Source organism: Pseudomonas sp. R3-57 (assembly GCF_051132065.1).
In the GTDB taxonomy this organism is placed as follows: Bacteria; Pseudomonadota; Gammaproteobacteria; order Pseudomonadales; family Pseudomonadaceae; genus Aquipseudomonas.
The window spans coordinates 2,972,718-3,030,388 of sequence record NZ_CP071655.1; the positions used below are offsets into that span (position 1 = coordinate 2,972,718).

Sequence of the window (57,671 nt, forward strand, 5' to 3'; positions counted from 1 at the left end):
CAATTGATGCTGGAAGCCGAGCGTGCACTCCCCGCTGAAGAGCGCATGGAGTTGCTGGTGATCGTGACGCCCAATCATCTGCACGCGCCGGTGGCCAGCGAAGCACTGGCTGCAGGTTTTCATGTGTTCAGCGAGAAACCCGCCGCATTGAGCCTGGCTGAACTGCAGGAGCTCAAAGCTCGATTGAACAGCAGCACCGGACTGTACGGCCTGGCGCATACCTATCTGGGTTACCCGATGGTCTGGCAAGCGCGGGACATGGTGCGCAGCGGCGTCATCGGAGACGTGCGCAAGGTGCTGGTGGAGTATCCCCAGGGCTGGCTCAGCCAGGATGTGGCCGGGCAGGGCAACAAGCAGGCCGAGTGGCGCGGTCAGCCGGCGCTGTCCGGTGCGGGCGGTTGCATCGCCGATATTGGCACCCACGCGTTTTCCCTGGCGGAGTTTGTCGCTGATCAAGCCATCACCCACCTGTGTGCCAACCTCGGCGTGCACGTCGAGGGCCGTCAGTTGGATGACGACGCCGCCATGCTGTTCAAGATGGCGCAGGGCGCCAGCGGGATGCTGATTGCCAGTCAGGTCTGCGCGGGCGAAGAAAACCCGCTAAGCATTCGGGTCTACGGCGACAAGGGCGGCCTCGAATGGCGTCAGGAACAGCCCGCCAGCCTGATTCATCGCTCACTCGAGCAACCGATGCGCATCCTGCGTTCCGGTACCGGGCAGCCGTGGTTGTGCGAGGCCGCGACCCGGCACATGCGCTTGCCCGCCGGACATCCCGAAGGTTATCTGGAAGCGATGGCCAATCTGTACGGCGACTTTGCCACGGCCATACGCACAGGTGGCGTAAACCATGCCGCACCTGGCGTGCCGGGGATCGAAGTCGGCCTGCGCGGCATGGCGTTTATCGAGGCGGCCATTGCCAGCCACCACAGCGATGCCAAATGGACCCCTCTGGAGTGCAACGTATGAAACCGCCAGCCTCCGCTGTGAGCGCAACTGCCGCTGTCTCTCAAGGCCTGCGCGGCCCGGGGATCTTCCTGGCGCAGTTCATGGGTGATGAAGCGCCGTTCGACACCCTGGCCAATATCGCGCAATGGGCGGCGTCCCAAGGCTACAGCGCCATTCAACTGCCGACGCTGGGCACACGCTTCATCGATCTGCAACGCGCGGCTGAAAGCCAGAGCTATTGCGATGAGTTGAAAGCCGTGTGCGAACGCGCCGGCGTGGAAATCAGTGAACTGTCGACACACCTGCAAGGGCAATTGGTGGCGGTTCATCCGGCGTTCGATGCGCTGTTCGATGACTTCGCGCCGGCGCATTTGCGCGGCCAGCCTCAGGCGCGCACCGAGTGGGCGATCGAGCAATTGAAACTGGCGGCGCGGGCCAGCCAGCGTCTGGGCCTGACCGCACACGCAACGTTTTCCGGGGCTCTGCTCTGGCCCTACATGTACCCTTGGCCGCAGCGCCCCAGCGGTCTGGTCGAGCAAGGGTTTGCCGAACTGGCCAAGCGCTGGCTGCCGATCCTCGACTGTTTTGACGAAGCCGGTGTCGACTTGTGCTACGAAATTCACCCCGGTGAAGATCTGCACGACGGCGCCTCCTTCGAGCGTTTCCTTGAAGCCGTCGATCATCATCCTCGCGCCGCGATCCTCTACGACCCCAGCCACTTGTTGCTGCAACAGATGGACTACCTGGGCTTTATCGACCGTTATCACTCACGTATCCGCATGTTCCACGTCAAGGACGCGGAATTCCGTCCGGATGCGCGCTCCGGTGTCTATGGCGGTTATCAGGGCTGGGTCGAGCGTCCCGGAAGATTCCGTTCACTGGGTGACGGGCAGATCGACTTCAAATCGATTTTCAGCAAGCTGACCCAATACGGATTCAGCGGCTGGGCCGTGCTGGAGTGGGAATGCTGCCTGAAAGATTCTGCGCAAGGTGCTGCCGAGGGCGCTGCATTTATCCGCGAGCACATGATCACTAGAAGCGAAAAGGCCTTTGACGATTTCGCCAGCGTGGCCAGCGACGCGGCTTCCAACAGGCGTTTGCTCGGCTTGCCCGACGCCTGAGATTCATCCGCTTTTCCCAATAAAAACAAAACGGTGACTGTGATGATCTGGATGACCGCGCGCCTGAGCGCCATGATGTTTTTGCAGTTCTTTATCTGGGGTGGCTGGTTTGTCACCCTGGGCACTTTTCTTTCCAGCCAACTGGGCGCCAGCGGCAGTCAGATCGGCATGGCGTTTCGACCCAATCCTGGGGCGCGATCATTGCCCCGTTCGTGATCGGGCTGATCGCCGACCGTTTCTTCAATGCCGAACGCATTCTGGCGGTGTTGCATCTGCTGGGGGCGGTGTTGCTTTATCAGCTTTACCGAGCGGCGGATTTTGCCGCGTTCTATCCCTATGTACTGGCCTACATGATGATCTACATGCCGACGCTGGCATTGGTCAACTCGGTGGCCTTCCGGCAGATGCGCGACCCCGCGCTGGAGTTCTCGCGCATTCGGGTGTGGGGCACGGTGGGCTGGATTGTCGCCGGAGTGGTGATCAGTTTTGTGTTCGCCTGGGATTCGAAAGCCGCCATTGCCTCAGGCGGCCTGCGCAACACCTTCCTGATGGCGGCGCTGGCCTCTCTGCTGCTGGGCGTCTACAGCTTCACGCTGCCGAGTACTGCACCGCTGAAAACCGAGAACACCCGCACCGGGGTCAAACAGCTCCTCGGCCTCGACGCCCTGGGCCTGCTGAAAGACCGCAGCTATCTGGTGTTTTTCATTGCCTCGATCATGATCTGCATCCCGCTGGCGTTCTATTACCAGAATGCCAACCCGTTTCTGGCGGACATCGGCATGACCAATCCCACGGCGAAGATGGCCATCGGGCAGGTGTCCGAAGTGCTGTTCATGCTCCTGCTGCCGCTGTTCATTCACCGCTTCGGCATCAAGATCGCCTTACTGATGGGCATGCTGGCGTGGGCCTTGCGCTACGTGTTGTTCGCCTACGGCAACAACGCCGACCTGGCCTTCATGCTGTTCACCGGTATCGCCTTGCACGGCATCTGCTACGACTTTTTCTTCGTGTCCGGGCAGATCTACACCGATGCCAAAACCCCTGAACGCTTCAGAAGTTCGGCCCAAGGCCTGATTACCCTGGCGACTTACGGCGTGGGCATGCTGATCGGTTTCTGGGTCGCGGGGCATGTCTCTGACTACTACGCCACACCTGAGGGGCATCAGTGGCAGCGCATCTGGTTGTTTCCGGCGTTCTTTTCGCTGGGCGTGGTGTTGGTGTTTATGTTTGCTTTTCGAGATGCGCGCAAGTCCGGGATGGCGCCTGCCAAGGCTTGAGCGGGCAGCTGCGCCTGTTCGCGCTGGCCATCGACTAGCTGCGTTCGGCTTGCCTGACCTTGCGACTCAATCCAGGCGTCTTGCCTGTGATGCGTTTGAATGCACGACTGAACGCGGCCTGGGAGGTATAGCCCAAACGCTGCGCTACCTCTTCAATCGGTAGCCTCTCGAGGGTCAGCCATTGGCTTGCAAGGCGCATTCGCAATTCGGTGACATAGCGCAGCGGGGCCATGCCAATGGTCGTCTGAAAGCGGTCCGCGAAGGCCGAGCGTGAGGTATTGCAGTGCTCTGCCAACTGCGCAACCGTCCAGTCGCGGCCCGGATGTTGATGGAGCGCAAGCAGTGCACCGGCCAAGCGGGGGTCGCGCAACGCGGCGACCAGGCCAGAAGCATTCCCGCAGGCGCACTCGACCCAGCCGCGAACGACCATGGCAGCCACCACGTCGGCCAAACGCGCGAGGATACCGGCGTAGCCAACGCGTGCGGCGCTGACCTCGCGTTCCATGGTGGTCAGGATCGGCATCAGTCCGGGGTAGCGCTGGCCGCCGGCATCAATCAGCATCAAGCCCGGCATCAGCCTGCCAAGGCCATGGATACTGCCCAGTTCAAACTCCATACAAGCACTGAACAAAATAGTGCTCGGAACCGGGCTGGCATCGGTTCCGGTGTCCACCGCACTGACGGCGTCCCCCAAGGGCGCACCGTCCAGATGATCGATGTCCTGGACAGGCGCGTCCTGATGGGAAAACAGTTGATGGGCGACGCCATGGGAGATGAACACGGCGTTGCCGGCAGACAGCGCATAGGTGCTGCCGTCCTCCATTCGCAGTACCGCATTGCCGACCGCCATGAAGTGGAACCAGGCGTGCCCAGGTTTTTCCGCAAAGCCCAAACCGAAGGTAGAACCCGCCTGGATACGCCGGTAGTCAACGCCACGCAGGCGCATGCCGCGCAGCAGCTCGTTGATGAGGTCCGAGGAAAGGGCAAACTGATCGGCAGGCATCGTTCAGGTGTTTTGGTCAAAAAGTCGAGACTAAGGATCATAGATCATCCGATTTTCAGCGCCTAGACTGCGGCTCGAAATGAAGATTGGGAGATCCGAGCAATGACTGACTGTGTAGCTAACACCGTGTCCGACCGCCATTGCGGCGTCAGCGCCGACGCAGAGCCTGCGGCACCTGCGTGGATGGCTGTCTTCTCGTTGGCAATGGGGGTGTTCGGCTTACTGACCGCTGAGTACCTTCCGGCCAGTTTGTTGACGTTGATGGCGACCGAGCTGGGCGTGTCCGAAGCGCTGGCTGGCCAGGCGGTAACGGTGACAGCCGTGGTGGCGCTGTTCGCTGGCTTGTTGGTGCCAGGCCTGACCCGCGGCATCGACCGACGTTGGGTGTTGTTGGGTTTTTCCGTGTTGATGGTCGCGTCCAATCTGTTGGTCGCGGTTTCCTCCAGCTTCGCGGTGCTGTTAGTGATGCGCATCTTGCTGGGCATTGCGCTTGGCGGGTTCTGGAGCATGGCGGCGGCGGTAGCGATGCGCTTGATGCCGAGTGCCTTGTTGCCGCGCGCGCTGTCGATCATTTTCAGCGGCATCGCCATCGGCACAGTGGTGGCAGTGCCGCTGGGCAGCTATCTGGGCGGGCTGTATGGCTGGCGCAGCGCGTTCTTCGCAGCGGCGGCGGTTGGCATGGTGACCCTGGCTTTCCAGTCGTTCACGCTGCCGAAACTAGCGCCTCGGCGGCCAGCCAGACTTCGCACCGTTTTCGAGGTGTTGCTGCGCCCAGGCATTGCCATGGGCATGTTCGGTTGTGTGCTGGTGCACAGCGGGCACTTCGCGATGTTTACCTATGTTCGGCCATTCCTTGAAGGGACGACCGGCATCGGTGCGCAAGGGCTGTCCCTGATGCTGCTGGGGTTCGGTGTGGCGAACTTCGTCGGCACGCTGTTGGCCGGCCGGCTGCTGGAGCGCTACCCGCTGGCCACGCTGGTGCTGATGCCCGCGCTGGTCGGCGTTGCAGCATTGGCGTTGGTGTTGTTGCCGGCCTCGGTACCGGGGCAGGCGGTGTTGCTGGCGGTCTGGGGCATGGCCTTTGGTGGTGTGCCGGTGGCGTGGTCGAACTGGGTCGCCAGCGCGGTGCCGGACCAGGCGGAAAGCGCCGGAGGCATGGTGGTGGCCTCTGTACAGTCAGCCATCGCCACGGGGGCCGCCGCGGGTGGGGCGATGTTCAGCCTCGGTGGCAGCGCAGGCGTGTTCATAGCGGCAGCCGTGCTGATGCTGCTGGCCGCGTTGCTGATTGCCCTGCGTGTCCGCGTTCCCTCGGCCCATGGCGTTCGCCAGTCCAAACCTGCGCTGCACCTTTGATCCGGTTCCTCCGACCGCCTCGATTCGCCTCAAATCGTTGCGCACAGCAGGTATCGGTAATGCGCTGGAATGGTTTGAAAAAATGGTCAGCTGAACGGGCTGTCCGGCGACGCTTAAAGACTGTCCGGATCCCCAAAAAACATCTGAATCCGCGACCTCAACCAGCGCTCACCCGGGTCATTATCCTGCGACCCGCGCCAGGCCATGTGCAGTTCAAACGTACGCGTCGGCAACGGCGGGTCTTCGGCGCGCAGTCCACCGGCGGCTGTCAGCGCGTCAGCCGTGTAATCCGGCACGGTCGCGACGATGTCAGTGCCGGCCAGCAGCGTCCCCAGCCCGTTGAATTGCGGCACGGCCAGCACCACGTGGCGCTTGCGGTCGAGTTTTTCCAGTTCTTCGTCGACGAAGCCACTGAGGTCGCCGGCAAACGACACCAGTGCATGCGGGCGGGCGCAGTAATCGTCCAGGCTCAGCGGGCCGGGTACGGTGTCGGCGCGCAGCAGTTTGGGGGCGCTGCGGCGCAGGACTTTGCGTTTGGCATTGGCGGGCAGGTCGGTGGTGTAGCTGACGCCGATCGAGATTTCGCCGGAGGCGAGCAGGCCCGGCATCAGGATGTAGTTGACTCGACGCACCACCAGCACGATGCCCGGTGCTTCTGCGCGCAGGCGTTTGAGCAGCATCGGCAGCAGGGCGAATTCGACGTCATCGGACAAACCGATCCGAAACACCGACGTGCTGGTCGCGGGATCGAAATCGGCGGCACGGCTGACGGCGGTCGAAATCGAATCGAGGGCCGGCGAGAGCAGGGCGAAGATTTCCACCGCGCGGGCAGAGGGTTCCATGCTGCGCCCGGTGCGCACAAACAGCGGGTCGTCGAACAGGCTGCGCAGGCGCGACAGCGCCGCACTGATTGCCGGTTGTCCGAGAAAGAGCTTTTCTGCCGCCCGGGTCACACTGCGTTCGTGCATCAATGTTTCGAATACGATCAACAGGTTCAGGTCGACACGACGCAGGTCATTACGATTCATCTGGAGTCCTGGCAGAGTCATCAAGCTTGACGAGAGCGGCCATATGAGAACAATGGCCGGCATGAATCTTACGGGGAAAGGCTGGTACTCTGCACCGGAAAATTCAGCTTTTACCAGACGGCGGCAGCGCTTTTTTTCTGGATTTTGCCAATGCCGCTTCTGTTGCGGAATCAATGACAGGCATGTCGACTATTAATAGCCACTGATGGTCTTGGGTCGAAAGCCCAGATAGAGTTCATGGCATTAGAGGTTACTTTGACGAGGTTTGCGATGTCCCGCACGATCCGTTTTCACAAGTTTGGTCCGGCCGAGGTGCTCAAATGCGAAGAGCATGCGGCCGCTCAGCCAGGTCCTGGCGAAGTGCAGGTGCGTGTCGAAGCCATCGGCATCAGCTGGTATGACACCCTCTGGCGTCAGAACCTGGCGTCGTCCCAGGCCCGCCTGCCTTCGGGCCTTGGCCATGAAATGGCCGGTGTGGTCACCGCAGTCGGTGCCGACGTCGAGGACCTGTCCGTGGGCGACAAGGTCGCCAGTTTCCCGGCTGAAAGCCCCAACGACTATCCGGTTTACGGCGAGTCGATCGTGCTGCCGCGTACTGCCTTGACCCGTTATCCAGATGTGCTCAGCCCGATCGAAGCCAGCGTGCATTACACGCCACTGTTGATCGCCTACTTTGCCTACGCCGATCTGGCGCGGGTCAAGCCGGGGCAATTCGCCTTGGTCACCGACGCCAGCCATTGCGCCGGCCCGTCGTTTGTCCAGTTGGGCAAGGCGCTGGGTGTGCGGGTGATTGCCGCGACCAAGGAAGCCGAGGAGCGCGAGTATCTGCTGTCTCTGGGCGCAGAAAAGGTGATCGTCACCGAAGAGGAAGATCTGTTGATGCGAATCAACAAGATCACCGACAACCGCGGTGTCGACGTTGTGTTCGACGGCCTCGGTGGCCCGCAGATGTCGTTGCTCGGCGATGTGCTGGCCCCGCGCGGCAGCCTGGTGCTGTATGGCTTGCAGGGCGGTAACCAGACGCCGTTCCCGGCCTGCGCAGCGTTTCAGAAGAACATTCAGTTCTTCGTCCACTGCATCGGCAATTTCACCGGCAAGCCCGAGCTGGGGATCGTGCAGGATCACGTCGCCCTGCAACGAGCCTTGCGTGACATCAATCAGTTGACCGCTGACCGCGTACTGTTGCCACTTAAAACCCGTGTATTCGCGTTCAACGAGTTCGTCGAAGCACATCGCTACATGGACGAATGCCCGTGCCGCGAACGAGTTGCCCTGCAAGTCGAACCGGCGTAAGCCTTGCCCCTCGGAGTCCGTGGTCCCACGGACTCCTCTGCGTTTACTCTCCCTTTGCGACTACCACGCTTGTTGAGGCGCCGTCCGCGTGCCTGTTGAACAACTGAACTGGTTTTTGCTCTCGATCTGTATCTTCTAATCGCCCTATAAGCCCTGATAATTGAATGATTACTTTCATCTCAAGGAATGAGCCATGGCTGTGCATTCTATTTGTCCTGCGCGATATCTAGCGGTTGAATTTGTTGATAGCGGCAACTTCTGTTTAATTGCTGTAAGACGATTCGGAAACCACTTCTCTTTTTCTTGTACTCACTTGCCGTCGGACCCCGTAGGAAATTTCCTAGGACGAACGGTGAATGAGGGAAGCCCCGTAATTACGGGGCTTTGAGGCCAAAAAAAGGCAGTCCTTGGGGTTCTGCCAGCTCAAGTGTTTCAAATAACTTCAAAGTTGTAAGTGTTAGCATTTGAGCGTCTATTACTTATTGATGAATTGTCGTGCCACGGATATCTCCGTGAACGCGGCATGAACTTTTCGATTCCGGGTAAATACCGATGAGCACGATCCATGATCAAGCAATGAACTATGTCTACCAGCAAGTATTGCAACGCTTGCTGAGTTTTTTCTCCCGTGCCGAACGCACGGCCCTGCAGTTGCTGATTCAGCGGCTGGCGGTGGCCGCGGGTGGCATGGAACACATCGGTCAATTCAAGGTCCTGGTGAACCAGTCCGGGTCGCGCGACAGCTGTTACACCCTGGCGTTGCTGCGCGCTGCTCAGTTGAGCATTGCGAGCCGTGCGCCGGCGACGTTTCAGCTGCGGGTAGCCAATCTGCGCTGGAACGGCAACAGCCAGACGTCCCTGCAGAACATGCATCGCAGCTACAGTGCCTTGTTCCTGTATGACGATCCACGGGTCGAGCTGGTGATGGTGGACCATCGGGAAGTCGTGCCGTTTGATCATCAGACGCCGATCAGTGATGCCGGTCGCGAAGCCAATCGCCTCAATTTGCTGCTGCTCGGGCATCGACGCAATTGGGATGAGCCGCTGCATTTGTGGGATGACGCCTACCTCGCCACTGCCGAGTTCTATGGCCAGATAGCACGCTGGAATCATGGCGTTGATGCCATGATCGGGAGCGAATCAACGCGCCGTCAGCAGCATTTTCTCGACGGGCTGGACCGGGCGGTGCAAAAGGCTGGCATCGCCGGGCCACAGGTGAGCAATGTGGGCTTCGACAGACTCTTCCCTTTGCTCGATGCGCTGGGTGGCGATTATTACCGGGAGTTCTACCCAGAGGAGGAGCGGGTGGCCTGGCATCCGCAAGGCCAGTTTGAAGCCTGTCGGCGCACCAGTTTCATTCATATCAACGACATGATTGTCGGCAAGCTCGAGGAGCGCTGGCCATTGCTCAGTGATTTCCTTGGTTTCCAGGCGGACGACATGACGCTCTATCAGCCCGACGATGAACACGCAGAGCCTGTGGTGGCTGCGCATCTGCGAGGTTTGCAGGCGCAATTCATCGAAGGTCGGACCTACGACGCGGGCGTCAGTGATTATCTGGCGAGCAGCTTGCTGACAATGCGGCAAAAACAGGTCCCTGAATCCGTTTGCGAGCAACTGCTGGCAAGTTTCGGCAATTTGCGCGAGCTCGAACAACTGAGCGTACAGGCGGAAGGTGCGTTGCTGGCCAGTTTCGACTTGAACCAGATCCAGCTGACATGCCTGCTGTTTGCCCCGTTCATCGATGGCGGCGCGGGTCTTGAGCGGTTCCTGCGCCATTGTCACCCCGGCATGCTGGTGGCGATCCCGGAGCTGCACCGGGCAATGCAAGGCCTGCATGCCCCGGAACAGGTCGTGAAGTGGATGACCGACGTCAGCGGGCTGCCGCTCCGGTTGATCGTGCGTCTCTATGCGATGGGGCCGTTTCGCCTGGCCGCTGCAGATCAGGCCACCGCGCCGAGCCTGGACGACCAGGGCGCCACTGCACAGCCGCCTGCAGACCGCTCGGCAAAAGGCTGACCATGAGCCCTTTGTCAGGAGATGAATGGATGCCCACGGACACGGGATTGTGAAAGCGTCGAGGGATAATGACTTTGTTTATCAGGCGGTTTATCGGTATCTGACATCGTTGATAGACGAAGCCGGGAAGGGCGCAGCAGTGCGCCTGCCCTCGCTGCGACAACTGGCAGACCGGCTCAGCGTATCGATCTCGACAGTGCAGTACGCTTATTCGCTGCTGGAAAAGGAAGGGCGGGTCTACTCGATCGCCAAGTCCGGGTATTACGCTCAGCCGCTACACGACATGGATTCGCTGGAGAGCTGCCATGATTTGCTGGAAACGGTGTACGTCAACGCCAGACGCCCGGGCATGTGCGTGCTGAGCGCTGACGACCCGGCTTCACTGCAGCCATTGGACAGTCCATTACTGATGCTCGAGCGCGAATTGCTGCGCCAGTATCCACGCCAGCCGTCTTCGCTGATCCAACCGTGCGGCGAGCGGGAGCTGCGCACGGTGTTGGCCGCGCGCTACACCACCTCGACGGCCAATTACTGGCGCGCAGACGACGTCTATATCGGCGCAGATTTGCGTGGGGTACTGGAAATACTGATTGCGGTGCTGGAGTTGCGTGGCGCCACCGTCGTGGTCGAATCGCCATGTGACTGGGTGATCCTGCGTCTGTTGCAAGCAGCCCAGGTGCGGGTCATCGAATTACCTCTGCTGGGCGAAGGTCAGGTGGATCCGCAACGGCTCGAGTCGCTGTTAACGCACGAATCGGTCCGTTTGATGCTGGTGTCTTCGGCATTGAACATGCCACGCGGCAGCCTGCGTCCGCTGAGTAACCAGCAGGCCATTGCGCATTTATTGGCATTGCATGGCACCTGGGTGCTGGAAAACGATTGCTACAGCGAACTGCACGACGGCGAGGGCGCACAGCCCTTGCGTGACTGGCTTGACCCTGAACGGTTGCTGGTGTTTTCAACCTTCGAGAAGTTCATTGGCGCTGAGGCACCGTTCGGTTATCTGTTGTCGCGGCATTGGCGCCATGAGTTGCAGCGGCACTTTCTGTTGCGTGCATTCCGCTTGTCACCGATCCGCCAGAAAGCCATTGCCAGACTGCTGGGGGGCGGGCGACTGGACCAGCATCTGTCGGTCTTGCGAAGAATGCTCAAGGAACGCCGCACGCCGCTGATTGCGCTGTTGCGCGATCGCCTGGGCGATGCGCTGGATGTCGTCGAGCCCGAGGGCGGCGCTACCGTGTGGGTGCGGTCGTTGCGGCCGGTCAATATGGTGCAGGTTTTCCAGCGCCTGCTCAGGCAGCAGATTGTGGTGGCGCCGGGCGAGTTGTTCAGCTTGCAGGGGCTGCACGGGCAAAACCTGCGATTGAGTGCGCTGGGGCATGGTGAGCGTGATCTGGCCAGTGTGGTCGGGTTGCTCGGTGACGCCCTGCGTCTGGCCCCCGCTGACTGACGTTAAAAAACATCGGAAGAGTCCCGGATAGATCCCGTCGCGCTACGGTCAAACTGCCAGTAAACTGCGCTCTATTCCTGAATCACTCCATTTCAGAGGTTTTGCATGACACTCAGTCCTTTTGCGGGCAAACCGGCACCGGCAGAACTGTTGGTCGACATCCCGCGACTGGTAACGGCTTACTACACCGGACAGCCCGACGCGTCGATTTCCACTCAGCGCGTGGCGTTCGGTACTTCCGGACACCGGGGCAGCTCGTTCGACTTGAGTTTCAACGAGTGGCACGTTCTGGCAATCAGCCAGGCGATCTGCCTGTACCGCGAAGCGCAAGGCATTACCGGGCCACTGTTCGTCGGCATCGATACCCACGCCCTGTCGACCCCGGCCGGGGCCAGCGCGCTGGAAGTTCTGGCCGCCAACGGTGTCACGGTGATGATCGCCGAAGGTGACGAATACACCCCGACACCGGCCATTTCCCACGCCATTCTGTGCTACAACCGCGGCCGCACCTCGGGCCTGGCGGACGGCATCGTCATTACGCCGTCGCATAACCCGCCACAAAGCGGTGGTTACAAATACAACCCCACCAATGGTGGGCCAGCCGACACCCATATCACCAAGTGGATCGAGGCCAAGGCCAATGAGCTGTTGGCCAACAAGCTCGCCGGCGTGAAGCGCATCAGCTACGAGCAGGCGCTCAAGGCCAGCACCACCCATCGCCAGGACTACGTCAATACCTATGTTGCCGACCTGATCAATGTGATCGACTTCGATGCCATTCGTGACGCCAAGCTGCGTCTGGGCGTTGATCCGCTGGGCGGAGCAGGGGTGCGCTACTGGTCGGCGATTGCCGAGCATTACCGTCTGGATCTGCAAGTGGTCAATAAAGAAGTCGATGCGACGTTCCGCTTCATGACCGTCGACTGGGATGGCCAGATTCGCATGGACCCGTCGTCGAGCCATGCGATGCAAGGCCTGATTGGCCTGAAAGAGCGTTTCGACGTCGCGTTTGCCTGCGACCCGGATCACGACCGTCATGGCATCGTTACGCCTTCGAGTGGTCTGCTGGCGCCGAACAACTATCTGGCGGTTTCCATCGATTACCTGTTCCAGAACCGGCCGCAATGGCGTGCCGATGCCGCCGTGGGCAAAACCGTGGTCAGCAGCGGCTTGATCGACCGTGTCGCCCAGCGTCTGGGCCGTCGCCTGTACGAAGTGCCGGTCGGTTTCAAATGGTTTGCCGAAGGCCTGTTTGATGGTTCGCTGGGTTTCGGTGGCGAAGAAAGTGCCGGTGCGTCGTTCCTGCGCAAGGACGGTGGCGTCTGGAGCACCGACAAGGATGGTCTGATTCCGGCATTGCTCGCCGCGGAAATGACCGCGCGCACCGGGCGCGATCCGAGCCAGGCGTACAAGGCGCTGACCGATGAACTGGGCGAACCGTTCTCGGTGCGCGTCGATGCCAAGGCCAATCCAGAGCAGAAAGCGTTGCTGAGCAAGCTGTCGCCGGCGCAGGTCACCTCGACCGAACTGGCTGGCGAGAAAATCCAGAGCATTCTCAGCCATGCACCGGGCAACGATCAGGCGATCGGCGGTCTGAAGGTGATGACCGAGAACGGCTGGTTCGCCGCGCGGCCGTCGGGCACCGAAGACATTTATAAAATTTACGCCGAGAGCTTTGTCGGTGATAACCACCTCAAGCAACTGGTGGTTGAAGCGCAGGCATTGGTGGATGGGGCGATTTCCAGCCGTTGATGCTTTGAGCGATGACACAAAGCCCCCGCCATCTCACGATGGCGGGGGCTTTTTACATTCCTACTGCAACTGTGGGAGCGAGCCTGCTCGCGAATGCGGTGGATCAGCGAACGAATTCATCGCCTGACGCTACGCCATCGCGAGCAGGCTCGCTCCCACAAGGGATTTCGGTAAAGACCTCAAGCCAGATCCACCAGAACGATTTCACTGTCTTCAACCGCCGTGACGGTCAGCACTTGCTCCTGCGCCACCGCTACGCCGTCTCGAGCTTGTGCACGCAAGCCATTGACTTCAATCACTCCGGTGGCCGGAACGAGATACGCACGGCGCCCTTCATCCAGACGGTATTCCGCGGTTTCCCCGGCCTTGAGATTCGCCGCCACCAGACGCGCATCGGCGCGGATTCGCAGGCTCTGGTCGTCACCGTCCTTGCCGCTGGCCAATGTCACGAACCCTTCACGCTGGCCTTTAGGAAACGGTTTGGCACCCCAGGACGGCGGCGCGCCGGTTTCAGTCGGCAGAATCCAGATCTGGAAGATTCGTGTGTCCTGGGCTTCCAGATTGTATTCACTGTGCGCAATGCCAGTGCCAGCGCTCATCACCTGCACGTCACCCGCTTCAGTGCGGCCCTTGTTGCCAAGGTTGTCCTGGTGTGTGATCGCGCCTTCACGCACATAGGTGATGATTTCCATGTCGCGGTGCGGGTGCTGCGGAAAACCGCTGCCGGCGGCGATCACGTCGTCATTCCATACGCGCAGGTTGCCCCAGTTCATGCGTTGCGGGTCGTAATACTCGGCGAAAGAGAAATGGTGGTGGGCATCAAGCCAGCCGTGGTGGGCGGCGCCCAGCGAATCGAAAGGTCTGAGTTCAAGCATGATCGTCTCCGCAATAGGTTCGGCACAGGGCGAAACCGGTGGTTTATGACGGCGATCATCTACCCGTTAACTATCGATAAAAAGCGTAAAAAGTTCGGCATTACTATCGAATAGCTTGATGTAAAGAGGAGCTAAAACATCTCACCGGACTTTCATTTCATCGCCTAAACCGATGAGCCATAAGCATTTCGCTAGAAACGTGCGGCGAATCCAGACACCATAGCCGCCTCAGCCTCACACACTGGAGCCGTCTGCGTGGCGCAACACACCCCCGATCTCCCTCCCGAACTTCGCCCATTGGCCGAGATGCCCTGGTTCAAACGCCTGGCGGCGCGTTTCTTCGGCCATGGTCTGACCCGTTTGCGCGCGCAGCACCGTGCGTCCTGGTTGCACGGGCAGGCGGATGGCTTTCGCAGCGGGCACACCGCGGGTGTCGATTACGGCTTTAAACAAGGCAAACTCGAAGGGCTGGAGGAAGGCCGGCAGGTGTTGCTGATTCGCGACAGCCGCAACACCGAGCACCGCCCGCCCGGCGTCGACAACCATTTGTTCGACGATTGGCGACTGCCGCTGACGGCCGAACTGAAAAAACGCATGAAAGCCGATGTCGCGCGCCTGTTGCCTGCCCACGCGCAGCCAAGCGCCGCGCAATGGAAGATGATCTTCAGCGAAACGCCGTCGACCTCGGTGGTCGCCGGGGCTGGCGCGGGGAAGTCGACCACGCTGGTGCTGCGTATCCTGCTGCTCAAGCACTATCTGGGTTTCGAGCTGGACTCGATGACGGTGGTGACCTTCACCCGCGAGTCGCGCAAGGATTTCATCAACAAACTGATCGAAGTATTCGCACTCTGGGGCTTGGCAGTGAATCTGCGCCAGGCTCGCGAACTGGTGCGTACCTTTCATTCGCGCATTCTACCGATGGTGCGCAGCTTGCCGGGGTTCGAGCGTTTGCAGGCTTTCGAGAATCTCAGTGACAGAACGCAGGGCGCGGCCGAAGAGGTCGACAGCAACCCGTTTGACCTGCGCATCAATGACGCGCAACGCCAGCAGCTCAACGCCTGCTATCACCGCTTGTTTAACCAGGACGAGCGTTTCCGTCAGTTGATTCAGCCGTTGTCCCGCGCCGGTTTGCAGTTGAAGGAGCTGGAGCGCGATCACCCGGACGTACAAAAGCGTGTAGCGGTAACGGAGCTGGCCGCCCGACGTGATGAAGAACTCTGCGATGTGATCGAGGATCTGTGGTTTCGCGCCGGTGCGTGGCCGATCAAGGGCATCGAACCGAATCGGCAGACGTTCGAGATCAATGGTGCGAAATTCCATAGTCATGGCTACATCCCGAGTCTTGATGCCTGGTTAGTGCTGGGCTTCGATCAACGCGAGAACCCTCAGCTTTCCCGGCCCAACGCCAAGCTCAGCGTGCGCGCCGAATGGGCGGTAAAGCGCACCCTGTTTCAAGCTTTCTGTCGTAAGCCGTTGATCTGGCTGGATAGTTACGAGTCCTCAAGGCGCATCCTGGCAACCCTGGCCGGGGATGCCAGCGCCGGTCCGGGCTTCGAATACAAGGTCAAGGGCGAGCTGACTTCGGCGCCGTTGCTCGATTGTTTTGTCGCCGCGGCCGGGTTTATCGAGAACCTGGGGCTGGATGTGCCTGACGCAGTCGGTCGCATGAGTTTCGCCAAAGACGATCCGGACCGGTTTTTCTTCGAGGCGCTGAGCCTGTTCTGGCGCGCCTTCGAAGATCATCTGCTCGATCAGAAACCACCGGTCATGACCTACAATCGGATGTTCGCCTTGTTCAGCGAGCATTCGCCGGAAAACCTCAAGCTGTTGAGCGATGAGCTGCTTCGGCCGCTGTCGCATCTGATGATTGACGAATTTCAAGACGTTTCGCCGCAGATCGTTTCCTGGATCCGCGCAAGCCTCGCTGAAATCCGCAGTCGAGGTCCGGCCATGCACGTCGGGCGCGGGGCGCAGCGTTCGTCATTGCTGTGCGTTGGCGATGACTGGCAGTCGATCTATGGCTGGCGCGGCAGTTCGCCGAGTTACTTCATGGCGTTTGACAAGGAGTTTCCGTCGCCCAGCACGACGCGAGTGATGCTCAGCGACAATTACCGCAGCCACCAGCACATCATCGACGCCGCCGAACATATCGTCCGCGCGGCGCCGGCCATCCCGGGCAAAAAGGCCAAGGCCAGCGGTGCGCCCAAGCCGTTGCAAGCGGTCAATGTTCTCGAGCGTGACGATCAGGCACTGGCCGAGCGCTTGTCCGAGCACTATCGCCAGGGTCATTCAATCTTGATGCTTTATCGAAAAAGCAGCGATAAGACATTGATAGCCGAGCATATTCAGCCGGTACTTAATGTAGATTCGAGCTTGCCGTACGAAGCTCGGCGTCTGAAGCAACTGACTTATCACAGTGCCAAAGGCCTGCAGGCCGATGCGGTGTTCCTGCTCGGCGATTGTCAGCACCTGACCAGTTCGCCTTACAAAAATCAGGTTTACCGCATGGCCGGGCTCGGTAAAGCGGGCGACAGCGAGCCATATGACAATGCGCAGAAAGACGAAATCCTGCGCCTGGCCTATGTCGGCATCACCCGTGCGGTCAGCCATTGCTACTGGTACGTTGAACCGCAGGACGCGCAAGCGGTGAACATGCCACGGGCGTCCGATCGGGTCGCCAGCAACAAACCGTTCTTTGCTGATCAGCGTAAGGCCAGGCAAACCACCTGAGCACAAAAAAGCCCGCACACTGCGGGCTTTTTTCTTTATGGATCAACAGGCTAGGCGTAACTCCTGAGAGACTCTGGAGGAATGAAAGCTTCCAGCTCATCCTCCACAGCCTCGATGATTCGTTCCACATCTGCTGCATTCATGACCGTCGCGCAGGGAATACCGGCGATGGCAATCATGGTTTCCCCACTGGCGCGATCGAACAGACGGGCGACCATGCTGCCTGGCGCGTCCATCGTTGCTTCGAAACCCATGGGATGAAAATGCCAGCGCATTAGCTGGCATGCATTGGGGAACGTGACTTTGCTAAACCCTTTATTCATGTGTTGCCCGCCTTCTTCATCGAGCGCTTCCGTTTGCCCATGTTAGGTGGGAAGAGCCTTCATTGGCTCAACCGGTGACAGTTATTAAAAGTAGCATCCAGTTGTGAAATTCTCGTGAGAATTTTCAGTCCATTTGGCGATTGCAGCGATTTTTTTGATGTGGATCACGTCGAGGCGTGAACTCGCCAAATGGCCATCACTGATTTTTCGTTGCCGCCAATGCCAATGTTGGGCAAGCTCGGTTCTTTTTTTCGAGCCTTCTATGCACGCCGACGATGACGGCCCCGAACAGACCCAGGCCACGGCTGGCACGGTCATGCGCTATCACTTGAGCTGGAAACATCGCGACCTGGACAGCGTCATGGCGCTGTATCACCCGGACATCCAGTACAACGACTTCTTCCAGAATCGTGTGCTCGGTCTCGATGAGTTGCGCGAATACGTGCGCGTCAGCATGCCGCGAGAATCCGACGAACTGCTCGAGCATTGCGACCGCATTCGCGTCGATGGCAACACCGCGTTCATTCAATACGAAGTGACGTTGCGCGGCGGCGACGGTTTGGTGTCGTTTCGCTCGAGCGAGGCGATCACCGTCAAGGACGGGCTGATCTGGCGGGTCAATGAATATGCCTCGCTGGTGCGTACGCAGGCAGATGGCACATCCTCGTCAAGTCAGCGCCCGGCAGAGAGTCGCCTGGGACTGTCGCCGCGCCAGCTGAGTTTTATGGCTGAAGACCTGCAGCAGTACTTCGAAAAGCAGCAGCCGTACCTCGACCCTGAACTGGATTTGCAGCGGGTGGCGAAGGAGTGCGGCTACAGTCGCAACCAGATTTCCTACCTGCTGAATCAAGTGCTCGGGCAAAGCTTCTACCGCTACGTCAATCAGGCGCGCCTGCAGCATTTGCTGCGTTCGCTCGACAGCGCGGTGTCGCCGCTGCGCATCGATGAGCTGGCATTTGCCGCCGGCTTCAATTCGTTATCAGCGTTTTACAGTTGTTTCCGCCAGCACACCGGCCAGTCGCCCAAAGCCTACGTCAAACAAATTTCTTTGCGGGCACGCGCGCAAGACAGCCACTGAGCGCTGCCACTAGGATCGACGTCATCGAAGGTTTTCAGTGGTGGAGTCTGGCATGCCGGCGTGGCGCACGATCAGTTTGTGGATGGACCAGCTCGACGAGTCGCTGACCGCTCGGCCCGAGCTTGAGCGGGACCTGGATGTCGATGTGGCGATCATCGGCGCCGGCTTTACCGGGCTGTGGACCGCGTATTACCTGAAAAAACACGCACCGGGCCTCGACATTGCGATTGTCGAAGCGCAAACCGCCGGTTTCGGCGCGTCCGGGCGCAATGGCGGCTGGTTGATGGGTAATTTGCTCGGCGAGGATCGCTTGCTCGCCGGATTGTCGCCGCAGCAGCGTTGGGCGTCATTCGATCTGCTGCACAGCATTCCCGACGAGGTGGAGGTCGTTCTCGAACAGGAAGGTATCGACTGTGATTATCGCAAGGGCGGGGTGCTGTACTGCGCGGCGCGTTATCCAGAGCAGGAAGCGAACCTGCGCGACTATCTGGCAAAACTGCACACCCAAGGCCTGACCGACGACGATTATCGCTGGCTCAGCCCGGAACAACTGGCGCAGCAGCTGCGCATCGCCAAACCTTACGGGGCTATTTACGCACCTCATGTAGCAACCATTCACCCGGCGAAACTGGTGCGTGGTCTGGCGCGTACCGTGCAAGACATGGGCGTGAAAATCTACGAAAACAGCCCGGTCACGCAATGGCAGTCCGGCAGTTTGCGCACGGCCAAGGCCAGTGTGCGCAGCCGCTGGATCGTGCCGGCCGTCGAGGGCTATTCGGTCACATTGCCACCGCTGGGCCGTTATCAGTTGCCGGTGCAAAGCCTCATAGTCGCCACCGAGCCGCTGTCGCAGGCGACCTGGGACGAAATCGGCCTCAATCGCGGTCAGGCCTTCAGTGAATTCAGCCGCCAGGTCACTTACGGCCAGCGCAGCGCCGACAACCGTTTGATCTTCGGCGCACGCGGCGGCTACCAGTTCGCCGGCAAGCTGCGCCACAACTTTGATTTGAGCCGTGATGAAGTCGAACTGCGGCGCTATCTGTTCGGCGAACTGTTCCCGCAGCTGAAAAAAGTGCTGATCACCCACGCCTGGGGCGGCAATCTCGGCATGTCGCGGCACTTCAAGCCGCACATGCTGTGTGACCGTGCCAACGGTATTGCGCTGTCCGGCGGTTATGGCGGAGAGGGCGTCGGCGCCAGCAATCTCGGCGGTCGCACCCTGGCCGATCTGATTCTTGAGCGCGACAGCGAGGTTGTCCATCAGCCCTGGGTGCTGGCGGACGGCGGCATTCACGCCTTGCGCGCCTGGGAGCCGGAGCCGTGCCGCTGGCTCGGCTACAACGCGATCATCAAAAGCTTCGTCCACGAGGACCAGACCCTGGCGAATCCGGCGACCGCGCCGTGGCGGCGCAAACTCGCCAGCCGGGTCGCCGGTTTCATGGAAGGCTTCATGCATTAAGCGTCGTTCATTTCCAAAAACAGGTAAGCCCATGAGCATCACCCAGTTCAAAAATACCGCCACGTTGCAACTCGACGAATCCAGCCCGGTGGCCGTGCCCCTCGGCGAGCCGGTCGCCATCGCCTCGACCACCAGCGTCGAGCGCGACGATGGCGTCGAAACCGGGGTCTGGGAATGCACGCCCGGGCGCTGGCGCCGGCAGATCACCGCGCAGGAGTTCTGCCATTTCATTTCCGGACGCTGCACCTTCACCCCCGATGACGGTGGCGAAACCCTGCACATACAAGGTGGCGACGCACTGATGTTGCCGGCCAAGACGCTCGGTATCTGGGATATCCAGGAAACCGTGCGCAAGAGCTACGTGCTGATTTTCTGATTATTTGATCCTTTGATTGCCTGCCAACAAGAAAGACAACCCACACAGGAATCGATCCATGATCCGCAAGACCCTCGCTCTGGCACCGCTGATGCTCGCCGTTTCCCTTGCTCAGGCCGCGGAAACGGTCAAGGTTTACAACTGGTCCGACTACATCGCGCCGGACACCACCAAAAATTTCGAAAAAGCCACGGGCATCGGTGTGACATACGACGTCTACGACAGCAACGAGACCCTCGACGGCAAGTTGATGACCGGTAAATCCGGTTACGACGTGGTGTTTCCGTCCAATCACTTCATGGCCCGGCAGATTCAGGGCGGGGCGCTGAAGAAACTCGACAAGAACCAGTTGCCGAACTGGAAAAACCTCAACCCGGTGCTGCTCAAGGCGCTGCAGACCAATGACCCGAACAACGAGCACGGTTTTCCGTATCTGTGGGGCAGCACGGGCATTGGTTACAACATCGCCAAGGTCAAAGCGGTGCTGGGCGACAACGCGCCGGTGGACTCCTGGGACCTGATCTTCAAGCCGGAGAACATGGAAAAACTGCAGAAGTGTGGGGTGGCGATTCTCGACAACGGTCCGGAATTGCTGCCGGCGGCGCTCAATTATTTGGGCCTGCCGCACCACAGCAAGAATCCCGAGGACTATAAAAAAGCCGAAGCGCTGCTGATGAAAGTGCGGCCGTACGTGAGCTATTTCCATTCGTCGAAGTACACCAGTGATCTGGCCAATGGCGATATTTGCGTGGCGGTGGGGTTTTCCGGGGACATTTTGCAGGCGGAGAACCGGGCGAAAGAGGCGAAGAACGGCGTCGAGATTGGTTATGCGATTCCCAAGGAGGGCGCGGCGATCTGGTTTGACATGGTGGCAATGCCGGCTGATGCGCCGGATGAGAAGGCCGGGTATGCGTTCATGAATTATCTGTTGCGGCCTGAGGTGATGGCGGGGATCAGTAATCATGTGCATTACGCCAATGGCAATGCGCAGTCGGATGGGTTGATTGATCCGGCGATCCGCAACGATACCAAGGTTTATCCGAGTCCGGAGATGATGGGCAAGCTGTTTGCGCTGGAGGCGATGCCTTTGAGTATTGACCGGGTGCGGACGCGCGTTTGGAACAAGATTCGTACCGGGAGCTGATTTTTTTGCTTGGGCTTTGGACTTGGCGGCCTCTGGGCCGACCAGGTTCTGTGGGAGTTGGGTGAATATCCGTTTCTGCGGGTGTTGCTTCTGGCGGTTCCGCTTTTACAGCGGGTCACTTTTGCAGACGCCCAAAAGTAACCAAAACGCTGGGCCCCTGCGTTCGGCCCTCGCAGGCTCGGGTTCCTTCGCTCCGGGACCGATCCGGGCGCAGCGGCTACGGTTTGCTTCGCTGCACCTCCTTCCGCTGTGTCTGGCTGCGCCAGACGGTCGCTGCGCTCCCACCCCCGGATCGGTCCCTCCACTCAGCCTGCCGATGGGTCCGGCATGGCAAGATCAAGGGCACTCGAGCTGGCGCTCATTGTAATGAGTGGCTAGAAGCGGGTGGTTGGCTTTGGATTTGTGGTGTGGCTGCCCCTCATCGGAACGCCGCCCGCCCAGCCCTCTCCCGAGGGAGAGGGGGCTGATTGGTGGGCTGTTCAAAATGTGTGTTCGACTCGGAGTTTCATGTCGGCGTAACTCCTGCATCCACCATGATCGGTTCCCTCTCCCTCCGGGAGAGGGCTAGGGTGAGGGGCTTTTGAGTTGGCGCCGCTGTGAAGGCACGCACTGCCAATATCCTTGATATCAAATCAATGTCGCCGCATTAAGAAAGTGCGACGCACCTAACAAAATCCAACTTACCAATATTTAATATTTAAATAGAAAATCGTCAGACAATTTCGCACTCCCTGCGCAACTTCAAACAATCTTCAACCTTCACGTGCCATGTTTCCGGCCATTTACCCGGAACACTCTCTTTGCAACTAAAAAAATCCTTTACGCAACATTTCGAATTGTGTCAGGTTTCTTACGCCTTCATTGGGCGAGTGATAGGACGATCTCGCCGGGATCGTCGCTATCGGACAAAAACTGTTCCATTGCTTAACAAGGAAGTGTGTTTATGTCGAAAGTCAAAACCAATGCTGTTGATTCCGCTGAGCAAGCCTTTCAGTTGGCTGCCTTCAGTTCGGCCTACAACCAGATCAATAGCTTCAGCCATCAATACGATCGTGGTGGCAATCTCACGGTTAATGGCAAACCCTCGTACACCGTCGACCAGGCCGCTACGCAGTTGCTGCGCGACGGTGCTGCTTATCAGGACAAGGACGGCAGCGGCAAGATCGAGCTGACCTATACGTTCCTGACCTCGGCGTCGTTCAGCACGATGAACAAGCACGGGATCAGCGGGTTCAGCCAGTTCAGTGCGCAGCAGCAGGCTCAAGCCAAGCTGGCCATGCAGTCCTGGGCCGATGTCGCCAACGTTACCTTCACCGAGAAAGCCTCGGGCGGGGACGGGCACATGACCTTTGGCAATTACAGCGGTGGTCAGGATGGCGCTGCGGCGTTCGCCTATTTGCCGGGGACCGGTGCCGGTTATGACGGTACTTCGTGGTACTTGATCAACAGCGGTTATACGCAGAACAAGACCCCGGATCTGAACAACTACGGCCGTCAGACCCTGACCCACGAGATCGGTCACACCCTCGGTCTTGCGCACCCCGGTGACTACAACGCCGGCAATGGCAACCCGACCTACAATGATGCGACCTACGGGCAAGACACCCGCGGTTACAGCATCATGAGCTACTGGAGTGAAAGCAACACCAACCAGAACTTCAGTAAAGGCGGGGTGGAAGCGTATGCCTCCGGGCCGCTGATGGACGACATTGCTGCCATCCAGAAGCTCTACGGCGCCAACATGAACACCCGTACCGGTGACAGCACTTACGGGTTCAACTCCAACACCGGGCGCGATTTCCTCAGTGCTTCGTCGTCCAGCGACAAAGTGGTGTTCTCGGTCTGGGACGCGGGCGGCAGGGACACCCTGGATTTCTCCGGCTTCACTCAGAACCAGAAAATCAACCTCAATGACGCCTCGTTCTCCGACGTCGGTGGCATGGTCGGCAACGTGTCGATTGCCAAAGGCGCGATCATCGAAAACGCCATTGGCGGTTCCGGCAGTGATTTGCTGATCGGCAACAGCGTAGCCAACGAACTGAAGGGCGGTGCCGGCAACGACATCCTCTTCGGCGCAGGCGGTGCCGACAAGCTGTGGGGCGGTTCCGGTTCGGACACGTTTGTGTTCGCGGCCAGTTCCGATTCCAAGCCGGGGGCGATCGATCAGATCCTTGATTTCGTCAGCGGTCTGGACAAAATCGACCTGACCGGCATCACCAACGGCGCAGGCCTGCACTTCGTCAACAGCTTCACCGGTGCGGCCGGCGATGCGGTGCTGACCTCGTCGGGTGGCAACAGCCTGTTGTCGGTGGACTTCTCCGGGCACGGCGTGGCTGACTTTATCGTCAGCACTGTTGGCCAGGCAGCGACCAGCGACATCGTGGCGTGATGTAAAAGGGCAAAGCGGCGCGTCATGCGCCGCTTTCTCCGCTTGCATCGAGCTGGACTGTAAGCAAGGCTACACGCCGGAGCGATTATTCCCATGATCGGTAAAGCTTTTACCTACAAGGCAGGGGCGTGGCTAACGGCGGCGTTCATCATGGTTTCAGGAGAAACGAGCATGGCAAGCAGCCTTAGACTGGAAGAACCGGCGGTATTTGCCGGGCAGTGGCAAGCGACATTGTCCGCGCCAGGCGATGATCGGCAGGCGCAAAAGCAACAGGACAAGCCTTCGAACACCTGCGCTGTCGAGTTGCGCGCGAACCAGACCTTGGGTGAGGGCGCCGACTGTCTCGGCGCGTGGCTGGAACAAACGCCCATCGGCTGGTTTACGGACCCTGACGGCCTGTCGATCACCGGCAAAGAAGGCTCAAGAATCCAGTTCTTCAGCCGACAACGTGAAGGGCTTTATCTGAGTACTTTGAAATCAGGCCTGATCATTACCCTTGAGCGCAGAGCGCCCTGAGCGAAATGATCCAGCCAAAAGCGAAGTTTGAATATAAAGCGCTGCCTCGGCGTTATAAGCCCACTGCAACTGGCAACTGCACCGTAGTTCAAGGCGCTAGTTGTTATGAAAGTGTAAGCGCCAGGCAAAAAGGCAAGTTCCGCCACTGTGCGGATTATCAACTCGAATTTCGCCAATGAATGGCGAGAGATAGTTTTCAGGAATAATCAATGAAGATGGCGAAGGCCCCAGCCACCGCTCCCTTGTTCAAGGCTTTGGCTGACTATAAGAGCATTCTGATCAGTGTCGGTTGCTTCACGGCGCTGATTAACGTGCTGATGCTGGTGCCCTCCATCTACATGCTGCAGGTCTATGACCGTGTGCTGTCGTCGCAGAACGAAACGACCCTGGCGATGCTGACGCTGATGGTGGTCGGTTTCTTCGCCTTTATCGGATTGCTGGAAGTAGTGCGCAGCTTCATCGTCATCCGTATCGGCAGTCAGTTGGAACGCCGTTTTAACCTGCGGGTGTATCAAGCCGCGTTCGAACGCAACCTGTTCAAGGGCGAGGGCAATGCCGGGCAATCGCTGGGCGACCTGACCCATATTCGCCAATTCGTCACCGGCCCGGCGCTGTTCGCGTTTTTCGATGCGCCGTGGTTCCCGGTCTATCTGTTCGTGATTTACCTGTTCAACGTCTGGCTTGGCGTGCTCGCCACGGCTGGCGCGCTGTTGCTGATCGCGCTGGCGTGCCTGAACGAGTACATGACCAAAAAGCCGCTGGGCGAAGCCGCCGGTTTTTCGCAGAAGTCCAGCCAGTTGGCCACCAGCCATTTGCATAACGCCGAAACCATTCAGGCGATGGGCATGCTCGGTTCGCTGCGCAAGCGCTGGTTCCAGGTGCACTCGCGCTTCCTCGGTTTGCAGAATCAGGCCAGTGACACCGGTGCGGTGATCAGTTCGCTGAGCAAAACCTTGCGCCTGTGCCTGCAATCGCTGGTGCTGGGCCTCGGCGCCTTGCTGGTGATCAAGGGCGACATGACCGCCGGCATGATGATCGCCGGTTCCATTCTGATGGGCCGCGTGCTCAGCCCGATCGACCAGTTGATCGCCGTGTGGAAACAGTGGAGCGGGGCGAAGCTGGCTTACCGCCGTCTCGACGCGCTGCTGCAAGCGTTCCCGCCAAGTGACGACGCCATGGCGCTGCCAGCGCCAAAAGGCCAGATCACCTTCGAACAGGTCAGCGCCGGCCCGCCGGGCCAGCGAACCGCGACCTTGCACATGGTCAATTTCAATCTCGCCGCGGGCGAAGTGCTCGGCGTGCTCGGGGCTTCCGGCTCCGGTAAATCGACGCTGGCGCGGGTACTGGTCGGCGTATGGCCGACGCTGGGTGGCACCGTGCGTCTGGATGGCGCGGATATTCATCGCTGGAATCGTGATCAGCTCGGTCCGTACATCGGTTATCTGCCGCAGGACATCGAGCTGTTCAGCGGCAGCATCGCCGAAAACATCGCGCGTTTCAGCACGGCCGATCCGCAGCAAGTAGTGGCGGCTGCACAGCAGGCTGGCGTGCACGAGATGATCCTGCGCTTGCCGCAAGGCTACGACACGCAACTGGGCGAGGACGGCAGTGGCTTGTCCGGCGGCCAGAAGCAGCGCGTCGCCTTGGCCCGCGCAATGTACGGTACGCCGACGCTGGTGGTGCTCGATGAACCGAACTCCAACCTCGACACTGTCGGCGAAGCGGCGCTCGCCAGCGCGATTGCCGCGCTCAAGGCGCAAGGCACCACGGTGGTGCTGGTGACGCACCGCTCTTCGGTGTTGGCCCAGGCTGACAAGTTACTGGTGCTCAACGAAGGTCGCCTGCAAGCCTTCGGCCCGAGCCAGGACGTGCTCAAGGCACTCTCCGGCAACCCTGAACAACAACGTGAAAAAGCCGCGCAGGCACCGGGCGGGCTCAGCATGAGCCGACAGTATCAGCCCTCGACGAGGAATTCGGGTGTATGAGCAGCGCAAGCATGAACACTGAAAACGAAGCGAACATGGAACATGCCTACCTCAGCGAACGCCCGGAGCGCGATGCGAAATTCTTCGCGCGCATGGGCTGGATTCTGGCGATTGTCGGCGCTGGCAGCTTCTTCACCTGGGCGGCACTGGCGCCGCTCGATCAAGGCATTCCGGTGCAGGGCACCGTTGTGGTCTCGGGCAAGCGCAAAGCCGTGCAGTCGATGAGCAGCGGCGTGGTCAGCCGGATTCTGGTGCGCGAAGGCGAAATCGTGAAGCTAGGCCAGCCGCTGTTCCGCCTCGACCAGACCCAGGTCGCCGCCGACGTGCAGTCGCTGCAAGCGCAATACCGCATGGCCTGGGCCAGCCTCGCACGCTGGCAAGCCGAGCGTGACAACCTCAAGCAAGTGACTTTTCCGGCAGAACTGAGCAGCGACCCGGACCCGCGCCTGGCGCTGGTGCTCGAAGGCCAGCGGCAACTGTTCAGCAGCCGCCGCGAGGCGTTCTACCGCGAGCAGGCCGGGCTGCGTGCAAGCATCGAAGGCGCCACCGCGCAACTGGCTGGCATGCGTCGCGCCCGCACCGACCTGAACGCGCAGGCCGATTCGCTGCAACAGCAATTGAGCAACCTGCAGCCACTGGCTGACAATGGTTACATCCCGCGCAACCGCTTGATGGAATATCAGCGGCAACTGTCGCAAGTGCAGCAGCAACTGGCCGAGAACACCGGCGAGAGCGGCCGGGTCGAGCAGGGTATCCTCGAAACGCGCCTGAAACTGCAACAGCACAGCGAGGAATACCAGAAGGAAGTGCGCACGCAACTGGCCGACGCGCAACTGAAAAGCGTGACCCTGTCGGAGCAACTGACCTCGGCCGGTTTCGACCTGCAACACAGCGAGATTGTCGCCACTGCCGATGGTGTCGCGGTCAACCTTGGCGTGCACACCGAAGGCGCCGTGGTGCGCCAGGGCGAAACCTTGCTGGAGATCGTGCCGCAGGGCACCTCGCTGGAAGTCGAAGGCCACTTGCCGATCAGCCTGATCGACAAGGTCGGTACGCATTTGCCGGTGGACATTCTGTTTACCGCATTCAACCAGAGCAAAACCCCGCGCGTACCGGGCGAAGTCAGCCTGATTTCCGCCGACCAGATGGTCGACGAAAAAACCGGCGTGCCGTACTACGTGCTGCGCAGCAGCGTCAGCGATCAGGCCATGGAAAAGCTCAACGGTCTGGTGATCAAACCCGGCATGCCGGCAGAAATGTTCGTGCGCACCGGTGAACGTTCACTCCTCAATTACCTGTTCAAACCGCTGCTCGATCGGGCCGGTTCCGCGTTGACCGAGGAATAAGGATGTTCGGCTGTATGACCAAGTTTTCCATGCTGGCGGCGCTGACATTGCTCGCGAGCCAATCGGCAGTAGCGGCCATGGGGCCGTTCGAGATCTACGAACAGGCGTTGCGCAATGACCCGGTGTTCCTCGGCGCGATCAAGGAGCGCGATGCGGGCCTGGAAAACCGCGCCATCGGCCGCGCCGGGCTGTTGCCGCGCATCGGTTACACCTACAACAAGGGCCGCAACTCGTCGAAAGCCACGTCTCTGGACGAGCGCGCCCGCAATCGCACCGACGATCGCAACTACAGCAGTTACGGCTCGGCCCTGACCCTGCAACAACCGCTGCTCGATTACGAGGCGTACGCGGCCTATCGCAAAGGCGTGGCGCAGTCGTTGTTTGCCGATGAAGCCTTCCGTGGCAAGAGCCAGGAATTGCTGGTGCGTGTGCTCGACAATTACACAAAGGCGCTGTTTGCCCAGGACCAGATCGACATCGCGCTGGCGAAGAAGAAGGCCTACGAGCAGCAGTTCCAGCAGAACGAACACATGTTCAAGCAGGGCGAGGGCACTCGCACCGACATCCTCGAAGCCGAGTCGCGCTATGAACTGGCGACCGCCGAGGAAATCGAGGCGCGCAACGAGCAGGACGCCGCGCTGCGTGAGCTGGGCGCATTGGTCGGCACACCAGCGGTGGACATCGGTGATCTGGCGCCGCTCAACCAGAACTTCCAGACCTTCGCTTTGCAACCGGCCAACTACGACACTTGGCACGAACTGGCGGTGAGCAATAACCCCAACCTCGCGTCGCAACGCCAGGCCGTGGAAGTCGCGCGTTACGAAGTGGAGCGCAACCGCGCCGGGCACTTGCCGAAAGTCAGCGCCTACGCCTCGATGCGGCAGAACGAATCGGAAAGCGGCAACACCTATAACCAGCGTTACGAAACCAACACCATAGGCTTTGAAGTCAGCGTGCCGCTGTATGCCGGCGGCGGCGTCTCCGCCTCGACCCGCCAGGCCAGCCGCACGATGGAGCAGGCCGAATACGAACTCGACGGCAAGACCCGCGAGACGCTGATCGAACTGCGCCGCCAGTTCAGCGCTTGCCTGTCCGGCGTGAGCAAATTGCGCGCCTATCAGAAAGCCCTGAGTTCGGCCGAAGCGCTGGTGGTGTCGACCAAGCAAAGCATCCTCGGCGGCGAACGGACCAACCTCGACGCGTTGAACGCCGAGCAACAACTGTTCACCACCCGCCGCGATCTGGCGCAGGCGCGCTATGACTACTTGATGGCCTGGACCAAGTTGCATTTTTACGCCGGGACCTTGAACGAGCAGGATCTGGCGCGGGTGGACGAGGCATTTGTGGTCGCTGGGCAGCCCTCACCCTAACCCTCCCGAAACGTCGGACCGCCCAGAGGGAGAGGGGACTGACCGAGGCGTTGGCGATGTCTGCATCGACCTGAACGACCGCGTCGGACGCGATACTTGAATCAACATAAATCGGCTCCCTCTCCTGGGGGAGAGGGCTGGGGTGAGGGGAAGCAGGCGACACCGTAGTAAAGCCTGCACAAAAAACAATAAAAGCGAGAACAGAACATGGACGTACGCATCAAGCCGATTCCGGTCGGCACCCTGCTGTTGGCAATCTCGACAACAGCGGCCCACGCCGCCTATCTCGAAGCCGGCAAACCCGGCGATCCAGCCAGTTGGCGCAGCGCCGAATTCGTCCGCGATTGGGGCCTGAGTCGCATGCAGGCTGAATACGCTTACGCAGCGGGCATCACCGGTCAAGGCGTGAAAATCGGCGCCCTCGATTCCGGTTTCGATGCCGCCCACCCCGAGTTCAGCCGCGACCGCTACCACCCGGTGCTGGCCAGCGGTACTTACCTCGACGGCTCAGCGTTCAACGTCGACGGCACGCTCAACCCCAACAACGATTCCCACGGCACTCACGTGGTCGGCACCATGGGCGCCGCGCGTGATGGCAACGGCATGCACGGTGTGGCGTACAACGCGCAGATCTACGTCGGTAACACCAACAAGAACGACAGTTTCCTGTTCGGCCCGAACCCCGACCCGCGCTATTTCAAAGCGGTGTATGACGCGTTGGCCGATGCCGGTGTGCGTGCGATCAACAACAGTTGGGGCAGTCAGCCGCCGGATGTCAGCTACCGCACCCTCGCGGATTTGCACAAGGCCTACGCCCAGCACTTCAATCAGGGCACCTGGCTGGATGCGGCGGCAGATGTTTCGCGGCGCGGAGTGATCAACGTGTTCAGCGCCGGCAACAGCGGCTACCCGAATGCCAGCGTGCGCGCAGCACTCCCGTATTTCCAGCCGGATCTCGAAGGCCACTGGCTGGCGGTGTCCGGGCTCGATCAGGGCAATCAGCAAAAGTACAACCAGTGCGGCATCGCCAAATACTGGTGCATCACCACTCCCGGCGCGAAGATCGACAGCACCGTTCCCGGCGGCGGCTACGGGATCAAGTCCGGCACCTCGATGGCGGCCCCCCATGCGACCGGGGCACTGGCGCTGGTCATGGAACGCTTCCCGTACATGAACAATCAGCAAGCCTTGCAAGTGCTGCTGACTACGGCCACGCAACTGGATGGTTCAGTGACCGAAGTGCCGAACGAACGGGTTGGCTGGGGCGTCATCAACCTGGACCGGGCGATGCGCGGGCCGGGGCAGTTGATGGGCGTGTTCAACGCCAATCTGGCGGCAGGCCAGAGCGACGTCTGGAGCAATGACATTTCCGGCAAGGCAGCGGACGCCCGCGACGATGAAGAGCTTGCCGAGCACTATGCCTGGCAGCGAACAGTCTACGGCAAGGGCTGGTACATGGGGCTTGCGGAGAATGCCAGTCAGCAGGATAAAACCGACTACGCGGTGGGCATGGCCCGTGACGCTGCAATGGAAAACCGGAGCCATCAGGGCCGCCTGACCAAGTCCGGGCCAGGGAGCCTGTTTCTCACCGGGAACAATACGTTCACTGGCGAGACCATGGTCGACGGTGGTCTGCTGAGCGTCGACGGTTCGCTGGCTTCGACGGTGACCGTCAATGACGGCGGTACCCTGGGTGGCACCGGTCAGGTCGGCGGATTGATTGTCAACCGCACCGGCCACCTTGCCCCCGGCCACTCCATCGGCACGCTAAACGTAGAGCGTGATGTCATTTTCGGCCCGGATTCGACCTACGAGGTTGAGCTGTCGCCCACCCGCAGCGACCGAGTCGTTGCCGGCGGCCTGGCAGCCCCCGGTCTGGCTACGGTCAGTGTGTCGCTGGAAAACAGTCCGACTCTACTCAGTGCCGTGGAGGCGAGAAGCCTGCTCGGTCAGCGTTACGTCATCCTGCAGGCGAACAGCGGTATATGGGGCCGGTTTGGCCGTGTGCAGCCGAACTACCTGTTTATCGGTGGCGTCCTCGATTACAGCGCCACCACCATTGAACTGGCTATCGAACGCAACGCGACCTCTTTTGCCAGTGTTGGCCAAACCCCGAATCAGCGCGCCGTGGCGACGGCTGCGGAGAGTCTTGGCGCAGGCAACTCGGTGTATGAAAGCCTGCTCCGCTCGGAAGACGCCGCGTCTGCGCAACAGGCGTTTCAACAACTGAGCGGCGAAATCTATCCAGCGCTGGGCACGATGCTGATCAACGACAGCCGTCAGCTGCGCGACGCCGTTGGCGAGCGTCTGCACGATGTTTCTGCGGCGCAAGCCAACGGCTGGATCAAAGCCCTGGGCGCCTGGGGCTCAACCGATTCCAGCCACGACACGGCCGGCTACAACACCTCGATCGGTGGCCTGCTGGCCGGTGTCGACGGCGCGCTGGACGAGCAAACCCGTATCGGTCTGGTCACCGGTTACAGCGACAGCTCGCTGAGCATGGGGTCGGGCACGCACTCTTCAGCCAAGGTCGACAGCTATCACCTCGGCGCCTACGCCGGTCGTGAAATCGGCGCCTGGCGCTTGAGCACTGGCGCGGCTTACAGCTGGCATCGCGCCGATGTGAAGCGCGACCTGCAATACGGCGAGGTTAGCGCTAAACAGAAAACCAAGGTCGACGCAGCGACGACTCAAGTGTTCGGCGAAGCGGCCTATCGAGTCGAATTGCAAGCACTGGCGCTGGAGCCGTTCGCCAACCTGGCCTACGTGCATCTGGACACTGAGGGTTTCACTGAGAAGGGCGATGCGGCTGCCCTGAAAAGCTCCGGCGATCAGCGCGATGCAGTGCTCAGCACCCTCGGTGTGCGGGCGCGCAAGACTTTCAATATTTCGAGCAGGCAAGCGCTGGACGTCAGCGGCAGCCTCGGTTGGCAGCACAGCCTCAGCGACATCGATTCCGAGCAACACCTGCGCTTTGCCAGCGGCGGCACGCCGTACGCGGTGGAAAGTTCAGCGCTGGCACGCGACGCCGCGCTGGTCGGCGTGCAGGCCAGCCTGGCGTTGCGCAAGGACGTACGGGTCAACCTCGATTACCACGGACAACTGGCCAGTCGCGAAAAACTGCACGGCGTTGGCCTGAGCCTGAACTGGCAGTTTTAATCGCTACGCCTCGCCACAGGCGTTGATCGTTCCCGCGCTCCTGCGTGGGAATGCAGCCCGTGACGCTCCGCGTCACTGGACGCGGAGCGTCCCTTGAGGCATTCCCACGCGGAGCGTGGGAACAATCACGTGCGGATTGAGACGGATTTTTCGCAACAACACTAAGGAAGGTCGCTGGATGAACAACAACAATACCCCCGCGCAAACGGGTGGCCGTTTTGCCCTGAAAACCCTGACGCTCGCCGTGCTCTGCGCCCTCGGCACCGCCCACGCTGCGCCTTACGTGGAGAACGGCCGCACGGGCGATCCGTCGAGCTGGCGCAGTAGCGAATTCCAGGCCGACTGGGGCCTGGGCGCGATCGGTGCCGATTACGCTTACGCCGCCGGTTACACCGGTAAAGGCGTGAAACTGGGGATCTTCGACCAGCCGGTGTACGCCGCGCACCCGGAGTTCTCCGGCAGCAACAAAGTCGTCACCCTGGTCACCCGCGGGATCCGCGAATACACCGACCCGTACATCCCGGTCAAAGCCGGCGACGCGTTCCTTTATGACGGCGCGCCGACGGTCGGTTCCAACGGCAAACTCGGCGCTCACGGCACCCATGTCGGCGGTATCGCCGCCGGCAGCCGTGACGGTGGCGTGATGCACGGCGTGGCGTTCGGCGCGCAGATCATCAGCGCCGACAACGGCGACCCGGGACCGGAAGACGGCATCGTGCGCGGCAACGACGGCGCGGTGTACAAGGCCGGTTGGGATGCGCTGATCGCCAGCGGCGCGCGAATCATCAACAACAGCTGGGGCATCGGCATCACCGACCGCTTCGATCTGGGTGGTCGCAATCCGGCCTATCCGCACTTCACCGTCAATGACGCGCAGTTGCAGTTCAACGAGATCCGCACGCTGCTCGGGACCAAACCCGGCGGCGCCTATGACGGCGCCATCGCCGCGGCGCGCAGCGGCATCGTCACCATTTTTGCCGCAGGCAACGACTACAACCTCAACAACCCCGATGCGATCGCCGGCCTCGGCTATTTCGTCCCGGACATCGCGCCGAACTGGATCACCGTCGCCGCCTTGCAAAAGAACCCGGATCTGGCCAGCAGCAACCCGTACATCATGAGTACGTTTTCCTCGCGCTGCGGCTACACCGCGAGCTTCTGCGTGGCCGCACCGGGCACGAAAATCTACAGCTCGATCATCGAAGGCACCAGCCTCGACAACTTGACCACCAGTTATGCCAACTACAACGGCACCTCGATGGCCGCGCCGCATGTGGCCGGTTCGGTGGCGGTGCTGATGGAGCGCTTTCCGTACATGACCGGCGATCAGGTCGCCACGGTCCTGCGCACCACCGCGACCGATCTCGGCGCACCGGGCATTGATGCCTTGTACGGCTGGGGCATGATCAACCTGCGCAAGGGCATCGACGGCCCGTCGATGTTCGTTACCGAGCAGGACATCCCGGCCGAATTCCGCATCGACGGCGCCTACGGTTCCGGCCAGTTCGTCGCCGATCTGCCGGGCATCGGCGCGATCATCGATAAGGGCAAGCCGACCGAGCGCGTATGCACCGACATTACCTGCGGCCTCGATACCTGGCGCAACGACATTTCCGGCCACGGTGGCCTGACCAAACAGGGCATCGGCACTTTGGTGCTGGCCGGCAACAACACCTACAGCGGCCCGACATTGGTCAATCAGGGCCGTCTGGCCATCAACGGTTCGCTGCAATCGGCCGTCACCGTGAATGACGGCGGCATCCTCGGCGGCAATGGCCGCATCGGCGCGCTGGCGGTCAACAGCGGCGGTACGGTGGCGCCGGGTAACTCGATCGGCACGCTGAACGTTGCCGGCGACGTGATCTTTGCGCCGGGTTCGACCTACGCCGTCGAGCTGTCGCCGACCAGCAGCGACCAGATCGTTGCCGGCGGCAAAGCCGTCATCGAAGGCGCCACCGTAAGCATGTCGCTGGAAAACAGCCCGACCTTGCTGTCCACCAGCGAAGTGCAAAGCCTGCTTGGTACGCGCTACAACATCCTGCAAGCGGCCGGTGGCATTGAAGGACGCTTCGGCCAGGTGTTGCCGGACTACGCCTTCCTCGGCGGCACATTGGCGTATTCGGCAGACGGCATTCAACTGGCGGTGGGGCGTAATGACGCCTCGTTCTCCAGCGTCGGCCTGACGCCGAATCAGCGCGCGGTCGGTGCGGCGGCTGAGCGTCTGGGCGCCGGCAATGTCTTGTTCGAAACCCTGCTGCTGTCGCCAAACGCGGCCTCAGCGCAACAAGCATTCCAGCAACTCTCCGGCGAGATTCATCCGGCCATCGGCACCTTGCTGATCAACGACAGCCGTTACCTGCGTGAAGCCGTGGGCGAGCGTCTGCGTGAGCGCGATCTGTTCAACGCTGACGCGCCGACTGACGATCACAGCAATGCCTGGGTCAAGGTGCTGGGGTCGTGGGGCAAGAGCGATGGCGGCCACCAGAATGCCGATTCCACCAGCTCCATCGGTGGCTTGCTGGCCGGTGTCGACGGCTTGATCGCTGAAGATACGCGCCTGGGTTTCGTCACCGGTTATAGCGACAGCTCGTTGAGCATGGGCAGCGGCACGCACTCGTCGGCGTCGGTCGACAGCTACCACCTGGGTGCGTATCTGGGGCATGAAATCGATGCGCTGCGCCTGACCGTCGGCGGCGCCTACAGCTGGCACCGCATCGACGCCAAACGTGATCTGCAGTTTGCCGGTGTCAGCGGCCAGCAGAAAACCAAGCGCGATGCGACCACCGCGCAGTTGTTCACCGAAGCCGCGTACGATCTGGGCCTGCAACCAATGAATCTGCAGCCGTTCGCCAATCTGTCCTACGTCCACCTCAACACCGACAGCTTCACCGAAAAGGGTGACGCAGCGGCGCTCAAGGGCGGTGAGGACAACCGCGACGTGGTGCTGTCGACCCTCGGCGTGCGCGCCAAGCGCAGCTTCGCCTTGTCCGATCAGCATCAGCTGGAACTGGGCGCGAGCCTCGGCTGGCAGCACAACCTGAGCAGTATCGACGCCGACAGCCACCTGGCGTTCGCCAACGGCAACAGCGACTTCACCGTGCAGAGCATGTCGATGGATCGCGACGCAGCGGTGGTCGGCGTGCGCGCCGGTCTGGCGCTCAACCGTGACGTGCGGGTCAATCTGGATTACAACGGTCTGGTCGGATCGAACGAAAAAGACCACGGCGTGGGGCTGACGCTGGACTGGCAGTTCTAAACGGCAGTTTCTGAGGGTACCGGCAGTGCTCAAGGGCACTGCCGTTTTGAAGGAAGAGGGCACGACATGGGATTGTTCGATTACAGAAATGCCGATGGCAAAGCGTTGTACAGCGACGCCATCGCACTGACGCTGTATGCCTACACGCCGACCGGCAAACCGTTACCGGCCGCCGCCTGGGCGCCCGTCGCAGCATCGGCGCTGGGTTATCAGGGCAAGGTCGGCGCACAGGGCACGTTCTTCGGTGAGCAGGATGGCTATACCAGCGCCGAGGCCGAAGTGCTCGGCAAATACGATGCCGCCGGCAAACTGATCGGTATCGGCATCGCCTTTCGTGGCACCGGCGGGCTCGGTTACAGCGACACCTACGGCGACATGAAAAACAACCTGCTGGCCGCTTTCGGGCCCTCGGATTACGCGAGCAACTACGCGAAAAACGCTTTCGATAATCTGCTCAAGGCTGTCGCCGCGTTTGCCATTGCCAACGGCATCGCCGCTCAGGACGTGTTGATCAGCGGCCACAGCCTCGGCGGGCTCGGGGTCAACAGCGTGGCCGAACTCAGCGCGAGCCACTGGGGCGGTTTTTTCAAGGATGCCAACTATATCGCCTTCGCTTCACCAACCCAGAGCAGCACCGGCAGCAACGTGCTGAACATCGGTTATGAAAATGACCCGGTGTTCCGCGTACTCGACGGCACGACGTTCAGCAGCGGTTCGCTTGGCAAACACGACGGCGCGCACGATTCGACCACTGACAATATCGTCAATTTCACCGACAACTACGCATCCACCGCGCAGAACCTGGTGCCGTTCAGCATCGTCAATCCGCTGAACTGGTCGGCCCACAGTTCGCTGGGCTATGCCGACGGCTTGAACCGGGTGATCGACTCGCAGTTCTACAGGCTGACCCACAAGGACTCGACGATCATCGTTTCCAACCTGGAAGAGTCATCGCGCGGCAAGACCTGGGTTGAAGACCTCGGCCGCAGCGGCGAACCGCATGTGGGCAGCACGTTGATCATCGGCACGCACAGCAGCGACTGGCTCAAGGGCGGCAGCGGCAATGACTTTCTGGAAGGTCTGGGCGGTGACGATCGTTTCCGCGATGACGGCGGCTTCAATATTCTGCTCGGCGGTCAGGGGCACAACACCTTCGAGCTGCAAAAACCGTTGCAGAACTTCAGCTTCGCCAACGACGGTGACGGCACCCTGTACGTGCGCGACGCTTACGGCGGCATCAGTCTGACCCGCGACATCGGCGCGCTGGTCAGCCAAGAGGCGGGTTCGTAGTGGGGCAGCAAGGAGATCACCTGGGGCGTTACCGCCAAGGGCCTGAACAATGGCAGCGAGCTGACTCAGTACAATCACTCCCTCAGCGGCGATGGCTACGGCAATGCGCTGCACGCCAGCGCGGACGGTGGCTGGCTGTTCGGCCTCGGTGGCGATGACAACCTGATCAGCGACAAGGGCCATGTGACCTTCGTCGGCGGCGCCGGCAACGATGTGATGACCGCGGTGGGCGGCAACAACACCTTCCTGTTCAGCGGCGCCTTCGGCTTCGATGCCATCAACGGCTATCAAGGCACCGACAAACTGGTGTTCATGGGCGTCGAGGGCGCGGGGCAGGGCTACGACTACAAACAGCACGCCTCGCAGGCCGGTGACGATACCGTGCTGAAGATTGGCGACTATGCCGTGACCCTGATCGGGGTCGGAGTGGCTAACCTGTCGGACTCGGCGTTCGTTTTCGCCTAGTAACCTGTAGGCCTTCGCCTGCTCGCGATAGCGGTGTGTCAGATGAAGAAATGCAAACTGACACACCGCTATCGCGAGCAGGCGAAGGCCTACATTAAAAGCTACGCGTAGTTTCTGAAATGCTCCGGGGCGTCCCCGTGGGGCGCTCTGGCTGTGAGCTATCTCTGAACAATTCCAACAACAAGAGAGGCAATGGCAATGGGTGTGTATGACTACAAGAACCTCGGTACGGCCGATTCCAAGGCGTTGTTCAGCGACGCCATGGCGATCACGCTGTATTCCTACCACAACCTCGACAACGGCTTCGCCAGCGGTTACCAGCACAACGGTTTCGGCCTCGGCCTGCCGGCCACGCTGGTTACCGCGCTGATTGGCGGCACCGATTCGCAAGGGGTGATCCCCGGCATTCCGTGGAACCCCGACTCGGAAAAGCTCGCCCTCGAAGCGGTGCAAAAGGCCGGATGGACGCCAATCAGCGCCACGCAACTGGGCTACGACGGCAAGACCGATGCACGCGGAACGTTTTTCGGCGAGAAACCCGGCTACACCAGCGCGCAAGTGGAAATCCTCGGCAGATACGACGCCCAGGGCCATCTCACCGAGTTGGGCATTGCCTTTCGTGGCACCAGCGGCCCGCGGGAAATCCTTATTGGCGATTCGATTGGCGATGTGATCAACGATCTGCTCGCCGCGTTCGGCCCCGCCGACTATGCGAAAAACTACGTCGGCGAAGCGTTCGGCAATCTGCTCAACGATGTCATGGCGTTCGCCAGGGCCAACGGTCTCACCGGCAAGGACATTCTGGTCAGCGGCCATAGCCTCGGCGGGCTCGCGGTCAACAGCATGGCGGACTTGAGCGGCGGTAAGTGGGGCGGGTTCTTTGCCGACTCCAACTACATCGCCTACGCCTCGCCGACCCAGAGCAGCACCGACAAGGTGCTCAATATCGGCTATGAAAACGACCCGGTGTTTCGCGCGCTCGACGGCTCGACCTTCAGCGGCGCTTCGGTCGGCGTGCACGATGCGCCGCACACCTCGACCACCGACAACATCGTCAGCTTCAACGACCATTACGCCTCCAGCGCCTGGAACGTGTTGCCGTTCTCGATCCTCAACATCCCCACCTGGATCTCGCACCTGCCGACCGGTTATGGCGACGGCATGACGCGGGTGCTCGACTCGAAGTTCTACGACCTGACCAGCCGCGATTCGACGATCATCGTCGCCAACCTCTCGGACCCGGCGCGGGCCAACACCTGGGTGCAGGACCTCAACCGCAACGCCGATACCCACAAGGGCAGCACGTTCATCATCGGCAGCGACGGCAACGACCTGATCCAGGGCGGCAGCGGTAATGACTATCTTGAGGGCCGTGCCGGCAACGACAGTTTTCGCGACAGCGGTGGCTACAACATCATCCTCGGCGGGCAGGGCAGCAACAGCCTCGACCTGCAAGGTTCGGTGAAAAATTTCGATTTCGCCAACGACGGCGCCGGCAACCTGTACGTGCGCGATGCCAACGGCGGGATCAGCATCACCCGCGACATCGGCAGCATCATTACCAAGGAGCCGGGCTTTCTCTGGGGGCTGTTCAAGGACGACGTGGTGCACAGCGTCACGGCCAGCGGCTTGAAGGTGGGCAGCAACCTCAGCGCTTACGAATCCAGCGTGAAGGGTAGCAATGGTGCCGACACGCTCAAGGCCCATGCCGGCGGCGACTGGTTGTTCGGGCTCGACGGCAATGACCATCTGATTGGCGGCAGCGGCAACGATGTGTTGGTCGGCGGTGGCGGCAATGATCTGCTGGAGTCGGGCGGTGGCGCCGATACGTTCCTGTTCAGCGGAGCGTTCGGCCACGATCGGGTGACCGGTTACACGGCCAACGACAAACTGGTGTTTCTTGGCGTACAGGGGGTTTTGCCAGCGGAAGATTTCCGTGCGCATGCCAGCAGCGTCGGGCAGGACACGCTGCTGACGTTCGGCAATGATTCGGTGACGCTGGTCGGGGTGTCGCTCAATAGCCTGAGCGGCGAGGGGATTGTCATCGCCTGATGGGGTAGCGCTTAGTGCGCCGGATTGCCGGTGATCCGGCAATCCGTTGTCGCCAGCAGGCTGGCTTCCGCATTGAAAATCTTCAGCCTCAAAGACCGAGGTCGGACAGCCCCGGGTGATCATCCGGGCGCCGGCCCAGCGGCCAGTGGAATTTGCGCTCGCTTTCCTTGATCGGCATGTCGTTGATGCAGGCGTAACGCTGGAACATCAGGCCATTGTCATCGAACTCCCAGTTTTCGTTGCCGTAGGAACGGAACCAGTTGCCCGAATCATCGTGCCACTCGTAGGCATAACGCACCGCGATGCGCGCATCCGAGTAGGCCCAGAGTTCCTTGATCAAACGGTAATCCAGCTCTTTCGCCCACTTGCGCGTTAGAAAGGCCTTGGCTTCTTCGCGGTTGTTGGCGAACTCGGCGCGGTTGCGCCATTTCGTATCGAGGGTATAGGCCAGCGAGACCCTTTCTGGATCGCGGCTGTTCCAGCCGTCCTCGGCGAGACGCACTTTCTCGATCGCCGATTCGCGGTTGAACGGTGGCAATGGCGGACGTACCTGGGCTGCAGTCGACATATCAATCTCCCGAATCAATGAATAATTAAACAGCGTGTCCGGCTTATTAACGCGTTACAGGTCCAACAACTTGCGTGCCATGCATTGCGCATTATCGGCAGCACTGTGATCACCCATCACCAGCGCTACGGTAATGGCACCGTCGATCAGGATCAGCAATTGCCTGGCCAGCAATAACGGATCTTCGGCGCCATGTTCGGTACACAGCTCGCACACGTAGTCGAGCAGCTTCTGTTTGTGTTCTTTGGCGACGAGGCGCACCGGATCGTGCGCATCGCCGGTCTCGCCGCTGGTATTGATGAATGCACAGCCGCGAAAGCCCTCGGAGGCGAACCAGCCTGTGAGCACGCTGAACAGGTTAAGCAGACGATCGGCCGGGGTTTCGGCCTGATCGACAGCGTTTCGGTACCAGTCCATCCAGCGGATGTCACGGCGCCGCAACGCAGCAATCACCAGCGCGTCCTTGTCGGCAAAATAACGGTAAATGCTTTTTCTGGAGACGCCGGCGGTCTTCACCAGAAGATCCATGCTGGTGGCGGCGATACCACTTTTATAGATCAGCTTTTCGGTGACATCGAGAATGATGTCGCGGGTTTCGTTGCCGGTAAGTTCGTTCATGTGGCGGACAGTAGAACGAATGTTCTCCTTGGTCAAGTCTGTATTATCTACAGCCGTAAAATCACCATCGCCAGCAGGCTGGCTGGCTCCCACAGGGGAATGCATTTCAAATGTGGGAGCCAGCCTGCTGGCGATGGCGTCCTTCGGGACGCGACGAGACCCGAGGGGAACGATGGTGTAAGCTCTCAACCTCTTCGGATTCGACCCATTGCGAGCCCTATGCCGTTGCTTTTCAAACGTTCCCTGCTGCCCAAACTGCGCAGCTTCCCGCTGAGCGCCGAGGCCGTGACCATTCTGTCGGGCGCCGCCGAGTTCCGTCGTTGCCTGCTGGAGAAAATCGCCAGCGCGACGCAGCGCATCTACATCGTTGCGCTGTACCTGCAGCAGGACGAAGCCGGTCAGGAAATTCTCGATGCCCTGCACGCCGCCAAGCTCAAGCGCCCCGAGCTGGAAATCGCCGTGGTGGTCGACTGGTTGCGCGCGCAGCGCGGCTTGATCGGTGCCGGCAAGCAGCCGGGCAACTCGGCGTGGTATCAGGAAATGACCCGCACGCATCAGAGTGAAGTGCCGGTGTACGGCGTGCCGGTGCAGACCCGCGAACTGTTTGGCGTCCTGCACCTGAAGGGCTTCGTCATCGACGATTGCGTGGTCTACAGCGGCGCGAGCCTGAACAACGTTTATCTGCACAAGTTCGACAAGTACCGCTTCGATCGCTATCACGTCCTGCAAAGCCACGACCTGGCGGATTCGATGCATCACCTGGTCAAGCATGGCCTGATCGAATCGAAAGCGGTGCATCGCCTCGACCTGCCCAACCTGCCAACCACACGCAGCCTGCGCAACGACATCGGCGATCTGCGCAGCCGCCTGAAATACGCCACGTACGACACGGCCAAAGGCAGCAGCGGCAGGGAAGGGCTGTCGGTCAGCCCGCTACTGGGTGTCGGCAAGAACAACCCGTTGAACCGGGCGATTCTCGAGCTGATTGCCAGCGCGCAGACCCAACTGACCATCTGCACGCCGTACTTCAACCTGCCGCTGGGGGTGATCCGCGAGATCAACCGGGCGTTGGCGCGCGGGGTGAGGATCGACATCGTGGTCGGCGACAAGACCGCCAACGATTTCTACATTCCGCCGAGCGAGCCGTTCAAGGTGATCGCCGCGCTGCCGTATCTCTACGAGATCAGCCTGCGCCGCTTTGCCAAACGCCATCAGCGCAACATCGACAGCGGTCAGTTGAACCTGCACCTGTGGCGCGACGGCGACAACACCTACCACCTCAAAGGCATGTGGGTCGATCAGCGCTACACGCTTTTGACCGGCAATAACCTCAATCCGCGGGCGTTCCGCCTCGATCTGGAAAACGCGCTGCTGATCGACGACCCGAAAGGCGAGTGGCTGGCGCCGCGGGCGCAGGAGCTGGAAGAGATCTTCCGCCACACCACACGCATCGACAGCTTCCAGACGCTGGAGACGCTGCCGGATTACCCGGCCGGGGTGGCGAAGTTTCTCAAGCGCGTGAGTCGGGTGCGGATTGAGCGGTTGCTCTACCGGATCCTCTGATCGTTCGGATTTTGTGGTGCGGCTACAACCGCTATCGCGAGCAGGCTCACTCCTACATTGGAATGCGTTCCCCTGTAGGAGTGAGCCTGCTCGCGATAGGGCCCTGACAGACGCTACGAGGTTTTAATTCAGGCCCAATTTGCCGCGCAACGTCGACAAGTCTTCTGCCAACGTATTCACCGGCCCGACCAGCGCCTTGCGGTCGTTGTCCTTGACCTTGTCGTAGGTCTCGAACCCGCCATCAGCGGTTTTGTACTTGGCGAGGATCTTGTCCACGCTGGCGAAGTTCTTGTCGACCTTCGCGGCAAACGCCTTGTCCTGCTGCTCGATCTGCGGGCGGAACAGGTCGACGATTTTCTTCGCGCCGTCGATGTTGCCCTGGAAGTCATACAGGTCGGTGTGGCTGTAGCGATCTTCTTCGCCGGAAATCTTCGTCGCGGCGACTTCTTCAAGCAGCGCCGCCGCGCCACCGACGACTTTTTCCGGCGGGAAGGTCAGGCCGGCGACGCGGGTCTGCAGGTCTTGGACGTCCTTGTTCAAACCGTCTGCCAGTGCATCGAGTCCCTGGGTGGACTTCTCCGAAAACAACGAATATTCGAGGCGGTGGAATCCGGTGAAATCCTCGGCCTTGACGCCTGTTTCGTGATCGTCGACGCGCGAATCGATGGACGCGTCGAGGTCACTGAACAGCTCGGCAATCGGCTCGATCGACTCGTAATACACGCGGGTCGGTGCGTAGAGTTTTTGTGCGGTAGCGAGGTCGCCTTTTTTCACTGCGTCGGTGAATTGCTCGGTGTGGCTGGCCAGCTCATCGAGCTTTTCGGTGACGTAGATCTTGTAGTCCGACACCGGCCCCACCAGATCCAGCGGCGCTGTCGCGGCGAATGCCGACAGCGGGGTGTTGAGCAAACCAAGGGTCAGCAATAACGCGAGTGGGGTCTTTTTCATCGGGGCGGCTCCAGTGTGTTGTCAGACGGCAGTTTTTGGTTGGGTGGCGTTGAGCAGCGAGCGACCGATGAAGTCCTTGTCGCCGGTGACACCGGGCAGGGTAAAAAAGTAGCCGCCGCCGACCGGTTTGAGGTATTCCTCGAGCGGTTCGCCGTTGAGCCGGGTTTGCACGGTGATGAAGCCTTTTTCCAGATCGGCCTGGTAGCAGATAAACAGCAGGCCCATGTCGAGTTGGCCGTTCTTGTTCACGCCGTTGGAGTAGTTGAAAGGCCGACGCAGGATCAGATTGGCCTGGCTCGCGGCGGTGCGCGGGTTGGCCAAGCGAATGTGCGCGTCGAGTCTGGTCAGCTTGCCGGCCGGGTCCTTGCTGTAATCAGGGACCTGGCTCTCATGCTCGGCGCCCATCGGTGCGCCGGTGGTTTTGACCCGGCCAATGATGCTTTCCTGCTCCTGCAACGGCGTGCGGTCCCAGCGTTCGACAAAGTTGCGGATGATCCGCACCGCCTGATAACTGCCGTGGGCCGCCCAGGCTGGCTCGTCGCTGCCGGGCTGCACCCAGACCAGGCGGTCCATGGCCTTGCCGTCGTTGGAATCGGGATTGGCCGAGCCGTCGCGAAAGCCGAGAAAATTGCGCGCCGATTGCGCTGGCACGCCCGGTTTTGCCGGGGCTTGCGGCGGCACGCTGCCTTCCTGTTTCCAGCGCACCAGCAGCAGGTCCGGAAGGTTTTTGACGATGTCGCGCAGCGCATGGATGTTGGTGTCGGCAGTGTTCGAGCAGAACTGCAGGCTCAAATCGCCGTGGCAGCAATCGGCATCCAGCGCGTCGTTGGGGAAGCCGACCATGCGTTGCAGACGTTTCGGCTTGGCTGAGGCCAGACCGAAGCGCTCGTCGAACAACGAATCACCCACGGAAACCGTAATAGTCAGGTTGTCCGGCGTGACGTTGGGGCCAAGGATGCCGGAATCCACCGGCGGCAGTTTCGGATCGATCTGCGCCACCGGGCCACCCTTCATCAGAAAAGCGATGCGCTCGTTGAGGGTGCGGAACAGCCGCTCGAGATCGTCGCGATCACTGGCCAGCACATCGAATGCCACCAGCATGCCCGAGGCCGGGCGCGGCGTGACGATACCGGTCTGGTGGACGCCGTGAAAATCGTGGCGGTCTTCGGTCTTGTCGCTGCTCGGCGCTTCGGTGACTTGCGCCGGCGCGGCGGCCATGGCCGGGCAGCTCAGGGCCGAGCCGGCGAGGGCGACACCGGCGGCGCCCATGCCCATGAGCACACGGCGACGTTGCAGGTTGAGCGTTTCGAGTTCTTTCATCGGGGTCAGGTCTTCTGCTTACAGGCCGGAAAGGCCAAGGGCGGGGTCGATGCCATCCAGCGCGTCGGCCAGGGCCTGGGCTTTATTGGCGAGCTGCTGGCGTTGTTCGCCGCTGACGCTGTCGTAACTGACGTAGCCTTCAGCTTCTTTCAGGCTGCTCAGCGCGCTATCGAAGTCCACCAGCGCGGCGTCGATTTTCGGCAACAGTTCGGCGGCGGATTTGCTCAGCATTGGCCGCAGCAGATCGACCACCTTGTGCGCGGTCTGCGCATTGGCGGCGAAACCGTTGAGGTCCGTGTGGCTGTAACGTTCTTCTTCGCCGTTGGCGGCGCGCACGTCGGCGAGGGTGTTGAGGTTGCGCACGACGATGCTCACCAGTTGCTCCGGCGGCAACGACTGCGCGAGCAGTTGCTGTTTCAACTCGCTGACATCGCTGAGCAGTTGTTGCGCCACCGGCGCCAGGCTGTCGAGTTTGCGTTGCTGGAACAGCGCGTATTCGAGGCGATGGAAGCCGACGAAGCCCGGGTCCGCTTCGCGTTTTTCAAAGTAATCGGCGCGGGCATTGATGCGGTTATCCAGTTCGGCGAGGCGTTGTGCGGCAGGGGCCAAACGTTGATAGGCAGCACGCGCCGGCACATACAGCGCCTGCGCCTGACTCAGATCGCCGCTGACGATCGCCTGATTCAACGCGGTCACCGCTTTGATCAGCGCGCTGCTCTGGCTAGCGAGGTACACCCGAAATTCCGACAGCGGTCCAACGAAAGCCACCATCGACGGCTTGGCTTTGGCCGCGGCGTCGGACGCTGCGGTCGGGGTCACATGCAAGGTGCCACGCGGATTGCTCAGCAAGCCGCAGGTGATCGCATAGTCGCCGGGTTGCAGATTGGCGTTGATCACCTGACTCAGGCCCGGCGCAATGTTTTCGCGCTCTTCGACCACCAGCACACCGTCGAGGATTTCCCATTCCACGGCGCGGTCCGAGCGGTTGACGATGCGAAAACTGGCGCGCCCGGCCGGCACGCTCAGCGCATTCGGCTCGCAGTTGCCGGGATGAATGTTGACCACCACCTCGTCGCGGTTGTGCTGGCGCTTGGCGGCGGCCAGTTGCGAGGCGTAATAGAACAGCCCGCCGGCGGCGATCATCACCACCACCGAGCCGGCCAGCGCCCAGCGCAAGGCGCGGGGAGGCGAGGCCTGAGGAGTTTTAGGCTTGGACATGAAGGCCCTTATTGGCTGGAAACGGAAGTCGATGACAGCGATGGCGCGGGCAGGAAGAACAGCACCAGCGCCACCAGCAGATAGATCACATAGGCGCTGAGGGTGCTGACGGTCGGCGCGTCCTGATAACCGAACATGCCGGCCAGCACCGAGCCCAGCGGGCCATCCATCGGCAGGGTCGCGCTGAAGTCGAACAACACGGTCTGCCAGTGATTCCACAGCCCGGCTTCATGCAGCGCCTGCACCGAGTTGGCGAGAATCCCGGCGGCCACCACCAGAATGAACAGCCCGGTCCACTTGAAGAACGCCGAAAGATTGAGGCGCATGCTGCCGCTGTAGATCAGCAAGCCGACGATGACCGCCAGCACCAGCCCGAGCAATGCGCCGATCGGCGCGCCCGGGCCTTCGCTCTGCTGAAACACCGCGAGCAGGAAAAACACCGTCTCCAGGCCTTCGCGGGCGACAGCGAAGAACACCATGGCGATCAACGCGATCACCTGATGCTTCGACGCGGTCAGCGCCTGATCCAGCGAGGCCTGCAGCGAATGCTTGATCGAACGGGCGACCTTGCGCATCCAGAACACCATCGAACTGAGAATGCCCACGGCGACCAGCCCGACGACGCCCTCGAACAGCTCCTGTTGCTTCTGCGGGAATTCAGCGCTGACCAGTTCCAGGCCACCGCCGACCAGCAAGGCGAGGGCGGCCGCGAGGAAAACCCCGATCCACACGGCGGGCATCCACTGCCCGCGGCCGGTTTGCTGCAGGTAACTGGCGATGATGCCAACGATCAGCGCGGCTTCAATGCCTTCGCGCAGCATGATCAGAAAGGGAACGAGCATTCGGCACAACCAACGGGTGATTTAGATAGGTAGCTAAGTTGTAACATAATGACACTCATTCCCAAATGGGGATGATTGACATTTAGCTGAACCTAACCTGAACAAACCCGATCTTCGCCTCACCCAAATCCCTGTAGGCCTTCGCCTGCTCGCGATAGCGGTCTGCCTGTTGACTCATAAAGTGAATGACACACCGCTATCGCGAGCAGGCGAAGGCCTACAGGGGGGGCGTGGATAGCCTAGATTCTGCGTGCGCTACCAATCCTGTGAGCGAGCCTGCTTGCGATGACGGCGGTACATTCAGCATCGCAGTCGCCTGACCCAACGCCTTCGCAAGCAGGCTCGCTCCCACAGCGGTAAGATGCCGGGCATCGGAATAACCATAAGGCTCGCCGCGTTCCATGTCGGAAAAAGACACCATTGCCATTCAACTGGTGCGCGAAGCACTGTTGCAAAGTTGTGCGCCAGGCGCTGCCACGCAAGAAGCTCTGCACAAGGTCGGGATCGATCCGGCATTGCTGCAGGCCGAGCACGCGCGGGTGCCCGCATCGCAATACGCGAAACTCTGGCGCCTGCTGGCCCGACGCGGCGACGACGAATTTTTCGGCATGGACCCGCGCAAGCTCAAATCCGGCAGCCTGGCGTTCCTGTGCCGCAGCGCCATGACGCAACCGACGCTGGCGGCGGGGCTGAGCACAGGCTTGAGTTTTCTCTCGCTGATGCTCGAGCGGTTGCCGGCGCAACTGGTGCACCAGCAAAGCCTGGCGGAAATCGTTCTGCTCGAAGACGACTACGAACCGCGCCGCGCCTTCACCTACTTCACCTACTGGATGATCGTCCACGGTGTCGCCTGCTGGCTGGCCGGGCGGCGCATTCCGATTCTGGCGATCGAACTGCGCTGCGCCGCACCGGACTTCACCGATGACTATCAAGTGATGTTTTCGCAGAACCTGCGTTTCGGACGCCCGCGCACGCGGATGATTTTCGCCGCTGACTGCCTCGATCTGCCGATCAAGCGCAGCCCGGAAGAATTGCAGCGCTTTCTCGCCCACGCACCGGCGAACATTCTGGTGAAGTACCGCGACCCGGAAAGCCTCGCCAGCCGGATCAAGCACGATTTGCGGCAGTTGCCCGCCGAACAGTGGCCGGAAACCGAAGCGCTGGCCCAGCAATTGTGCATGTCCGCCTCGACGTTGCGCCGTCGCCTGGCGTTAGAAGGGCAAACCTGGCAGGGCCTCAAGGACAGCGTGCGCAAGGAACTGGCGATCACCTGGCTGGCGGAGCCTTCGATCAGCTTCGCCGAAATCGCCGCGCGCCTCGGTTTTGCTGACGTGAGCTCGTTCTACAAGGCGTTTCGCAAGTGGTCGGGGTCCAACCCCGGCCACTATCGCACTCTGATTCTGAATGAAGCTGTCTGAGCCGACACCATCGCTAGCAGGCTAGCGATAGCGCCATGACAGACGCCGCATGACTGATCGTTCCCATGCTCCGCGTGGGAATGCCTCAAGGGACGCTCCGCGTTCCAGCTCGGAAATGGACGCAGAGCGTCCAGGGCTGCGTTCCCACGCAGAGCGTGGGAACGATCATCTTCGCCAGGATTAGCGATAGCGCATGACAGACGCCGCATGACTGATCGTTTCCATGCTCCGCGTGGGAATGCCTCAAGGGACGCTCCGCGTTCCAGCTCGGAAACGGACGCAAAGCGTCCAGGGCTGCGTTCCCACGCAGAGCGTGGGAACGATCATCTTCGCCAGGATTAGCGATAGCGCATGACAGACGCCGCATGACTGATCGTTCCCATGCTCCGCGTGGGAATGCCTCAAGGGACGCTCCGCGTTCCAGCTCGGAAACGGACGCAAAGCGTCCAGGGCTGCGTTCCCACGCAGAGCGTGGGAACGATCATCTTCGCCAGGGATTTTGGCCAAACCAGTCAACCAGCTTGATGGCTTTGACCATTGCCCGACGCCGCGCACAGCGCGACTATTCCTCCGTTGTTTACGGTTCCCAGCCTAATAAAAACACCGAGGGATTCTGGCAATGCGCGATTACTTGTCTGCCACCGCACAGTTCAACTATCAGCACACCGTCGATGCCGCGCTCAGCGGTTCGCTTGCAGCGCTCAACGCCTGTGTCGAATGTTGCGACCGCCACGCTTTGCCGGGGCGCATCGCCTTGTTCTGGGAGGGCCGCGACGGCAGCAGTGCGATGTACACCTTCACTGACCTGCAAGACAAAGCCGCGCGTTTTGCCAATTTCCTCCTCGCCCAGGGCGTGCAGAAGGGCGACAGAGTCGCTGGACTGCTGCCGCGCAATGTCGAATTGCTGATCACCGTACTCGCCACCTGGCGCATCGGCGCCGTGTATCAGCCGTTGTTCACCGCATTCGGCCCGAAAGCCCTCGAACACCGGCTGAACAGTTCCGGCGCCAAAGTCGTGGTGACCGATGCGGTCAACCGCCCGAAACTCGCTGAAGTCGCCGATTGCCCGACGCTGGTTACGGTGGGCGGCGCCAAGGGGCAGGGCATCGTGCGTGGCGATTACAGCTTCTGGGCCGAGCTGGCCAACTATTCTGCGGTTTGCGAACCCGTACTGCTGACCGGCGAAGATCCGTTCCTGCTGATGTTCACCTCCGGCACCACCGGCCCGGCGAAAGCATTGTCGGTGTCGCTCAAAGCCATCGTTGCTTTCAAGAGCTACACCCGTGACGCCGTGGATCTGCGCCCGGAAGACGCGTTCTGGAACGTCGCCGATCCAGGCTGGGCCTACGGCATTTATTTCGGCGTCACCGGGCCGTTGGCGCTGGGTCATCCGATTACGTTCTACGATGGGCCGTTCACCCTCGAAAGCACCTGCCGGGTGATCAACAAATACGCCATCAGCAACCTCACCGGGTCGCCGACGGCCTATCGTCTGCTGATTGCCGGCGGCGAGGAATTCGCCAAGTCGATCAAGGGCAAACTGCGCATCGTCAGCAGTGCCGGCGAGCCGTTGAACCCGGAGGTGATTCGCTGGTTCGCCGACCATCTCGACGTGGTCATCCACGACCACTACGGCCAGACCGAACTGGGCATGGTTCTGTGTAACCACCACGGTCTCGAGCATCCGGTGCACGTCGGCGCCGCCGGTTTTGCCTCGCCGGGCCACCGCATCGTGGTGCTCGATGACCACCACAACGAACTCGGCGTCGGCCAGCCCGGCATTCTCGCCATCGACCGCCCGCAATCGCCGATGTGCTGGTTTGGCGGCTACGAAGGCGCGCCGACCAAGGCGTTTGTCGGTAACTATTACCTCAGCGGCGACACCGTCGAGTGGAACCCGGACGGCAGCATCAGTTTCGTCGGTCGCAGCGACGATGTGATCACCACCTCCGGCTACCGCGTCGGCCCGTTCGATGTCGAAAGCGCTTTGATCGAGCACCCGGCTGTGGTCGAAGCGGCGGTGGTCGGCAAACCCGACCCGGAACGCACCGAACTGGTCAAAGCCTTTGTCGTGCTCAGTGCGCAATACCGCGCCGCCCCCGAGCTCGCCGAAGAACTGCGCCAACACGTTCGCAAGCGTCTGGCCGCGCATTCTTACCCGCGGGAAATCGAATTTGTCAGCGAATTGCCCAAGACCCCAAGTGGCAAATTGCAGCGCTTTATCTTGCGCAACCAGGAAATCGCCAAGGCTCAAGAGGCCGCGGCGTCGAACGTTTCAGCTTGAATCGAAGGAAACAGTCATGCAGATCGAGAACAAGGTTTTTATCGTCACCGGCGGCGCGTCGGGCCTAGGTGCGGCCAGCGCTGAGCTGCTGGTAAGCGCCGGTGCGAAAGTGATGCTGGTGGACATGAACGCCGAGGCCGTGGCCGCTCAGGCGCAGCGTATTGGCGCCCAAAGCGTGGTCGCCGACATCAGCAATGGAGCCGCCGCCGAAGCCGCGGTTCAGGCGACCCTCGATGCGTTTGGCAGCCTCAACGGCCTGGTCAACTGCGCCGGCATCGTCCGTGGCGAGAAGATCCTCGGCAAGACCGGCCCGCATGCGCTGAGCAGCTTCGCCCAGGTGATCAACGTCAACCTGATCGGCAGTTTCAACATGCTGCGCCTCGCCGCGGCGGCGATCGCCGAGTCTGAAGCCAACGCCGACGGCGAGCGCGGGGTGATCATCAACACTGCCTCGGTGGCGGCCTTCGACGGGCAAATTGGTCAGGCGGCGTACTCGGCCTCCAAGGGCGCGATCGCCAGCCTGACCCTGCCGGCCGCCCGTGAACTGGCGCGCTTCGGCATCCGCGTGATGACCATCGCCCCGGGCATTTTCGAAACGCCGATGATGGCCGGCATGACCCCGGAAGTGCGCGACTCGCTGGCCGCCGGCGTCCCGTTTCCGCCACGTTTGGGCAAGCCTGCCGAATACGCCGCGCTGGTGCGCCACATCATCGAAAACAGCATGCTCAACGGCGAGGTGATCCGTCTCGACGGCGCCTTGCGCATGGCCGCGAAGTAAGGAGGATTTGTCATGACTATTTCCAATGATCCGATTGTCATCGTCAGCGCGGTGCGCACGCCGATGGGCGGTTTTCAGGGCGAATTGAAAAGCCTCACCGCGCCGCAACTGGGCGCTGCGGCGATCAAAGCCGCAGTCGAACGCGCCGGGGTTGCCAGCGATGCGGTCGATGAAGTGTTGTTCGGTTGCGTGCTGCCCGCCGGCCTCGGCCAGGCGCCGGCACGTCAGGCCGCGCTGGGCGCCGGGCTGGATAAATCGACCCGCTGTACCACGGTCAACAAGATGTGCGGTTCGGGCATGGAAACCACCATTCTGGCCCACGACATGCTCATCGCCGGCAGCGCCGATGTAGTCATCGCCGGGGGCATGGAAAGCATGTCCAACTCGCCGTATCTGCTCGATCGCGCCCGCGCCGGTTACCGCATGGGCCACGGCCGCGTACTCGACTCGATGTTCCTCGACGGCCTCGAAGACGCCTACGACAAGGGCCGCCTGATGGGCACCTTCGCCGAAGACTGCGCCGAAACCAACGGCTTTAGCCGTGAAGCCCAGGACGCCTTCGCCATCGCCTCGACCACCCGCGCCCAGCAGGCGATCAAGGATGGCAGCTTCAAGGACGAAATCGTCCCGCTGACCGTGACCGTGGGCAAAGAGCAGGTGCTTATCAGCCACGATGAACAACCACCGAAAGCCAAACTGGACAAGGTTGCCTCGCTGAAACCGGCGTTCCGCGAAGGCGGTACGGTGACGGCGGCCAATTCCAGCTCGATCTCCGATGGCGCCGCCGCATTGGTGCTGATGCGCCAGTCGCAGGCGCAAACCCTGGGCTTGAAACCGCTGGCGGTGATCCATGGCCACGCGGCATTCGCGGACACGCCGGGGCTGTTCCCGACCGCGCCGATCGGGGCGATCAAGAAGCTGATCAAGAAAACCGGCTGGACGCTGGAGCAGGTCGACCTGTTCGAGGTCAACGAAGCGTTCGCCGTGGTCGGCATGGCGGCGATGACCCACCTGGAAATCCCCCACGACAAGCTCAACGTGCACGGCGGGGCTTGTGCGCTGGGGCATCCGATCGGCGCATCCGGTGCGCGGATTCTCGTGACGTTGCTGGCGGCGCTGCGGCAGAAACAGCTCAAGCGCGGGATTGCGGCGATCTGCATTGGCGGTGGTGAAGCCACGGCGATGGCGGTGGAATGCGTTTATTGATTTACGCAGTTCCCCTGTAGGAGTGAGCCTGCTCGCGATGGCTGAGTGTCAGTGACATAGATTTTTCTGACACACCGCTATCGCGAGCAGGCTCACTCCTACAAGGGAATGCAGTGCGACTGATATTTAAGGATTCACCATGATTCCCAACGAAGACCAAACCCAGATTCGCGACATGGCCCGGCAGTTCGCCGAGGAGCGCCTGAAGCCGTTCGCCGCCGAGTGGGATCGCGAGCACCGTTTCCCCAGGGAAGCCATCGCCGAGATGGCCGAGCTGGGGTTCTTCGGCATGCTGGTGCCGGAGCAGTGGGGCGGTTGCGAGACCGGTTACCTGGCTTACGCCATGGCCCTGGAAGAAATCGCCGCCGGCGACGGTGCCTGCTCGACGATCATGAGCGTGCACAACTCAGTGGGTTGTGTGCCGATCCTCAAGTTCGGCAATGACCAGCAGCGCGAGCGCTTTCTCAAGCCGCTGGCCAGCGGCGCGATGCTCGGTGCTTTCGCCCTGACCGAGCCGCAGGCCGGTTCCGATGCCAGCAGCCTGAAGACCCGCGCCCGGCGCGAGGGCGATCATTACGTGCTCAATGGCTGCAAACAGTTCATCACCTCCGGGCAAAATGCCGGGGTGGTGATTGTGTTTGCGGTGACCGATCCGAGTGCTGGCAAGCGCGGCATCAGCGCGTTTATCGTGCCCACCGATTCACCGGGCTACAGCGTCGCGCGGGTCGAAGACAAACTCGGCCAGCACGCGTCGGACACCTGCCAGATTCTTTTCGAAGAACTTAAAGTGCCGCTGGCCAACCGTCTGGGCGAGGAGGGCGAAGGCTACAAGATCGCCCTGGCCAACCTTGAGGGTGGCCGCGTCGGCATCGCCGCGCAGTCGGTGGGCATGGCCCGCGCGGCCTTCGAAGCGGCGCGTGACTACGCCCGTGAACGCGATACGTTCGGCAAGCCGATCATCGAGCATCAGGCGGTGGCATTCCGCTTGGCCGACATGGCCACGCAGATCGCCGTCGCCCGGCAAATGGTGCATTACGCCGCCGCCCTGCGTGACAGCGGCCAACCGGCACTGGTCGAGGCGTCGATGGCCAAGCTCTTCGCTTCGGAGATGGCCGAGAAGGTCTGCTCGATGGCCTTGCAAACCCTCGGCGGTTACGGTTACCTCAACGACTTTCCGCTGGAACGCATCTACCGCGACGTGCGGGTCTGCCAGATCTACGAAGGCACCAGCGACATTCAGCGCATGGTCATTTCGCGCAATCTCTGACAAGGAATCTTCTTCATGACTTTCGACACCATCCTGCTCGAAACCCACGGCCGCGTTGGCCTGATCACCCTCAACCGGCCGCAGGCGCTGAATGCGCTGAACGCGCAACTGGTCAGCGAAGTGAACCAGGCCCTCGACGCGCTGGAAGCTGACGCGAACATTGGCTGCATCGTCCTCACCGGTTCGAAAAAGGCCTTTGCCGCCGGGGCCGACATCAAGGAAATGGCCGAGCTGACCTATCCGCAGATCTACATGGACGACCTGTTCAGCGACAGCGACCGCGTCGCCAACCGTCGCAAGCCGATCATCGCCGCGGTCAACGGTTTCGCCCTTGGCGGCGGTTGCGAACTGGCGCTCATGTGCGACTTCATCTTGGCGGGCGACAACGCCAGATTCGGCCAACCGGAAATCAACCTCGGCGTGTTGCCGGGCATGGGCGGCACCCAACGCCTGACCCGCGCCGTGGGCAAGGCCAAAGCCATGGAAATGTGCCTGAGCGGGCGCATGATCGATGCCGTGGAAGCCGAGCGCTGCGGCATCGTCGCGCGGATCGTGCCGAGTGATGAATTGCTTGATGAAGCGCTGAAAGTGGCGGCGGTGATTGCCGACAAGTCACTGCCGATTGCGATGATGATCAAGGAAAGCGTGAACCGCGCCTTTGAAGTCAATCTGAGCGAAGGCGTGCGGTTTGAGCGTCGGGTGTTTCATGCCGCGTTTGCCACGCAGGATCAGAAAGAAGGGATGGCGGCGTTTATTGGCAAGCGGGCTGCTGAGTTTCAGGGTAAGTAATTCGGCGTCTTCAAGAACGGCATCGCCAGCAGGCTGGCTCCCACAGGGGATGTGTGTACAGCGCAGATCCAATGTGGGAGCCAGCCTGCTGGCGATGCTTTTGCTTTTAGAGCTGATAGTTCTTCAAATCCCGCGCAATCACCATCCGTTGAATCTCGCTCGAACCTTCATAGATCTGGGTAATCCGCGCATCGCGGTAGTACTTCTCGACCGGGTAATCCTCCAGATAGCCATAGCCGCCATGAATCTGAATCGCTGACGAACAGACCTTCTCGGCCATTTCCGAGGCAAACAGCTTGGCCTGCGACGCTTCCGACAAACACGGTTTGCCCGCCGTGCGCAGCCGCGCCGCATGCAGGATCAGCAAGCGTGCCGCGTTGATCTGCAGGTGCATGTCGGCCAGCAGGTTGGCGATGCTCTGGTGTTCGATGATCGGTTTATCGAACTGCACGCGGTCTTTGGAGTAAGCCAGCGCCGCCTCGAACGCCGCCCGGGCGATGCCCAGTGCTTGCGCGGCGATGCCGATGCGTCCGCCTTCGAGGTTGGACAAAGCGATCGCCAGGCCTTTGCCGCGTTCGCCGAGCAGGTTGGCTTCAGGAATGCTGCAATTGTTCAGCGTCACGGCGCAGGTGTCCGAGGCGCGGATGCCCATCTTGTGTTCGGTGCGATCGACGATGAAACCCGCGGTATCGGTCGGCACCAGAAACGCCGAAAGGCCTTTCTTGCCCAACTCTGGATCGGTCACCGCAAACACGATCGCCAGCTTCGCCCGTTTGCCGTTGCTGACAAATTGCTTGGCGCCGTTGATCACCCATTGGCCGTCGCGCAATTCAGCGCGCGTGCGCAGGTTGTGCGCTTCGGAGCCGGCCTGCGGCTCGGTCAGGCAGAAGCAGCCGATGGTTTGCCCGCTGGCCAGATCGGCCAGCCAGGTTTGCTTCTGCTCGTCGCTGCCGTAATTGAGCACCGGCCCGCAGCCCACCGAGTTGTGGATGCTCATGAACGCACCGGTGGCCCCGTCACCGGCGGAGATTTCCTCTACGGCCAGCGCATAGGCGACGTAGTCGACGTAAGTGCCGCCCCATTCTTCCGGCACCACCATGCCGAGCAGACCGAGTTCGCCCATCTTCGCCACCAGCGCGTCGTCGATCCAGCCAGCCTTTTCCCAGGCTTGTGCGTGCGGTGCGATCTCGCCACGGGCAAAATCCCGGGCCATGTCGCGGATCATCACTTGTTCTTCAGTCAATTCGAGATCGTGCATGGCTCAGCTCCCGCTCTCATCAAAACCGTGGAAAAAACTCGCGACGTGCGCAGCGTCCAGTTCGGCGAGGGTCGGCGGATTCCAGCGCGGTGTCTTGTCTTTATCGATCAGCAGCGCACGCACGCCCTCGATCAGATCGCCACGGGCAAACCATTGGCGATCCAGATGCAGTTCCAGGTCAAAGCAACGCTCAAGGCTCAGTTGACGTCCGCGGCGGAGCATTTCCAGCGTCACGGCCATCGCCAGCGGCGAGCGGGTTTCCAGCAAATCAGCGGTAGTCAGCGCCCAGTCGTGGCTGTTGGCGACGGTCACTTCGCGCATTTGCTCGACCATGCTCGGCACATCCGGCAGGGCGAAAAAGTGGTCGATGGCCGGGCGCAAGGCTTGCAGCGGCGCATCCGGGAGGGTTTGCACGGCGTGCTTGGCGAGCAGGTTCTGCAGCGCTTTGAGCGGCGTGTCCTGCCATTCCATCTGATCGAGTTTTTCATCGAGCAGCGCCAGTTTGCTGCTGTCCAGATACCAGTCGGCCAGGCCGCAATACAGCGCATCGGCCGCACGAATCTGCACGCCGCTGACGCCCAGGTAAATCCCCAGCTCGCCGGGAATGCGCGAGAGGAAATAGCTACCACCGACATCGGGGAAATAACCGATGGCCACTTCCGGCATCGCCAGGCGGCTCTTCTCGGTGACCACGCGCAAATCGGCGCCTTGCACCAGACCCATGCCACCGCCGAGGACGAAACCGTCCATCAGCGCCAGCACCGGCTTGCGGTAGTGATGCAGGGTCAGGTCGAGCGCATATTCCTCGACGAAGAAATCTTCATGCAGGGTGTCGCCGCTCTTGAAACTGTCGTACAGCGAACGAATGTCGCCGCCGGCGCAGAAGGCTTTTTCGCCGGCGCCGCGCAGAACAATAGCGTGCACGTTGGCATCGGTAGCCCAGGTATCGAGCTGCTGTTGCAGCTGACGGACCATGTCGAGGGTGATGGCGTTGAGGCCGGCGGGGCGGTTCAGGGTCAGGTGACCGATGTGGTTGCGCACCTCGGCCAGCACTTCGTTCTGCGTGGTATCCATGGACGGGGTCCGTTGGGATGAAGCCTGAGCTGTCATCTGTAACTCCCTGCTTTTATTGTCTTTATTCGAAAAGCCCGCGCACGGGCAGTGGCCGATCGTAACAGTGCAAATTTGCCCTGTACAACCCGGATATGTGCAGGCGCTGTTTGCGTTTTTACCTTAGCCGAACCGCAGAAAATTACTTGGAAAAAACCTCACCAATGCTGCGACGTTTGGCATACAGCTCGCTGACGTGCACCAGGCGCTCAAGGTCTTCGGGGGTGACGTCGATAAACGCCTCCATCTCCGCCAGCGCCAGTTTCAGGTCCTCGGCGGTAATGGCGAGGCCGTCGACCGGCGTCACCAGCGGCGCCGGTTCTACCGGGCGTTTCGGGTAGCGGATGCGCGTCAGGTTGTTGTAGGCGAGGGCGCTGGTGAGCATGCACACCGCACCGAGCATCACCGGTTCCATGGCTTTCCAGTCCATGGCGATGGTGGCAGGGTCAGCCAGCACCAATGTCAACGCCAGAGCACCGGCCGGTGGATGCAGGCAACGCAGCCAGCACATCAGAATCAACGCCATGCCCGCCGCCAGGCAGGCGCTGCCGAGGGTGCGGCCGAGGACGTGAGCGACCAGCAGCGCCACGACGCCGGCACACAGATAACCGCCAAGGATCGACCATGGCTGGGCGAGGGCGCCCGAGGACACGGCGAACAGCAGCACTGCCGATGCGCCGAGCGGGCCGATCAGGTGATAGGCAACGTCATGGCCGAAGACTTGTGCGCACATCCAGACACTGAACAACGTCCCCAGCGCCATGCCGATGGCGGCGCGGCTCCATTCGGTGGGACGGGTGTTGATGGCGGCGGGCAACCAGCGAGCGAGCATGTGAATCCGATCCTTTGCAGCAAATTCGAGACAAAAAAAAGGACTTGTCCGGCATATCCGGAAAGCCCTCGAAGCGTTCCAACATTGGGGGAGGAACGCGCACAGTGTGCCGGGCAAAGTCGATGCTGACAAATTCATATTAATGCAGATTTAGTGCATTATTTTTGAATTTAAGCGACGCGGCGTCCACTGATGAAGCACAGATAACCGCCCGCTGCTGCCAGCGCACTCAGGGCATAGAACATGCTTGGCGCCGCCGTGTGCATCAACAGAAAGCCGCACATGACCGGACTCGCCGCACCGCCGAGCGCGGCGAGGTTCTGCGCGCCGTAGTAGCTGCCGCGCAATTCTTCCGGGGCGAGGGTGTCGACGAAGAGAAAATCGGCCGGGTAGATGATCATTTCGCCGAGGGTGAAGATGAACATCGCCACGCACCAGCCAACGAGGCTGTCGGCCAGACTGAAACCGATCAGGCCGACAATGAACAGCGCGCTGCCGCCGGCAATCCAGTAACGCAGGTGTTCGCGGCTGAGCAAGCGGCCGACCTGATATTGCAACAGGATCACCGTGATCGCGTTGCAGGCGAGCAGGGCGGCCA

At 60.9% G+C, this 57,671-nt stretch carries 41 protein-coding genes and 2 pseudogenes (2 of these 43 cut by a window edge); 29 read left to right on the forward strand and 14 right to left on the reverse strand.

Going from position 1 to position 57,671, the window contains the following annotated elements; translation table 11 throughout:
- From J3P93_RS13470 to J3P93_RS13480, 3 genes and pseudogenes are all read left to right on the forward strand, one after another.
- Positions 1-966, forward strand: partial view of a Gfo/Idh/MocA family protein gene (locus J3P93_RS13470; protein ID WP_434598142.1) — the 3' portion only. The gene continues 201 nt to the left of window position 1, outside the view; 966 of the gene's 1,167 nt are visible here — the last part of the coding sequence; its start codon lies beyond the left edge, outside the window; its stop codon occupies positions 964-966.
- Complete coding sequence (locus J3P93_RS13475) at positions 963-2,066, forward strand: sugar phosphate isomerase/epimerase family protein (protein WP_434598144.1); 1,104 nt, start codon at positions 963-965, stop codon at positions 2,064-2,066. Before J3P93_RS13470 ends, J3P93_RS13475 begins: the two co-directional genes overlap by 4 nt.
- 42 nt (positions 2,067-2,108) lie before the next feature.
- Positions 2,109-3,343, forward strand: a pseudogene (locus J3P93_RS13480) (MFS transporter).
- Between the two features lie 34 nt (positions 3,344-3,377).
- On the opposite strand, the gene J3P93_RS13485 reads toward J3P93_RS13480, so the two are convergent.
- The gene (locus J3P93_RS13485) at positions 3,378-4,346 is read right to left on the reverse strand and encodes a cupin domain-containing protein (RefSeq protein ID WP_434598146.1); all 969 of its coding nucleotides are present in this window, start codon (positions 4,344-4,346) and stop codon (positions 3,378-3,380) included.
- A gap of 102 nt (positions 4,347-4,448) precedes the next feature.
- On the opposite strand from J3P93_RS13485, the gene J3P93_RS13490 reads away from it, so the two are divergent.
- Positions 4,449-5,699 (forward strand): MFS transporter, encoded by a 1,251-nt coding sequence (locus J3P93_RS13490; protein WP_434598148.1) that lies wholly within the window; start codon positions 4,449-4,451, stop codon positions 5,697-5,699.
- Between the two features lie 113 nt (positions 5,700-5,812).
- Here J3P93_RS13490 and J3P93_RS13495 read toward each other — a convergent pair whose 3' ends face one another.
- Positions 5,813-6,727, reverse strand: coding sequence for a LysR family transcriptional regulator (locus tag J3P93_RS13495; RefSeq protein WP_239007503.1), 915 nt, complete (start codon positions 6,725-6,727; stop codon positions 5,813-5,815).
- 270 nt (positions 6,728-6,997) lie between these two features.
- On the opposite strand from J3P93_RS13495, the gene J3P93_RS13500 reads away from it, so the two are divergent.
- The 4 genes from J3P93_RS13500 to pgm all read left to right on the forward strand — a co-directional run bounded on the left by J3P93_RS13500 (position 6,998) and on the right by pgm (position 13,241).
- Positions 6,998-8,020, forward strand: coding sequence for a zinc-dependent alcohol dehydrogenase family protein (locus tag J3P93_RS13500; protein WP_434598150.1), 1,023 nt, complete (start codon positions 6,998-7,000; stop codon positions 8,018-8,020).
- 552 nt (positions 8,021-8,572) lie between these two features.
- Positions 8,573-10,039: a hypothetical protein gene (locus J3P93_RS13505; protein WP_434598153.1), complete on the forward strand. Its 1,467-nt coding sequence runs from the start codon at positions 8,573-8,575 to the stop codon at positions 10,037-10,039.
- A 49-nt stretch (positions 10,040-10,088) separates the two neighbouring features.
- A complete protein-coding gene (locus tag J3P93_RS13510) occupies positions 10,089-11,489 on the forward strand; it encodes a PLP-dependent aminotransferase family protein (protein ID WP_434598368.1) in 1,401 nt (466 codons plus the stop codon).
- 105 nt (positions 11,490-11,594) lie between these two features.
- On the forward strand, positions 11,595-13,241 hold the full coding sequence (gene pgm / locus J3P93_RS13515; protein ID WP_434598155.1) for a phosphoglucomutase (alpha-D-glucose-1,6-bisphosphate-dependent): 1,647 nt from the start codon (positions 11,595-11,597) through the stop codon (positions 13,239-13,241).
- A 179-nt stretch (positions 13,242-13,420) separates the two neighbouring features.
- Here the strand turns inward: pgm and J3P93_RS13520 are convergent, their stop codons facing one another.
- On the reverse strand, positions 13,421-14,116 hold the full coding sequence (locus J3P93_RS13520; protein WP_434598157.1) for a pirin family protein: 696 nt from the start codon (positions 14,114-14,116) through the stop codon (positions 13,421-13,423).
- A gap of 255 nt (positions 14,117-14,371) precedes the next feature.
- Here J3P93_RS13520 and J3P93_RS13525 point away from each other — a divergent pair, with 255 nt between their 5' ends.
- Positions 14,372-16,846 (forward strand): UvrD-helicase domain-containing protein, encoded by a 2,475-nt coding sequence (locus J3P93_RS13525; protein ID WP_434598159.1) that lies wholly within the window; start codon positions 14,372-14,374, stop codon positions 16,844-16,846.
- A 50-nt stretch (positions 16,847-16,896) separates the two neighbouring features.
- Here J3P93_RS13525 and J3P93_RS13530 read toward each other — a convergent pair whose 3' ends face one another.
- Positions 16,897-17,169 (reverse strand): DUF1652 domain-containing protein, encoded by a 273-nt coding sequence (locus tag J3P93_RS13530; protein ID WP_203418104.1) that lies wholly within the window; start codon positions 17,167-17,169, stop codon positions 16,897-16,899.
- A 262-nt stretch (positions 17,170-17,431) separates the two neighbouring features.
- Here J3P93_RS13530 and J3P93_RS13535 point away from each other — a divergent pair, with 262 nt between their 5' ends.
- The 13 genes and pseudogenes from J3P93_RS13535 to J3P93_RS13595 all read left to right on the forward strand — a co-directional run bounded on the left by J3P93_RS13535 (position 17,432) and on the right by J3P93_RS13595 (position 39,054).
- Positions 17,432-18,247, forward strand: a complete 816-nt coding sequence (locus J3P93_RS13535) for a helix-turn-helix domain-containing protein (protein ID WP_434598162.1) — start codon at positions 17,432-17,434, stop codon at positions 18,245-18,247.
- Positions 18,248-18,299: 52 nt separating this feature from the next.
- Positions 18,300-19,706 (forward strand): NAD(P)/FAD-dependent oxidoreductase, encoded by a 1,407-nt coding sequence (locus J3P93_RS13540; RefSeq protein ID WP_434598165.1) that lies wholly within the window; start codon positions 18,300-18,302, stop codon positions 19,704-19,706.
- Between the two features lie 31 nt (positions 19,707-19,737).
- Entirely contained in the window at positions 19,738-20,082 is a 345-nt protein-coding gene (locus tag J3P93_RS13545) for a cupin domain-containing protein (protein ID WP_434598167.1), read from the forward strand.
- A gap of 58 nt (positions 20,083-20,140) precedes the next feature.
- Entirely contained in the window at positions 20,141-21,226 is a 1,086-nt protein-coding gene (locus J3P93_RS13550; protein WP_434598170.1) for a polyamine ABC transporter substrate-binding protein, read from the forward strand.
- 943 nt (positions 21,227-22,169) lie between these two features.
- Positions 22,170-23,615 (forward strand): serralysin family metalloprotease, encoded by a 1,446-nt coding sequence (locus J3P93_RS13555; protein ID WP_434598172.1) that lies wholly within the window; start codon positions 22,170-22,172, stop codon positions 23,613-23,615.
- 93 nt (positions 23,616-23,708) lie between these two features.
- Positions 23,709-24,131: an AprI/Inh family metalloprotease inhibitor gene (locus J3P93_RS13560; protein ID WP_434598174.1), complete on the forward strand. Its 423-nt coding sequence runs from the start codon at positions 23,709-23,711 to the stop codon at positions 24,129-24,131.
- A 209-nt stretch (positions 24,132-24,340) separates the two neighbouring features.
- A complete protein-coding gene (locus J3P93_RS13565) occupies positions 24,341-26,116 on the forward strand; it encodes a type I secretion system permease/ATPase (protein ID WP_434598176.1) in 1,776 nt (591 codons plus the stop codon).
- The gene (locus J3P93_RS13570) at positions 26,113-27,462 is read left to right on the forward strand and encodes an HlyD family type I secretion periplasmic adaptor subunit (RefSeq protein ID WP_434598179.1); all 1,350 of its coding nucleotides are present in this window, start codon (positions 26,113-26,115) and stop codon (positions 27,460-27,462) included. Before J3P93_RS13565 ends, J3P93_RS13570 begins: the two co-directional genes overlap by 4 nt.
- Before the next feature lie 2 nt (positions 27,463-27,464).
- Positions 27,465-28,832 carry a TolC family outer membrane protein gene (locus tag J3P93_RS13575; RefSeq protein ID WP_434598181.1) on the forward strand — a complete coding sequence of 456 codons (1,368 nt, stop codon included), beginning with the start codon at positions 27,465-27,467 and terminating at the stop codon, positions 28,830-28,832.
- A 207-nt stretch (positions 28,833-29,039) separates the two neighbouring features.
- On the forward strand, positions 29,040-31,991 hold the full coding sequence (locus J3P93_RS13580; protein WP_434598183.1) for an autotransporter domain-containing protein: 2,952 nt from the start codon (positions 29,040-29,042) through the stop codon (positions 31,989-31,991).
- A 178-nt stretch (positions 31,992-32,169) separates the two neighbouring features.
- Positions 32,170-35,247, forward strand: coding sequence for an autotransporter domain-containing protein (locus J3P93_RS13585; protein ID WP_434598185.1), 3,078 nt, complete (start codon positions 32,170-32,172; stop codon positions 35,245-35,247).
- A gap of 66 nt (positions 35,248-35,313) precedes the next feature.
- A pseudogene (locus J3P93_RS13590) lies at positions 35,314-37,002 on the forward strand (polyurethane esterase).
- A 198-nt stretch (positions 37,003-37,200) separates the two neighbouring features.
- Positions 37,201-39,054: a polyurethane esterase gene (locus tag J3P93_RS13595; RefSeq protein WP_434598371.1), complete on the forward strand. Its 1,854-nt coding sequence runs from the start codon at positions 37,201-37,203 to the stop codon at positions 39,052-39,054.
- An 88-nt stretch (positions 39,055-39,142) separates the two neighbouring features.
- Here the strand turns inward: J3P93_RS13595 and J3P93_RS13600 are convergent, their stop codons facing one another.
- The gene (locus J3P93_RS13600) at positions 39,143-39,622 is read right to left on the reverse strand and encodes a DUF1348 family protein (protein ID WP_434598187.1); all 480 of its coding nucleotides are present in this window, start codon (positions 39,620-39,622) and stop codon (positions 39,143-39,145) included.
- 54 nt (positions 39,623-39,676) lie between these two features.
- A complete protein-coding gene (locus tag J3P93_RS13605; protein ID WP_434598189.1) occupies positions 39,677-40,240 on the reverse strand; it encodes a TetR/AcrR family transcriptional regulator in 564 nt (187 codons plus the stop codon).
- Between the two features lie 219 nt (positions 40,241-40,459).
- On the opposite strand from J3P93_RS13605, the gene pssA reads away from it, so the two are divergent.
- Positions 40,460-41,803, forward strand: coding sequence for a CDP-diacylglycerol--serine O-phosphatidyltransferase (gene pssA / locus J3P93_RS13610; RefSeq protein WP_434598191.1), 1,344 nt, complete (start codon positions 40,460-40,462; stop codon positions 41,801-41,803).
- A 123-nt stretch (positions 41,804-41,926) separates the two neighbouring features.
- Here pssA and efeO (J3P93_RS13615) read toward each other — a convergent pair whose 3' ends face one another.
- Genes efeO (J3P93_RS13615) through efeU form a run of 4 tightly spaced genes read right to left on the reverse strand, consistent with a single transcriptional unit; the run spans position 41,927 to position 46,131 of the window.
- Positions 41,927-42,751: an iron uptake system protein EfeO gene (gene efeO, locus J3P93_RS13615; protein WP_434598193.1), complete on the reverse strand. Its 825-nt coding sequence runs from the start codon at positions 42,749-42,751 to the stop codon at positions 41,927-41,929.
- Positions 42,752-42,772: 21 nt separating this feature from the next.
- A complete protein-coding gene (efeB, locus tag J3P93_RS13620; protein WP_434598196.1) occupies positions 42,773-44,071 on the reverse strand; it encodes an iron uptake transporter deferrochelatase/peroxidase subunit in 1,299 nt (432 codons plus the stop codon).
- A gap of 18 nt (positions 44,072-44,089) precedes the next feature.
- Positions 44,090-45,289, reverse strand: coding sequence for an iron uptake system protein EfeO (gene efeO / locus J3P93_RS13625; protein ID WP_434598198.1), 1,200 nt, complete (start codon positions 45,287-45,289; stop codon positions 44,090-44,092).
- Positions 45,290-45,297: 8 nt separating this feature from the next.
- Positions 45,298-46,131 (reverse strand): iron uptake transporter permease EfeU, encoded by an 834-nt coding sequence (efeU, locus tag J3P93_RS13630; RefSeq protein WP_434598201.1) that lies wholly within the window; start codon positions 46,129-46,131, stop codon positions 45,298-45,300.
- Positions 46,132-46,532: 401 nt separating this feature from the next.
- Here efeU and J3P93_RS13635 point away from each other — a divergent pair, with 401 nt between their 5' ends.
- The 6 genes from J3P93_RS13635 to J3P93_RS13660 all read left to right on the forward strand — a co-directional run bounded on the left by J3P93_RS13635 (position 46,533) and on the right by J3P93_RS13660 (position 53,873).
- Positions 46,533-47,549: an AraC family transcriptional regulator gene (locus tag J3P93_RS13635; protein ID WP_434598204.1), complete on the forward strand. Its 1,017-nt coding sequence runs from the start codon at positions 46,533-46,535 to the stop codon at positions 47,547-47,549.
- Between the two features lie 619 nt (positions 47,550-48,168).
- A complete protein-coding gene (locus tag J3P93_RS13640) occupies positions 48,169-49,833 on the forward strand; it encodes an AMP-binding protein (RefSeq protein ID WP_434598206.1) in 1,665 nt (554 codons plus the stop codon).
- A gap of 16 nt (positions 49,834-49,849) precedes the next feature.
- Entirely contained in the window at positions 49,850-50,611 is a 762-nt protein-coding gene (locus J3P93_RS13645) for an SDR family NAD(P)-dependent oxidoreductase (RefSeq protein ID WP_434598208.1), read from the forward strand.
- A 12-nt stretch (positions 50,612-50,623) separates the two neighbouring features.
- Entirely contained in the window at positions 50,624-51,817 is a 1,194-nt protein-coding gene (locus J3P93_RS13650; RefSeq protein ID WP_434598211.1) for an acetyl-CoA C-acyltransferase, read from the forward strand.
- A 139-nt stretch (positions 51,818-51,956) separates the two neighbouring features.
- Positions 51,957-53,084: an acyl-CoA dehydrogenase gene (locus tag J3P93_RS13655; RefSeq protein WP_434598213.1), complete on the forward strand. Its 1,128-nt coding sequence runs from the start codon at positions 51,957-51,959 to the stop codon at positions 53,082-53,084.
- Between the two features lie 15 nt (positions 53,085-53,099).
- Positions 53,100-53,873, forward strand: coding sequence for an enoyl-CoA hydratase (locus tag J3P93_RS13660; protein WP_434598215.1), 774 nt, complete (start codon positions 53,100-53,102; stop codon positions 53,871-53,873).
- Between the two features lie 106 nt (positions 53,874-53,979).
- On the opposite strand, the gene J3P93_RS13665 is transcribed toward J3P93_RS13660, so the two are convergent.
- From J3P93_RS13665 to J3P93_RS13680, 4 genes are all read right to left on the reverse strand, one after another.
- On the reverse strand, positions 53,980-55,131 hold the full coding sequence (locus J3P93_RS13665; protein WP_434598217.1) for an acyl-CoA dehydrogenase family protein: 1,152 nt from the start codon (positions 55,129-55,131) through the stop codon (positions 53,980-53,982).
- A gap of 3 nt (positions 55,132-55,134) precedes the next feature.
- Positions 55,135-56,241: an enoyl-CoA hydratase/isomerase family protein gene (locus tag J3P93_RS13670; RefSeq protein ID WP_434598219.1), complete on the reverse strand. Its 1,107-nt coding sequence runs from the start codon at positions 56,239-56,241 to the stop codon at positions 55,135-55,137.
- 142 nt (positions 56,242-56,383) lie between these two features.
- A complete protein-coding gene (locus J3P93_RS13675) occupies positions 56,384-57,073 on the reverse strand; it encodes an HPP family protein (RefSeq protein ID WP_434598221.1) in 690 nt (229 codons plus the stop codon).
- A 170-nt stretch (positions 57,074-57,243) separates the two neighbouring features.
- On the reverse strand, positions 57,244-57,671 hold the final stretch of the coding sequence (locus J3P93_RS13680) for an MFS transporter (protein WP_434598223.1). 739 nt of this gene lie beyond the right edge of the window; only the last 428 of its 1,167 coding nucleotides appear in the window; its start codon lies beyond the right edge, outside the window; its stop codon occupies positions 57,244-57,246.

What these genes read in the sequence shown, in the direction of transcription:
- J3P93_RS13605 (WP_434598189.1), bottom strand. Translation starts at nt 40,240, where the DNA reads ATGAACGAACTTACCGGCAACGAAACCCGCGACATCATTCTCGATGTC.
- J3P93_RS13635 (WP_434598204.1), top strand. Translation starts at nt 46,533, where the DNA reads ATGTCGGAAAAAGACACCATTGCCATTCAACTGGTGCGCGAAGCACTG.
- J3P93_RS13540 (WP_434598165.1), top strand. Translation starts at nt 18,300, where the DNA reads ATGCCGGCGTGGCGCACGATCAGTTTGTGGATGGACCAGCTCGACGAG.
- J3P93_RS13650 (WP_434598211.1), top strand. Translation starts at nt 50,624, where the DNA reads ATGACTATTTCCAATGATCCGATTGTCATCGTCAGCGCGGTGCGCACG.
- J3P93_RS13665 (WP_434598217.1), bottom strand. Translation starts at nt 55,131, where the DNA reads ATGCACGATCTCGAATTGACTGAAGAACAAGTGATGATCCGCGACATG.
- J3P93_RS13675 (WP_434598221.1), bottom strand. Translation starts at nt 57,073, where the DNA reads ATGCTCGCTCGCTGGTTGCCCGCCGCCATCAACACCCGTCCCACCGAA.
- J3P93_RS13550 (WP_434598170.1), top strand. Translation starts at nt 20,141, where the DNA reads ATGATCCGCAAGACCCTCGCTCTGGCACCGCTGATGCTCGCCGTTTCC.
- J3P93_RS13640 (WP_434598206.1), top strand. Translation starts at nt 48,169, where the DNA reads ATGCGCGATTACTTGTCTGCCACCGCACAGTTCAACTATCAGCACACC.
- efeU (WP_434598201.1), bottom strand. Translation starts at nt 46,131, where the DNA reads ATGCTCGTTCCCTTTCTGATCATGCTGCGCGAAGGCATTGAAGCCGCG.
- J3P93_RS13660 (WP_434598215.1), top strand. Translation starts at nt 53,100, where the DNA reads ATGACTTTCGACACCATCCTGCTCGAAACCCACGGCCGCGTTGGCCTG.
- J3P93_RS13600 (WP_434598187.1), bottom strand. Translation starts at nt 39,622, where the DNA reads ATGTCGACTGCAGCCCAGGTACGTCCGCCATTGCCACCGTTCAACCGC.
- efeO (WP_434598193.1), bottom strand. Translation starts at nt 42,751, where the DNA reads ATGAAAAAGACCCCACTCGCGTTATTGCTGACCCTTGGTTTGCTCAAC.
- J3P93_RS13570 (WP_434598179.1), top strand. Translation starts at nt 26,113, where the DNA reads ATGAGCAGCGCAAGCATGAACACTGAAAACGAAGCGAACATGGAACAT.
- J3P93_RS13580 (WP_434598183.1), top strand. Translation starts at nt 29,040, where the DNA reads ATGGACGTACGCATCAAGCCGATTCCGGTCGGCACCCTGCTGTTGGCA.
- J3P93_RS13645 (WP_434598208.1), top strand. Translation starts at nt 49,850, where the DNA reads ATGCAGATCGAGAACAAGGTTTTTATCGTCACCGGCGGCGCGTCGGGC.
- J3P93_RS13565 (WP_434598176.1), top strand. Translation starts at nt 24,341, where the DNA reads ATGAAGATGGCGAAGGCCCCAGCCACCGCTCCCTTGTTCAAGGCTTTG.
- J3P93_RS13535 (WP_434598162.1), top strand. Translation starts at nt 17,432, where the DNA reads ATGCACGCCGACGATGACGGCCCCGAACAGACCCAGGCCACGGCTGGC.
- J3P93_RS13500 (WP_434598150.1), top strand. Translation starts at nt 6,998, where the DNA reads ATGTCCCGCACGATCCGTTTTCACAAGTTTGGTCCGGCCGAGGTGCTC.
- J3P93_RS13520 (WP_434598157.1), bottom strand. Translation starts at nt 14,116, where the DNA reads ATGCTTGAACTCAGACCTTTCGATTCGCTGGGCGCCGCCCACCACGGC.
- J3P93_RS13595 (WP_434598371.1), top strand. Translation starts at nt 37,201, where the DNA reads ATGGGTGTGTATGACTACAAGAACCTCGGTACGGCCGATTCCAAGGCG.
- efeB (WP_434598196.1), bottom strand. Translation starts at nt 44,071, where the DNA reads ATGAAAGAACTCGAAACGCTCAACCTGCAACGTCGCCGTGTGCTCATG.
- J3P93_RS13585 (WP_434598185.1), top strand. Translation starts at nt 32,170, where the DNA reads ATGAACAACAACAATACCCCCGCGCAAACGGGTGGCCGTTTTGCCCTG.
- J3P93_RS13560 (WP_434598174.1), top strand. Translation starts at nt 23,709, where the DNA reads ATGATCGGTAAAGCTTTTACCTACAAGGCAGGGGCGTGGCTAACGGCG.
- J3P93_RS13530 (WP_203418104.1), bottom strand. Translation starts at nt 17,169, where the DNA reads ATGAATAAAGGGTTTAGCAAAGTCACGTTCCCCAATGCATGCCAGCTA.
- pssA (WP_434598191.1), top strand. Translation starts at nt 40,460, where the DNA reads ATGCCGTTGCTTTTCAAACGTTCCCTGCTGCCCAAACTGCGCAGCTTC.
- J3P93_RS13475 (WP_434598144.1), top strand. Translation starts at nt 963, where the DNA reads ATGAAACCGCCAGCCTCCGCTGTGAGCGCAACTGCCGCTGTCTCTCAA.
- pgm (WP_434598155.1), top strand. Translation starts at nt 11,595, where the DNA reads ATGACACTCAGTCCTTTTGCGGGCAAACCGGCACCGGCAGAACTGTTG.
- J3P93_RS13485 (WP_434598146.1), bottom strand. Translation starts at nt 4,346, where the DNA reads ATGCCTGCCGATCAGTTTGCCCTTTCCTCGGACCTCATCAACGAGCTG.
- J3P93_RS13575 (WP_434598181.1), top strand. Translation starts at nt 27,465, where the DNA reads ATGTTCGGCTGTATGACCAAGTTTTCCATGCTGGCGGCGCTGACATTG.
- J3P93_RS13670 (WP_434598219.1), bottom strand. Translation starts at nt 56,241, where the DNA reads ATGACAGCTCAGGCTTCATCCCAACGGACCCCGTCCATGGATACCACG.
- J3P93_RS13655 (WP_434598213.1), top strand. Translation starts at nt 51,957, where the DNA reads ATGATTCCCAACGAAGACCAAACCCAGATTCGCGACATGGCCCGGCAG.
- J3P93_RS13495 (WP_239007503.1), bottom strand. Translation starts at nt 6,727, where the DNA reads ATGAATCGTAATGACCTGCGTCGTGTCGACCTGAACCTGTTGATCGTA.
- efeO (WP_434598198.1), bottom strand. Translation starts at nt 45,289, where the DNA reads ATGTCCAAGCCTAAAACTCCTCAGGCCTCGCCTCCCCGCGCCTTGCGC.
- J3P93_RS13545 (WP_434598167.1), top strand. Translation starts at nt 19,738, where the DNA reads ATGAGCATCACCCAGTTCAAAAATACCGCCACGTTGCAACTCGACGAA.
- J3P93_RS13555 (WP_434598172.1), top strand. Translation starts at nt 22,170, where the DNA reads ATGTCGAAAGTCAAAACCAATGCTGTTGATTCCGCTGAGCAAGCCTTT.
- J3P93_RS13490 (WP_434598148.1), top strand. Translation starts at nt 4,449, where the DNA reads ATGACTGACTGTGTAGCTAACACCGTGTCCGACCGCCATTGCGGCGTC.
- J3P93_RS13505 (WP_434598153.1), top strand. Translation starts at nt 8,573, where the DNA reads ATGAGCACGATCCATGATCAAGCAATGAACTATGTCTACCAGCAAGTA.